The 57,671-nt window shown below is 51.6% G+C and carries 49 protein-coding genes, 1 tRNA gene and 5 pseudogenes (1 of these 55 running past the window's edge); 28 read left to right on the forward strand and 27 right to left on the reverse strand.

Going from position 1 to position 57,671, the window contains the following annotated elements:
* Positions 1 to 168 (forward strand): annotated as a pseudogene (locus ACLJR2_RS16525) (cytochrome C biogenesis protein); the annotation flags it as partial.
* Positions 169 to 211: 43 nt separating this feature from the next.
* Here ACLJR2_RS16525 and narP read toward each other — a convergent pair.
* Positions 212 to 859, reverse strand: coding sequence for a nitrate/nitrite response regulator protein NarP (gene narP / locus ACLJR2_RS16530; protein WP_001115500.1), 648 nt, complete (start codon positions 857 to 859; stop codon positions 212 to 214).
* 818 nt (positions 860 to 1,677) lie between these two features.
* Between narP and pagL the strand changes: the two genes are divergently transcribed.
* Positions 1,678 to 2,241 (forward strand): lipid A 3-O-deacylase PagL, encoded by a 564-nt coding sequence (gene pagL / locus ACLJR2_RS16535; protein ID WP_000281870.1) that lies wholly within the window; start codon positions 1,678 to 1,680, stop codon positions 2,239 to 2,241.
* Positions 2,242 to 2,433: 192 nt separating this feature from the next.
* Here the strand turns inward: pagL and ACLJR2_RS16540 are convergent, their stop codons facing one another.
* Positions 2,434 to 2,622, reverse strand: a complete 189-nt coding sequence (locus ACLJR2_RS16540) for a virulence protein MsgA (RefSeq protein ID WP_015633022.1) — start codon at positions 2,620 to 2,622, stop codon at positions 2,434 to 2,436.
* Between the two features lie 29 nt (positions 2,623 to 2,651).
* Positions 2,652 to 2,810 (reverse strand): hypothetical protein, encoded by a 159-nt coding sequence (locus ACLJR2_RS16545; protein ID WP_000340080.1) that lies wholly within the window; start codon positions 2,808 to 2,810, stop codon positions 2,652 to 2,654.
* On the opposite strand from ACLJR2_RS16545, the pseudogene ACLJR2_RS16550 reads away from it, so the two are divergent.
* A pseudogene (locus ACLJR2_RS16550) lies at positions 2,770 to 3,686 on the forward strand (phage tail protein); the annotation flags it as partial. The gene ACLJR2_RS16545 and the pseudogene ACLJR2_RS16550 sit on opposite strands and share 41 nt — an antisense overlap.
* 622 nt (positions 3,687 to 4,308) lie before the next feature.
* Positions 4,309 to 4,443: pseudogene (locus tag ACLJR2_RS16555) on the forward strand (tail fiber assembly protein); the annotation flags it as partial.
* Positions 4,444 to 4,511: 68 nt separating this feature from the next.
* Here ACLJR2_RS16555 and ACLJR2_RS16560 read toward each other — a convergent pair.
* Positions 4,512 to 4,727: pseudogene (locus tag ACLJR2_RS16560) on the reverse strand (tail fiber assembly protein); the annotation flags it as partial.
* Positions 4,728 to 4,984: 257 nt separating this feature from the next.
* Here ACLJR2_RS16560 and sspH2 point away from each other — a divergent pair.
* Complete coding sequence (sspH2, locus tag ACLJR2_RS16565) at positions 4,985 to 7,351, forward strand: SPI-2 type III secretion system effector E3 ubiquitin transferase SspH2 (protein WP_001115834.1); 2,367 nt, start codon at positions 4,985 to 4,987, stop codon at positions 7,349 to 7,351.
* A gap of 87 nt (positions 7,352 to 7,438) precedes the next feature.
* Positions 7,439 to 7,661: pseudogene (locus ACLJR2_RS16570) on the forward strand (DUF4113 domain-containing protein); the annotation flags it as partial.
* A gap of 309 nt (positions 7,662 to 7,970) precedes the next feature.
* Here ACLJR2_RS16570 and ACLJR2_RS16575 read toward each other — a convergent pair.
* The 3 genes from ACLJR2_RS16575 to ACLJR2_RS16585 all read right to left on the reverse strand — a co-directional run bounded on the left by ACLJR2_RS16575 (position 7,971) and on the right by ACLJR2_RS16585 (position 10,140).
* Positions 7,971 to 8,047 (reverse strand) — tRNA-Pro (locus tag ACLJR2_RS16575).
* Between the two features lie 73 nt (positions 8,048 to 8,120).
* Positions 8,121 to 9,881: an LPS biosynthesis-modulating metalloenzyme YejM gene (gene yejM / locus ACLJR2_RS16580; RefSeq protein WP_000256161.1), complete on the reverse strand. Its 1,761-nt coding sequence runs from the start codon at positions 9,879 to 9,881 to the stop codon at positions 8,121 to 8,123.
* Positions 9,882 to 9,912: 31 nt separating this feature from the next.
* Positions 9,913 to 10,140 carry a YejL family protein gene (locus ACLJR2_RS16585; RefSeq protein ID WP_001135904.1) on the reverse strand — a complete coding sequence of 76 codons (228 nt, stop codon included), beginning with the start codon at positions 10,138 to 10,140 and terminating at the stop codon, positions 9,913 to 9,915.
* 179 nt (positions 10,141 to 10,319) lie between these two features.
* On the opposite strand from ACLJR2_RS16585, the gene yejK reads away from it, so the two are divergent.
* Positions 10,320 to 11,327 (forward strand): nucleoid-associated protein YejK, encoded by a 1,008-nt coding sequence (gene yejK, locus ACLJR2_RS16590; protein WP_000050806.1) that lies wholly within the window; start codon positions 10,320 to 10,322, stop codon positions 11,325 to 11,327.
* A 27-nt stretch (positions 11,328 to 11,354) separates the two neighbouring features.
* Entirely contained in the window at positions 11,355 to 11,975 is a 621-nt protein-coding gene (locus ACLJR2_RS16595; RefSeq protein WP_000033433.1) for a hypothetical protein, read from the forward strand.
* Positions 11,976 to 12,083: 108 nt separating this feature from the next.
* Here ACLJR2_RS16595 and rplY read toward each other — a convergent pair whose 3' ends face one another.
* Both rplY and ACLJR2_RS16605 read right to left on the reverse strand, forming a co-directional pair.
* On the reverse strand, positions 12,084 to 12,368 hold the full coding sequence (gene rplY, locus ACLJR2_RS16600; RefSeq protein ID WP_000494192.1) for a 50S ribosomal protein L25: 285 nt from the start codon (positions 12,366 to 12,368) through the stop codon (positions 12,084 to 12,086).
* A 124-nt stretch (positions 12,369 to 12,492) separates the two neighbouring features.
* Positions 12,493 to 14,253, reverse strand: a complete 1,761-nt coding sequence (locus ACLJR2_RS16605) for a DEAD/DEAH box helicase (protein ID WP_000578121.1) — start codon at positions 14,251 to 14,253, stop codon at positions 12,493 to 12,495.
* Between the two features lie 151 nt (positions 14,254 to 14,404).
* Here ACLJR2_RS16605 and rsuA point away from each other — a divergent pair, with 151 nt between their 5' ends.
* From rsuA to ACLJR2_RS16620, 3 genes are all read left to right on the forward strand, one after another.
* The gene (gene rsuA / locus ACLJR2_RS16610) at positions 14,405 to 15,100 is read left to right on the forward strand and encodes a 16S rRNA pseudouridine(516) synthase RsuA (protein ID WP_001234836.1); all 696 of its coding nucleotides are present in this window, start codon (positions 14,405 to 14,407) and stop codon (positions 15,098 to 15,100) included.
* Between the two features lie 27 nt (positions 15,101 to 15,127).
* The gene (locus ACLJR2_RS16615; protein ID WP_000213349.1) at positions 15,128 to 16,318 is read left to right on the forward strand and encodes a Bcr/CflA family multidrug efflux MFS transporter; all 1,191 of its coding nucleotides are present in this window, start codon (positions 15,128 to 15,130) and stop codon (positions 16,316 to 16,318) included.
* Between the two features lie 390 nt (positions 16,319 to 16,708).
* The gene (locus ACLJR2_RS16620) at positions 16,709 to 17,053 is read left to right on the forward strand and encodes a YejG family protein (RefSeq protein ID WP_001094639.1); all 345 of its coding nucleotides are present in this window, start codon (positions 16,709 to 16,711) and stop codon (positions 17,051 to 17,053) included.
* Positions 17,054 to 17,056: 3 nt separating this feature from the next.
* On the opposite strand, the gene yejF is transcribed toward ACLJR2_RS16620, so the two are convergent.
* From yejF to yeiP, 9 genes are all read right to left on the reverse strand, one after another.
* Entirely contained in the window at positions 17,057 to 18,646 is a 1,590-nt protein-coding gene (gene yejF / locus ACLJR2_RS16625) for a microcin C ABC transporter ATP-binding protein YejF (protein ID WP_000203620.1), read from the reverse strand.
* 1 nt (position 18,647) lies between these two features.
* On the reverse strand, positions 18,648 to 19,673 hold the full coding sequence (locus ACLJR2_RS16630) for an ABC transporter permease (protein WP_001137761.1): 1,026 nt from the start codon (positions 19,671 to 19,673) through the stop codon (positions 18,648 to 18,650).
* The gene (locus tag ACLJR2_RS16635; protein WP_000501623.1) at positions 19,673 to 20,767 is read right to left on the reverse strand and encodes a microcin C ABC transporter permease YejB; all 1,095 of its coding nucleotides are present in this window, start codon (positions 20,765 to 20,767) and stop codon (positions 19,673 to 19,675) included. Before ACLJR2_RS16635 ends, ACLJR2_RS16630 begins: the two co-directional genes overlap by 1 nt.
* Positions 20,768 to 20,776: 9 nt before the next feature.
* The gene (locus ACLJR2_RS16640; protein WP_000561742.1) at positions 20,777 to 22,582 is read right to left on the reverse strand and encodes an extracellular solute-binding protein; all 1,806 of its coding nucleotides are present in this window, start codon (positions 22,580 to 22,582) and stop codon (positions 20,777 to 20,779) included.
* 106 nt (positions 22,583 to 22,688) lie between these two features.
* Complete coding sequence (locus tag ACLJR2_RS16645; protein ID WP_000957751.1) at positions 22,689 to 24,245, reverse strand: cyclic di-GMP phosphodiesterase; 1,557 nt, start codon at positions 24,243 to 24,245, stop codon at positions 22,689 to 22,691.
* A gap of 325 nt (positions 24,246 to 24,570) precedes the next feature.
* Positions 24,571 to 25,143: a bifunctional murein DD-endopeptidase/murein LD-carboxypeptidase gene (mepS, locus tag ACLJR2_RS16650; protein ID WP_000241015.1), complete on the reverse strand. Its 573-nt coding sequence runs from the start codon at positions 25,141 to 25,143 to the stop codon at positions 24,571 to 24,573.
* 413 nt (positions 25,144 to 25,556) lie between these two features.
* Positions 25,557 to 26,276: a phosphatase PAP2 family protein gene (locus tag ACLJR2_RS16655; RefSeq protein ID WP_000178095.1), complete on the reverse strand. Its 720-nt coding sequence runs from the start codon at positions 26,274 to 26,276 to the stop codon at positions 25,557 to 25,559.
* A 29-nt stretch (positions 26,277 to 26,305) separates the two neighbouring features.
* On the reverse strand, positions 26,306 to 27,292 hold the full coding sequence (locus ACLJR2_RS16660) for a CobW family GTP-binding protein (protein WP_000169350.1): 987 nt from the start codon (positions 27,290 to 27,292) through the stop codon (positions 26,306 to 26,308).
* A gap of 211 nt (positions 27,293 to 27,503) precedes the next feature.
* Positions 27,504 to 28,076, reverse strand: a complete 573-nt coding sequence (yeiP, locus tag ACLJR2_RS16665) for an elongation factor P-like protein YeiP (protein ID WP_001136822.1) — start codon at positions 28,074 to 28,076, stop codon at positions 27,504 to 27,506.
* A 323-nt stretch (positions 28,077 to 28,399) separates the two neighbouring features.
* Between yeiP and ACLJR2_RS16670 the strand changes: the two genes are divergently transcribed.
* The 3 genes from ACLJR2_RS16670 to ACLJR2_RS16680 all read left to right on the forward strand — a co-directional run bounded on the left by ACLJR2_RS16670 (position 28,400) and on the right by ACLJR2_RS16680 (position 29,831).
* Positions 28,400 to 28,654, forward strand: coding sequence for a YkgJ family cysteine cluster protein (locus tag ACLJR2_RS16670; RefSeq protein WP_001523448.1), 255 nt, complete (start codon positions 28,400 to 28,402; stop codon positions 28,652 to 28,654).
* 387 nt (positions 28,655 to 29,041) lie between these two features.
* The gene (locus tag ACLJR2_RS16675; RefSeq protein WP_001533779.1) at positions 29,042 to 29,164 is read left to right on the forward strand and encodes a hypothetical protein; all 123 of its coding nucleotides are present in this window, start codon (positions 29,042 to 29,044) and stop codon (positions 29,162 to 29,164) included.
* A 1-nt stretch (position 29,165) separates the two neighbouring features.
* Positions 29,166 to 29,831 (forward strand): GNVR domain-containing protein, encoded by a 666-nt coding sequence (locus ACLJR2_RS16680; protein WP_001213879.1) that lies wholly within the window; start codon positions 29,166 to 29,168, stop codon positions 29,829 to 29,831.
* 64 nt (positions 29,832 to 29,895) lie between these two features.
* On the opposite strand, the gene setB is transcribed toward ACLJR2_RS16680, so the two are convergent.
* Positions 29,896 to 31,077, reverse strand: coding sequence for a sugar efflux transporter SetB (setB, locus tag ACLJR2_RS16685; protein ID WP_001533741.1), 1,182 nt, complete (start codon positions 31,075 to 31,077; stop codon positions 29,896 to 29,898).
* A gap of 368 nt (positions 31,078 to 31,445) precedes the next feature.
* On the opposite strand from setB, the gene fruB reads away from it, so the two are divergent.
* The 3 genes from fruB to fruA are packed head-to-tail and all read left to right on the forward strand — an operon-like array spanning position 31,446 to position 35,219.
* Positions 31,446 to 32,576 carry a fused PTS fructose transporter subunit IIA/HPr protein gene (fruB, locus tag ACLJR2_RS16690; protein ID WP_000487287.1) on the forward strand — a complete coding sequence of 377 codons (1,131 nt, stop codon included), beginning with the start codon at positions 31,446 to 31,448 and terminating at the stop codon, positions 32,574 to 32,576.
* Positions 32,576 to 33,514, forward strand: coding sequence for a 1-phosphofructokinase (gene fruK / locus ACLJR2_RS16695; protein ID WP_000091249.1), 939 nt, complete (start codon positions 32,576 to 32,578; stop codon positions 33,512 to 33,514). Before fruB ends, fruK begins: the two co-directional genes overlap by 1 nt.
* Positions 33,515 to 33,530: 16 nt before the next feature.
* Positions 33,531 to 35,219, forward strand: coding sequence for a PTS fructose transporter subunit IIBC (gene fruA, locus ACLJR2_RS16700; RefSeq protein WP_000854408.1), 1,689 nt, complete (start codon positions 33,531 to 33,533; stop codon positions 35,217 to 35,219).
* 64 nt (positions 35,220 to 35,283) lie between these two features.
* Here the strand turns inward: fruA and nfo are convergent, their stop codons facing one another.
* Both nfo and ACLJR2_RS16710 read right to left on the reverse strand, forming a co-directional pair.
* A complete protein-coding gene (gene nfo, locus ACLJR2_RS16705) occupies positions 35,284 to 36,141 on the reverse strand; it encodes a deoxyribonuclease IV (protein ID WP_000873913.1) in 858 nt (285 codons plus the stop codon).
* Between the two features lie 78 nt (positions 36,142 to 36,219).
* On the reverse strand, positions 36,220 to 37,269 hold the full coding sequence (locus ACLJR2_RS16710; protein ID WP_000137966.1) for a YeiH family protein: 1,050 nt from the start codon (positions 37,267 to 37,269) through the stop codon (positions 36,220 to 36,222).
* Between the two features lie 120 nt (positions 37,270 to 37,389).
* Here ACLJR2_RS16710 and yieE point away from each other — a divergent pair, with 120 nt between their 5' ends.
* From yieE to cirA, 3 genes are all read left to right on the forward strand, one after another.
* Positions 37,390 to 38,253, forward strand: a complete 864-nt coding sequence (gene yieE / locus ACLJR2_RS16715; RefSeq protein ID WP_000548316.1) for a DNA-binding transcriptional regulator YeiE — start codon at positions 37,390 to 37,392, stop codon at positions 38,251 to 38,253.
* A gap of 189 nt (positions 38,254 to 38,442) precedes the next feature.
* Positions 38,443 to 39,912, forward strand: coding sequence for a lysine-specific permease (lysP, locus tag ACLJR2_RS16720; protein ID WP_000534999.1), 1,470 nt, complete (start codon positions 38,443 to 38,445; stop codon positions 39,910 to 39,912).
* Between the two features lie 346 nt (positions 39,913 to 40,258).
* Positions 40,259 to 42,250: a catecholate siderophore receptor CirA gene (cirA, locus tag ACLJR2_RS16725; protein WP_000488251.1), complete on the forward strand. Its 1,992-nt coding sequence runs from the start codon at positions 40,259 to 40,261 to the stop codon at positions 42,248 to 42,250.
* Between the two features lie 43 nt (positions 42,251 to 42,293).
* Here cirA and ACLJR2_RS16730 read toward each other — a convergent pair whose 3' ends face one another.
* Both ACLJR2_RS16730 and serB read right to left on the reverse strand, forming a co-directional pair.
* Entirely contained in the window at positions 42,294 to 43,616 is a 1,323-nt protein-coding gene (locus ACLJR2_RS16730) for an MFS transporter (protein ID WP_000023807.1), read from the reverse strand.
* Between the two features lie 32 nt (positions 43,617 to 43,648).
* Positions 43,649 to 44,536 carry a phosphoserine phosphatase SerB gene (serB, locus tag ACLJR2_RS16735; protein ID WP_000022905.1) on the reverse strand — a complete coding sequence of 296 codons (888 nt, stop codon included), beginning with the start codon at positions 44,534 to 44,536 and terminating at the stop codon, positions 43,649 to 43,651.
* Between the two features lie 216 nt (positions 44,537 to 44,752).
* On the opposite strand from serB, the gene ACLJR2_RS16740 reads away from it, so the two are divergent.
* Positions 44,753 to 46,120 (forward strand): L-serine ammonia-lyase, encoded by a 1,368-nt coding sequence (locus tag ACLJR2_RS16740; RefSeq protein WP_001518989.1) that lies wholly within the window; start codon positions 44,753 to 44,755, stop codon positions 46,118 to 46,120.
* Between the two features lie 4 nt (positions 46,121 to 46,124).
* The gene (locus tag ACLJR2_RS16745) at positions 46,125 to 46,514 is read left to right on the forward strand and encodes a helix-turn-helix domain-containing protein (protein WP_000876817.1); all 390 of its coding nucleotides are present in this window, start codon (positions 46,125 to 46,127) and stop codon (positions 46,512 to 46,514) included.
* On the opposite strand, the gene fghA is transcribed toward ACLJR2_RS16745, so the two are convergent.
* Entirely contained in the window at positions 46,503 to 47,360 is an 858-nt protein-coding gene (gene fghA, locus ACLJR2_RS16750; protein WP_000425488.1) for an S-formylglutathione hydrolase, read from the reverse strand. The genes ACLJR2_RS16745 and fghA overlap by 12 nt on opposite strands.
* 329 nt (positions 47,361 to 47,689) lie before the next feature.
* Between fghA and folE the strand changes: the two genes are divergently transcribed.
* The 6 genes from folE (at position 47,690) to mglC (ending at position 54,864) form a co-directional block, all read left to right on the forward strand.
* Positions 47,690 to 48,358: a GTP cyclohydrolase I FolE gene (folE, locus tag ACLJR2_RS16755; RefSeq protein WP_001139611.1), complete on the forward strand. Its 669-nt coding sequence runs from the start codon at positions 47,690 to 47,692 to the stop codon at positions 48,356 to 48,358.
* A 14-nt stretch (positions 48,359 to 48,372) separates the two neighbouring features.
* Positions 48,373 to 49,515, forward strand: coding sequence for a DUF418 domain-containing protein YeiB (gene yeiB / locus ACLJR2_RS16760; protein ID WP_001518079.1), 1,143 nt, complete (start codon positions 48,373 to 48,375; stop codon positions 49,513 to 49,515).
* Positions 49,516 to 49,664: 149 nt separating this feature from the next.
* A complete protein-coding gene (galS, locus tag ACLJR2_RS16765) occupies positions 49,665 to 50,687 on the forward strand; it encodes an HTH-type transcriptional regulator GalS (RefSeq protein WP_000628628.1) in 1,023 nt (340 codons plus the stop codon).
* 498 nt (positions 50,688 to 51,185) lie between these two features.
* A complete protein-coding gene (mglB, locus tag ACLJR2_RS16770) occupies positions 51,186 to 52,184 on the forward strand; it encodes a galactose/glucose ABC transporter substrate-binding protein MglB (RefSeq protein WP_001036938.1) in 999 nt (332 codons plus the stop codon).
* A 133-nt stretch (positions 52,185 to 52,317) separates the two neighbouring features.
* Positions 52,318 to 53,838: a galactose/methyl galactoside ABC transporter ATP-binding protein MglA gene (gene mglA, locus ACLJR2_RS16775; protein WP_000535914.1), complete on the forward strand. Its 1,521-nt coding sequence runs from the start codon at positions 52,318 to 52,320 to the stop codon at positions 53,836 to 53,838.
* Positions 53,839 to 53,853: 15 nt separating this feature from the next.
* Entirely contained in the window at positions 53,854 to 54,864 is a 1,011-nt protein-coding gene (mglC, locus tag ACLJR2_RS16780; RefSeq protein ID WP_001275101.1) for a galactose/methyl galactoside ABC transporter permease MglC, read from the forward strand.
* A 74-nt stretch (positions 54,865 to 54,938) separates the two neighbouring features.
* Here the strand turns inward: mglC and preA are convergent, their stop codons facing one another.
* The 3 genes from preA to ACLJR2_RS16795 form a co-directional block, all read right to left on the reverse strand.
* Positions 54,939 to 56,174, reverse strand: coding sequence for an NAD-dependent dihydropyrimidine dehydrogenase subunit PreA (gene preA, locus ACLJR2_RS16785; RefSeq protein ID WP_000956095.1), 1,236 nt, complete (start codon positions 56,172 to 56,174; stop codon positions 54,939 to 54,941).
* Positions 56,168 to 57,409: an NAD(P)-dependent oxidoreductase gene (locus tag ACLJR2_RS16790; RefSeq protein ID WP_001136408.1), complete on the reverse strand. Its 1,242-nt coding sequence runs from the start codon at positions 57,407 to 57,409 to the stop codon at positions 56,168 to 56,170. Before ACLJR2_RS16790 ends, preA begins: the two co-directional genes overlap by 7 nt.
* A gap of 204 nt (positions 57,410 to 57,613) precedes the next feature.
* Positions 57,614 to 57,671: the 3' end of a DUF2542 family protein gene (locus ACLJR2_RS16795; protein WP_000605187.1), read on the reverse strand. It continues 188 nt past the right edge of the window; only the last 58 of its 246 coding nucleotides appear in the window; the start codon falls outside the window, past its right edge — the gene reads right to left on this strand; it ends in the stop codon at positions 57,614 to 57,616.

Raw genomic sequence — 57,671 nt, forward strand, 5'->3', positions numbered from 1 at the left:
GACCACACGGATATCCGGGTGTTAAGCCTGTATGCGTTCAGCGCCTTTGAGCAGCAGCGCTTTGGCGAGGCGGTGGCGGCCTGGGAGATGATGCTGAAGTTACTGCCGGCGGGTGACGCCCGGCGGGCGGTGATAGAGCGCAGTATCCGGCTGGCGCAGGAGAAATAAGACCCTGACGGCCCGGTGGCGTGGCGCCATCGGGCCTGGCTTGTTACTGCATTCCGCGTGTTTGTAAAAATAGAATGGTCGCCGCGACGCGCGAGCGCACGTTTAGTTTGCGAAGTAGATTACGAATGTGCACCTTAACCGTCTGCTCAGAAATATTCAGTACTGACGCAATCTGTTTGTTAGAAAGCCCCTGCGCCAGCTCATGCAAGACATCTAACTCTCGTTCGGTCAGGATGCTAAAGGGATCTTCCTGCGCGCCAAACCGTTCGCGCTCACGCAGATATTCATTGACCCGATCGCTAAAGACTTTACCGCCGTTAGCGCCTTTGCGAATGGCCTCCAGCAGCACTTCCGGATCGCTATCTTTGAGCAGATAACCGTCGGCGCCGGCGTCGATCAGCGCGTAGATGTCGCTGGCGGAATCCGAGACGGTAAGAATAATAATTTGCGCCGTCACACCATCCCGGCGTAGCGCGTTCAGGGTATCTAACCCGCTCAGACCTTTCATATTTAGATCCAGCAGGATCAGATCGGGCTCAATGCGATTCGCCAGATCGATCGCACTCGCCCCGTCACCCGCTTCGGCAACGACATAAAAAGCCGGGTCCAGTTCCAGTAATTGACGAATACCTCGCCGCATAAGTGGATGGTCGTCCACAATAAGCACCTGAAAAGGTGTTACTTCAGGCATGCTATATCTCCTGAGTTTTATTAGAATGATTATTGTTTTCAGCGCGGAAATCGTCCAGATTTGCCACATTGTCAAGCGCGTAAATTTTACCTTAATTAGTGCATGGGTAAGTAGTAAAACCTGTGACAGGCGAGTCATTAGCTGAACGATAGAAAGGATAAAACAACCTGTTGTGAGAGAAAACAGAATACTCCCTGAAGTTGAATACTGGTCTGGACGCTTTTTTCGGACAATGTGACATAACAGAAGTGTGGCATATGTAGCTGCGCCCTTGCACCCGTAAGTCCAGACTATCTTTACTGGCAGGAAATTCCTTATTAAAAGTCATAGCGTCTAAAGCTTTTCATTATTAACAAATTATTTTAATTGAATTTATTTATGGTTTTATTAATGCCAATGAAATACATCTGAGCAGAACGAATAAACCGCGACATCTGTTAAATTAAATATTAAGTCAATAGCAGAGGTATTTTTATGCGATAAAGAGATTCTGACGATATTCTTATCATAAATGAAAATGTGGTCAGGAATGAGAGTCATTCACTTATAACTTATCCTGGATGTGCCTGAACAACACTCGCGGCGTTTTGAGCACCCGTTGGGGCGACTCAAGGGGAGAGTGTAGTGAGTATGTTTTGATTTCTGCACACAGTCCATGTCCAGCCTGTTTGCATCAAAAATGCTGGTTGGAGTAATTATGAAAATAATATTAATACTGGATGCTATATCAGCCGTTTCTGTGAGCGTAAGCGTGGCGTAGAAAATTTTAAATATGTTAGCCGGTTAAAAATAACTATTGACATTGAAATGGTGGTGGAGTGTATATGAAGAGAATATTTATATATATATTATTACCTTGTGCATTCGCATGTTCTGCTAATGATAATGTTTTTTTTGGCAAGGGCAACAAGCATCAGATCTCTTTTGCTGCGGGAGAAAGTATAAGAAGAGGAGGGGTTGAGCACTTATATACAGCATTTCTGACATACAGTGAACCCAGCGATTTTTTCTTTTTACAGGCAAGAAATAATCTGGAGTTAGGAGGATTTAAGGCTAAGGGTATCGATGATTGCAGTAAACATTCTGGCAGCGTTCCCTGCAATAAATATAACCAGGGCGTATTGGGTATCTCGAAGGATGTGGCGCTGGTTCATTTCGCTGGTATCTATACCGGTATTGGTCTGGGGGCTTATATAAAATCTAAGTCGCGAGATGATATGCGTGTCAATTCTGCATTTACCTTTGGAGAAAAAGCGTTTCTTGGCTGGAACTTTGGGGCTTTTTCTACAGAAGCTTATATCCGGCATTTCTCGAATGGATCACTCACGGATAAAAATTCAGGGCATAATTTTGTAGGTGCTTCAATTAGTTATAATTTCTGAAGTTGAATAACAATTAGCGAGTTGCTGGCTGAAGGAGTAATTCATCACCGTACGTTGTCTACAAAAACGTGTTGTGACTAGCCGATCATTATCGGCCCTATGGCGACAGGGAGGCTAATTGTTAGTGACAAAGAAGTGGTAGGCCGTTTACCTTACCAGAACGTTTTATTATTGCTGCGACAGATTGCTTACTCATTTACCTGCCACTGCAAACATTTCTTCCAGCATAGGGTATAGATGCGCTTTTTCTGTTTTAGTACAAAAATGGTTTACGTTATTTGCCTGCATTGACTTTACGTTGACCACTGCACAGGAAAGGTGTCCGATCAGTTTATGCAAAATAACGTCTCTGGCATCAGCTAACTTTTTAATTGTAGGCATAAAAAAAACCAGCCCTGACAGGCTGGTTTTCAAGGGGAATTTTGGTCGGCAGCTTCATCCGCAGCATCTGCGGAGAGCAGCGCAGGTACGGCGACCACAAAAGCCGGGGAGGCATCAGCCAGCGCGGCGTCGGCTGACACAGCCAGAACGGCGGCAGCCGCCTCGTCATCAGCATCGGAGGCATCCACCCACGCCGCCGCATCTGATACCAGCGCATCACTGGCAGCGCAAAGCAGAGCTGCAGCCGGAGAATCGGCAACCAGAGCCGAAGAGGCCGCGAAACGGGCCGAGGATATCGCAGACGTGATTTCCCTGGAAGATGCAAGCCTGACGAAAAAGGTATCGTTAAATTAAGCAGTGCCACGGACAGTGACAGCGAAGCGCTGGCGGCCACACCAAAGGCGGTAAAAACCGTTATGGGTGAGGTACGGACCAAAGCGCCGCTGGACAGCCCGGCATTCACTGGAACGCCGACCACACCGACGCCGCCAGGCGATGCTAAAGGGCTTCAGACAACAAACGCGGAGTTTGTCCGCAAACTGATTGCCGCGCTGGTTGGTTCCGTACTGGAGCCACTGGACACCCTGCAGGAACTGGCTGACGCGTTGGGAAATGATCCGAACTTTGTCACCACGGTACTGAATAAACTGGCGGGCAAGCAGCCGCTGGACGAAACCCTGACGGCGCTGTCAGGAAAAAGCGTTGACGGTCTTATCGAATACGTTGGTTTGCGAGAAACCATAAGTCGTGCCGCCGATGCATTACAAAAATCACAGAATGGCGGCGATATTCCGGACAAGGATTTGTTTGTGCGTCGTATCGGTGCCGCGCGAGCGTTTGATGGCGCAGTGATTGAGGTAATGGGAGTGCGTGGCGCGATGACTATTCGGGTGACAACGCCCACCACAACATCAGGAGGAGGGGTTGCCAGCGCTCAGTTTACGTATATCGATAACGGAGACGGCTACTCTCCAGGCTGGAGACGTGATTACAACACCGTAAATCAGCCATCAGCTGGCGAAATGGGGGCACTGTCAGTTAATGGAGGGCGACTGAATGGGTCTTTAGGCATTGGTACTGATAATGCGCTGGGCGGTAATTCGATTGTATTCGGCGATAACGATACAGGGTTTAAGTGGCACAGTGACGGCGTTCTGGGTATTTATGCCAATAATGCCCAGGTCGGTTATATTGACATTTCCGGGCTACACATGCTGGCAGATATTCGCGCTACTGGTGTCGTGCGTGCCGGCAACGGAAAAACACTGACGTCCCATTCAGTATCTGGTTGGTGATACGTGGGTGACAGCCCCAAGTGTATAAGAAGGAATAATTATGACAGCGGAAAAAAAATAAAAAGAACAAACAGTTTTTAAATATTAAAAATTTCATTCCGTATGCACCGGAACCAGATGACACATTATTCGCCGATGCGGCGTATCTTAAATCAGAGGATGGTCAGGACTGGTATGGGTGCCAGCAATTATTTTCAGCAGACACGCTGAAAATTACCTACGACGATAACGATGTTATTACGTGTATTACGCGTGATGTTTCCGGGCTGTGGCCTGCTGGCCAGAGCGTTGCAGAGTTGCCTGATACGGATGAAAACCGTCGCGCTGATATTCATGCTGCTGGCAGTTTAAAGACGGTAAAGTCGTTCAAAGGGTTTATTCGCCGGAAGAGCTGCGCAGGCAGGCAGAATCGAAAAAGGAAAAACTGCTCGAAGAAGCCGAAGCCGTTATTACGCCACTGGCGCGTGCAGTAAAGCTGGGTATCGCGACTGATGAGGAGCAGAAGCGACTGGAGGTATGGGAGGAATACAGCGTTCTGGTTAATCGGGTGGACACATCAAAACCTGACTGGCCGGAAAGACCAGCCAGTAGTCGTTACTGTGGTAATGCAGGCCACCTGATTGCTGTGAAGGTGGCCTCATCTGAAACACCTGTTAAGTCCAGCGATTTAAGAACATTGATATAATTCATCCACAGAATTAAAGCCGCTTTATTTTCATTACTGATAATCCCCAGCGTTAATTCTATGCGCCAGTCCTTAATGGCATTATCTGAATCGTTAAGTAATTTCTGCCGGGTGACTTCTGCCTGCCAAAATTGAACGCCCGGGCGTTGATACCGGATGATCTGGTCATCGTGGAAAGCGACCCTGAAAAATCGACACTTTAGCTGTAAAATGACAGTCCCGCCATCCGGTCATCATAACGGATTTTTCTTCTGCACCTTCTGAAGCCTGCCATGGCAGGACGACCATGAATCCGCCGATAACCTTATTGTGAAATTAAGACCAGGAAGAGATGATGTCTGCCGGACAGATACTATATGTAAATTTATAAAGGTTTTTTGTTATGCCCTTTCATATTGGAAGCGGATGTCTTCCCGCCACCATCAGTAACCGTCGCATTTATCGTATTGCCTGGTCTGATACCCCCCCTGAAATGAGTTCCTGGGAAAAAATGAAGGAATTTTTTTGCTCAACGCACCAGACTGAAGCGCTGGAGTGCATCTGGGCGATTTGTCACCCGCCGGCCGGAACGACGCGGGAGGATGTGATCAACAGATTTGAACTGCTCAGGACGCTCGCGTATGCCGGATGGGAGGAAAGCATTCATTCCGGCCAGCACGGGGAAAATTACTTCTGTATTCTGGATGAAGACAGTCAGGAGATATTGTCAGTCACCCTTGATGATGCCGGGAACTATACCGTAAATTGCCAGGGGTACAGTGAAACACATCGCCTCACCCTGGACACAGCACAGGGTGAGGAGGGCACAGGACACGCGGAAGGGGCATCCGGGACATTCAGGACATCCTTCCTCCCTGCCACAACGGCTCCACAGACGCCAGCAGAGTATGATGCTGTCTGGTCAGCGTGGAGAAGGGCTGCACCCGCAGAAGAGTCACGCGGCCGTGCAGCAGTGGTACAGAAAATGCGTGCCTGCCTGAATAATGGCAATGCAGTGCTTAACGTGGGAGAATCAGGTCTTACCACCTTGCCAGACTGTTTACCCGCGCATATTACCACACTGGTTATTCCTGATAATAATCTGACCAGCCTGCCGGCGCTGCCGCCAGAACTGCGGACGCTGGAGGTCTCTGGTAACCAGCTGACCAGCCTGCCGGCGCTGCCGCCAGGACTACTGGAACTGTCGATCTTTAGTAACCCGCTGACCCACCTGCCGGCGCTGCCGTCAGGACTATGTAAGCTGTGGATCTTTGGTAATCAACTGACCAGCCTGCCGGTGTTGCCGTCAGGGCTACAGGAGCTGTCGGTATCTGATAACCAACTGGCCAGCCTGCCGGCGCTGCCGTCAGAATTATGTAAGCTGTGGGCCTATAATAACCAGCTGACCAGCCTGCCGGTGTTGCCGTCAGGGCTACAAGAGCTGTCGGTATCTGATAACCAACTGACCAGCCTGCCGGCGCTGCCGTCAGAATTATGTAAGCTGTGGGCCTATAATAATCGGCTGACCAGCCTGCCGGCGTTGCCGTCAGGACTGAAGGAGCTGATTGTATCTGGTAACCGGCTGACCAGTCTGCCGGTGTTGCCGTCAGAACTGAAGGAGCTGATGGTATCTGGTAACCGGCTGACCAGCCTGCCGATGCTGCCGTCAGGACTACTGTCGCTGTCGGTCTATCGTAACCAGCTGACCCGCCTGCCGGAAAGTCTCATTCATCTGTCTTCAGAGACAACCGTAAATCTGGAAGGGAATCCACTGTCTGAACGCACTCTGCAGGCGCTGCGGGAGATCACCAGCGCGCCTGGCTATTCAGGCCCCAGAATACGATTCGATATGGCGGGAGCCTCCGCCCCCCGGGAAGCCCGGGCACTGCACCTGGCGGCCGCTGACTGGCTGGTACCTGCCCGGGAGGGGGAACCGGCTCCTGCAGACAGATGGCATATGTTCGGACAGGAAGATAACGCTGCTGCCTTCAGCCTCTTCCTGGACAGACTGAGTGAGACGGAAAACTTCATAAAGGACGCGGGGTTTAAGGCACAGATATCGTCCTGGCTGGCACAACTGGCTGAAGATGAGGCGTTGAGAGCAAACACCTTTGCCATGGCAACAGAGGCAACCTCAAGCTGCGAGGACCGGGTCACATTTTTTTTGCACCAGATGAAGAACGTACAGCTGGTACATAATGCAGAAAAAGGGCAATACGATAACAATCTCGCGGCGCTGGTTGCCACGGGGCGTGAGATGTTCCGTCTGGGAAAACTGGAACAGATTGCCCGGGAAAAGGTCAGAACGCTGGCTCTCGTTGATGAAATTGAGGTCTGGCTGGCGTATCAGAATAAGCTGAAGAAATCACTCGGGCTGACCAGCGTGACGGCAGAAATGCGTTTCTTTGACGTATCCGGCGTGACGGTTACAGACCTTCAGGACGCGGAGCTTCAGGTGAAAGCCGCTGAAAAAAGCGAGTTCAGGGAGTGGATACTGCAGTGGGGGCCGTTACACGGCGTGCTGGAGCGCAAAGCGCCGGAACGCGTTAACGCGCTTCGTGAAAAGCAAATATCGGATTATGAGGAAACGTACCGGATGCTGTCTGACACAGAGCTGAGACCGTCTGGGCTGGTCGGTAATACCGATGCAGAGCGCACTATCGGAGTAAGAGCGATGGAGAGCGCGAAAAAGACATTTTTGGATGGCCTGCGACCTCTTGTGGAGGAGATGTTGGGGAGCTATCTGAAAGTTCAGTGGCGTCGTAACTGATGCACCAGGCGAATGAGGTGCGGTGCGACAAAGATATTCCCGGACGAACAACATCAGACAGTACGGATGATGTACAGGTGAAATAGGGGAGACTTCTTCAGTCAGGGCGCGGCGCAACTTTTTCGATGATAACGCGCCGCGCGCCGGTAGCGAGAAGCCGATGGAAGTACTGGATCACCTGAATGCAAAGAAGGGCAGGGGAAAGCTGTACTTTGCCGGGGAGGGTATCCAGCAACAGTGGGCTATGAAGAGAAACATACTGTCATCCCGATATACCACCCGCTATGAAGACCTGCTTCAGGTTAAGTGACAGGTTTACCCTGATTTTCAAATTTCTGATGTGATGGTGTGCCGCAGCCACATTGTATGCAAGAACGGGCTGCGGCAAACTGGCGATCGTTCGATAGTGCGTGTATTGAATGGTTACCAGTCGTGGCGGATTCTACTGGTTAAGGATGACTAATCAATGTATTTAAGTCATCTGTTCAACTTTCGCGTTGGAGGGAGCTTGAAGTCAATTTGCAGTGACCTTCGATAGCTATTTCACCATCATTTCACCATTTGCAAATTGGATATATAAAAAAACCAGCCCTGAGAGGCTGGTTTTTAAGGGGAATTTTGGTCGGCACGAGAGGATTTGAACCTCCGACCCCCGACACCCCATGACGGTGCGCTACCAGGCTGCGCTACGTGCCGACTTGTGGGTGCTAATACTACCTCTTTCCAACGCGAATGCAAGGGGAAACGGTGCTAACTGATTTATAATTAATCAGTTAGCGATAAAACGTTTCTCTTCTGTTAGCACTTGCAGCAGCAGACTGAGCTGCGGCTTCTGATCTTTGATCTTCTCGCCGTGTAAGTCATAGGTCTGATAATGACCGTTATTATTGAGCACCAGAGTCATTTGCGGCGTCGTGATTGCCAGCGTACTGCCGTCTGCCGCCGTTACCCAGTTATGACGACGTGGAACGGTAAAGATGTCCTGGCCCTGTGAATATTCGTTCGCTGGCGTGCTGACATGTAACAGGCGTTGCATCAACGTGGTCATCACATCGGTATGATCGGTAAGCACATTAATACGCTGCGCAGGCGTCCCCGGCCAGTGGATCACCAGCGGTACTTGCAGATGACCTTGCGACCAGTCGAAGCGATTTTCTTCCGGCGTCAACGGTATGCCGCGTCCTGCGGTAATGATCACGACGGTATTGTCGAATTTACCGGCCTCTCGCAGCGCGTTCAGAACCCGATTGATTTGCGCATCCACGTCGCTGGCGGCGCTAGCGTAACGCTTAACAAAATTCTTCTGATTACTGTCATCAATGTTAGTACCGTTAAACGATACCCATGAGAACCAGCGGTTATCTTCCTGTGCGTAGCGTCCAAGCCAGTCTATCCACTGGCTGGCCGTTTGCGCATCAGACTGCGTCTGCGCTGTCGGCATCGAGAAATCGGACAGTAATGCCTGACGGTAAAGCGGGCTGGCGAAGCCATCCGAAGAAAACAGTCCCAGTTGGTAGCCTTGCTGATTCAACGCGGTAATGAGCGCCGCAGGCGTTCTGGTGGATAACACGCCATCCATATAGCCTGGCGATATGCCATAGAACAGGCCGAAAATACCGTTATCAGTGGTATTCCCTGAACTCATATGACGGGTGAAGTCGATGTTTTGTTCGGCAAATGTAGCCAGTTCCGGCATCTGCTTCTCAAAGCGAGAATAGTTCAGGCCGTCTACGGTAATGAGCAGCACATTCTGACCGGTGCCCATATCGCGATAGTGCAAATTGCTGAGCGGGTACTGTACGGAGACCGCTTCCGGATTGCCTTGCTCTACCAGACGGCGCTGATATTCCTGCGCATCCAGCAGACCGTGTTTTTCAAGAAAACGTCGCGCCGTCATCGGATAAGAGAGCGGCAGGTTTGCCCGCTGCATGGTAATCGGCCGGTAAAAATTAGCGTCTGCCCAGATGTAGATAAGATGCGATGCAATAAAGGAGACGAAAAAGAATGCCGCAAGCGGCCTTGCGAAATGGCGGCGGCGCGTGAGACTGCGCAGCTTTTGCCAACTCCATGTCGCAAATAGCATCTCAATCAATAAGATAACCGGCACGCTAATAAACATAAGCTGCCAGTCGCGCGCCGTTTCGTTCTGATCAGGGTTGATGACCAGCTCCCAGACAATGGGATTAAGATGCAGGTGAAAACGGGTAAAGACTTCGCTGTCGATAAGCAACAACGTCATGCCCGCGGTCGCCAGAATGGCTGATAAAAACCGCATCAGCCGCTGGGACATCACGATAAACGTGAGCGGAAAAAGAATAAGCAAATAGGTGGCGAACACCAGAAAGCTAAAGTGCCCGACAATGCTCAGGTAGGAGTACATGCGACCCGCAAGCGTTGTCGGCCAGTCGGCGACAAACAGGTAACGGCTGCCGAGCAACGTAGCCAACAGTATATTGAACAGAGCGAACCAGTGCCCCCAGCTAACCATCTGGGAGACTTTTTCACGGTAGCGCTGACGATGAGTTACCATACCTGTCGCTTGTTTCTCCGGAGTCGGCTTTTTAGTGCGCGTTGTCTTCGCTAATCGAAGACTGCAAGGCGCGGGCAAAAGAGTTCGCAATCGCCTGGCGTTGAGCCGGCGCAACGCTGGTGTTGATAAGGTTGGTGACCATATTTCCCAGCACCATCAGGGAAAGATCGGTCGGCGCCTTATGTTTTTCCAGTACACTGAGCAGTTCGCTCAGCAATTGTTCAACATGTTCATCACTATAGCGGGAGAGTTGTGGCATAAATCAAAATCTGTTTGTTCATGAAAGGGCAACATATTACCGTAGCAACAGTTTTTTTTCTGCATTTTTATCCCCTAAATCATTCGCGTTACGGATAACGCCTGAAATGACAGGGCGATTGCTTGCGTCTTCCGGCAGGCGGTGGTTGAATACCGCCCGGTCTTAAAGGAGAGTTTATCATGAGTCTGGATATCAACCAGATTGCCCTGCACCAGCTTATCAAGCGCGATGAGCAAAATCTTGAGCTGGTCTTGCGCGATTCATTGCTGGAGCCGACAACCACCGTTGTCGAGATGGTGGCTGAACTGCATCGGGTCTATAGCGCCAAGAATAAGGCGTATGGCCTGTTTAATGAAGAGAGTGAACTGGCGCAAGCGCTGCGGTTGCAACGTCAGGGGGAAGAAGATTTTCTTGCCTTTAGCCGGGCGGCGACCGGACGCCTGCGTGACGAACTGGCGAAATATCCCTTTGCGGACGGCGGCATTGTATTGTTCTGCCATTATCGCTACCTGGCGGTGGAGTATCTGCTGGTTACGGTACTGAACAACCTGAGCAGTATGCGGGTCAATGAAAATCTGGACATTAACCCGACGCATTATCTTGATATCAACCATGCGGATATCGTGGCGCGTATCGATCTTACCGAGTGGGAAACTAATCCGCAATCGACCCGCTATCTGACGTTCCTGAAAGGTCGGGTAGGGCGCAAGGTCGCTGACTTCTTTATGGATTTCCTCGGCGCCAGCGAAGGGTTGAACGCCAAAGCGCAGAATCGCGGCCTGTTGCAGGCAGTGGATGATTTCACCGCAGAAGCGCAGTTGGATAAAGCAGAACGTCAGAACGTGCGCCAGCAGGTGTACAGCTACTGCAACGAGCAATTACAAGCCGGGGAAGAGATTGAGCTGGAATCGCTGTCTAAAGAGCTTTCCGGCGTCAGTGAAGTCAGCTTCAGCGAATTTACCGCCGAAAAAGGCTATGAGCTGGAAGAGAGCTTTCCGGCGGATCGCAGTACGCTGCGCCAGCTAACCAAATATGCCGGCAGCGGCGGCGGGTTAACGATTAACTTTGATGCGATGCTACTGGGCGAGCGGATTTTCTGGGACCCGGCGACCGATACCCTGACTATCAAAGGGACGCCGCCGAATCTGCGCGACCAGTTGCAGCGACGCACGTCGGGCGGGAAATAAAGGCATACGACATAAAAGGACGCCGTAGTGAGTAAAGGAATACGACAGAAGCCGCCTGTTAATTTCAGTTTATTTCGGCAGGTTTTGTATGCGCACATTGTCGCATTTTTGATGATGTTGGTGCTCGGGATGGTGTTCACCGTTCTCTCGTTGGTACTGTTTTATACTTATGGCGCCAACTGGTTACTGAGCTTGTTCATATGCCCGCTGTTCTTGTTAAGTGGTTTATTCATTACTGGATTTGCTTTTAAATCAACCTGGTCCAGCATACGTTACTATTACGACAAGGGGCAGTTGAAACGGTATGGACTCAATCTTGATGCAACTTTGACGCATAAAGAGAAGGTGGAAATACGCATCGATAATGCAAAGCGTCAAGTGCGTGTAGATGAACTGGAGCTCCATGTCTTATTTGATTTTCAGTTTGATAGCAAGACATGGAGCTGCGGCGACTTACTGACCAATGAAAAGGTATTTGATGCGTTGAATGACGGGCAAACTATACCAATACGAATTTTGCCATGGAAACCAGAAAGTGCCAGCGTTCGTCAACGGGCATTATTCAATCGGCTTAAAAGTATGAATACCGCGGCGGAAACTACAGATCCTCGATTAGGGGAGGCGCTAATTGAATATGGCGAGGTGTAAGAAAGCAGAAAAGCAAAGTGGGTTCTCGTTGCTCTGCATGTCGTCAAATTCAATTAAACGCATAAAAAAACCCCGCCGGGGCGGGGTTTTTCTTCAACTTCCAGGCGATTACGCGCGAACGAAGTCGATGTGAGTCAGCTTCGGTTTGTAAGCGTGACGCTGTACAGCCTGAGCTTTAACTTTTACTTCTTTACCGTCAACAACGAGGGTCAGAACTTCGCTGTAGAATTCAGCTTTAGCTTGCATGTTCATCACCTGGTCGTGGTCCAGTTCGATAGCAATCGGGGCTTCAGAACCGCCGTAGATGATTGCCGGGAACTTGTTAGCGGCGCGCAGGCGGCGGCTCGCACCCTTACCCTGCTCTTTACGTACTTCTGCGTTGATAGTAAACATTTAAATCTCTCTTTAATAATTCCTGCTACAGGCGACCCAGCAACAGGTAAGTGATCTGCTTTGCGTATGCAAAGGCGGGCGGGATTCTATACTCAAATCGCCGTTACATCAATGAAAAGTACAATTAACCACGTAATTCGTGCGCCCGGCGGAAGCGGCCTTCATAGTCGAACACTTTTTCACGCACCTGCCAGTACTGGCCTTTCATCCGCGCGACCACAAAATCGGGATGCCGCAACAGCGCCTGCTGCGCGACAATATCCGCCGCCGTGATCCAGCGTAAAGGAACGCCGGGCGTGCGCGTATGCGGGCGAATAAATAGCTGTTCGAAAGCGGTACGCTGGGCGGGCGTGTGCAAGCGGAAGCGCTCACTGACATCCGCGCCGTCCTCGTCATAGTAAGTGATTTTCAGCCATTCGCCTTTCTCATCCTGCCCATGCTGCATCGTCATTCCGCTACAGCGCAGGACTAACGCATCCTTGAGCCTGAGCGCCGCTTTTAACATATCGTCTGGGTCGACCAGAATAGCGTCACATTCCCGGCAGCGTCGGGCGGCAATATCGTTTTCGGCATTACACTGCGGGCAGTTTTTGAAGCGAAAGCGAAAATCGCACTGCTCGCGATGGCCGTCGTCATCCTCAAACCAGCCCTGGCAGCGACGGCCAAAGTGTTCAATCAGCGTGCCGTCGGCAGTGGTTTTCCCCCAGAAGGTGTTGGCAAAGCCGCAGGCCGGGCAAAATACCTGGACAGGGACGTTATCGCTTTTTCCCTTCGGGCTACCGACCTCCGGGGCATACAGGTCGTGCGGGTTGCCAGCGTAATCAAGAATCAGGCAATCGGTCTTTCCCGGCGCAAGGCGCAGACCACGCCCGACAATTTGTTGGTAAAGACTAACTGACTCGGTGGGACGTAGAATCGCGATGAGATCAACGTGTGGGGCGTCAAAGCCGGTGGTCAGCACCGAGACGTTAACCAGATAGCGAAAACGCTGCGCCTTGAAATTATCAATCAGCGCGTCGCGCTCGGGCCCTGGCGTATCGCCGGTAATCAGCGCCGCGTCGTCCGCCGGAAGCAGACCGACAATCTCTTTCGCATGTTCGACCGTGGCGGCGAAAATCATCACGCCTTTGCGCGTTTGCGCAAATTCCATAATCTGGCTGATGATGTGCGGCGTAATCCGCTGCTGCTTTTTCAGCTCGCGGTTCAGGTCGGCTTCGCTGAACAGCCCATTGCTTTGGGCCTGCAGGCGGCTGAAATCGTATTGGACCACTGGCATATCAAGCCGCTCAGGCGGCGTCAGATAGCCGTGTTTAATCATATAGCGCAGCGGCAGTTCATAAATACAGTCGCGAAACAGAGCGTTGTCGTTGCCGCGCACCATACCGTGATAATGAAATTGATAAATCCAGCCTTTTCCGAGGCGGAAGGGCGTGGCGGTGAGCCCAAGCAGACGTAAGTGAGGATTAACTTTACTCAGGTGAGTGAGGATTTGCTGATACTGACTATCTTCATCGTCACCGATGCGGTGGCATTCATCGACAATCAACAGCGAAAACTCCTCCTGGAAGGCGTCAAGATTACGCGCCACCGACTGTACGCTGCCGAACACGACTTTGCCCTGACTCTCTTTACGTTTGAGTCCGGCGGCGAAAATATCCGCTTCCAGCCCCAGCGCGCAATATTTGGCGTGGTTCTGCGCGACCAGCTCTTTCACATGCGCCAGCACCAGTACCCGTCCGCGGGCGACGCGCGCCAGTTCGGCGATCACCAGGCTTTTACCTGCGCCGGTCGGCAGAACAATCACGGCGGGCGTACGGTGGCGGCGAAAGTGGCTGAGCGTGGCGTCTACGGCTTCTTGCTGGTAGGGGCGGAGTGTAAAAATCATGGTCTCACTACGTTAAACGGTTCCGGGAATAGTATGCCATGAATCATTTCCCTTGAGGGATATAGTTAGCCCGCTATACTGAGCGGATAGCAATTCCCTTTTTTCGGGTAGAATGCCCGATTTCCGTATTATTACAGGCTAAATCATACACATGCGACTTGATAAATTTATCGCTCAGCAGCTTGGCGTCAGCCGCGCTATTGCCGGGCGTGAAATTCGTGGTAACCGCGTTACCGTCGATGGCGACATCATTAAAAATGCGGCCTTCAAACTGCTCCCAGAACATGCGGTTGCGTATGACGGCAATCCCTTAGCGCAGCAACACGGGCCACGCTATTTTATGCTTAACAAGCCGCAGGGATACGTTTGTTCAACCGATGATCCCGATCATCCAACGGTGCTGTATTTCCTGGATGAGCCGGTGGCGTATAAGCTGCATGCCGCAGGACGTCTGGATATCGATACTACCGGTCTGGTGTTAATGACAGATGACGGTCAGTGGTCGCACCGCATTACGTCGCCGCGCCATCACTGTGAAAAAACCTATCTGGTGACCCTGGAGTCGCCGGTGGCCGACGATACGGCAGCGCAATTTGCGAAAGGCGTGCAGTTGCATAATGAAAAAGATCTCACTAAACCCGCTACGCTGGAGGTGATAACACCTGTGCAGGTCCGTCTGACCATCAGCGAAGGCCGTTATCATCAGGTGAAGCGGATGTTTGCCGCAGTAGGCAATCGCGTTGTGGAACTGCACCGCGAACGGATTGGCGCCATTACGCTGGATGAGAATCTGGCTCCCGGCGAGTACCGCCCGTTGACTGAAGAAGAAATCGCCAGCGTCGGCTAACTATCTCGTTAAATTCAGGAGTTCGATGTGACCACCCGGCAGCACTCTTCCTTTGCCATTGTCTTTATTCTTGGCCTGTTGGCCATGTTAATGCCGCTGTCAATTGATATGTATCTTCCAGCGCTGCCGGTGATTTCTGCGCAATTCGGCGTGCCTGCCGGTAGCGCGCAGATGACGCTCAGCACCTATATTTTGGGGTTTGCGCTGGGTCAGCTTATCTATGGACCGATGGCGGATAGCCTCGGGCGTAAGCCGGTCATCCTGGGCGGGACGCTGGTATTTGCCGCTGCGGCGGTCGCCTGTGCGTTGGCGCAGACTATCGATCAACTGATCGTGATGCGTTTCTTTCACGGTTTGGCGGCCGCGGCGGCAAGCGTCGTCATCAATGCGCTGATGCGGGATATTTATCCAAAGGAAGAGTTTTCGCGCATGATGTCATTTGTCATGCTGGTCACTACGATAGCGCCGTTAATGGCGCCCATTGTTGGCGGCTGGGTGTTGGTATGGTTAAGCTGGCACTATATCTTCTGGATACTGGCCATTGCGGCGATTCTGGCGTCAGTCATGATCTTTGCTCTGATTAAAGAGACGCTGCCCGTTGAGCGGCGTCAGCCTTTTCATATTCGTACCACAATAGGTAACTTTGCTGCGTTGTTTCGCCACAAACGCGTACTGAGCTATATGCTGGCGAGCGGGTTTAGTTTTGCCGGTATGTTCTCTTTTTTGAGCGCGGGGCCGTTTGTCTATATCGAAATTAATCATGTTCCGCCGCAGGATTTCGGCTACTACTTCGCGTTGAACATCGTATTTCTGTTTGTGATGACGATTATCAACAGCCGTTTTGTCAGACGGGTAGGGGCGCTAAACATGTTTCGGGCCGGGCTATGGATTCAGTTTGCGATGGCGGTGTGGATGGTTTTCAGCGCGCTGATGGGCATTGGATTCTGGGCGCTGGTGGTCGGCGTTGCGGCGTTTGTCGGCTGTGTGTCGATGGTTTCGTCCAATGCGATGGCGGTCATTTTGGATGAGTTTCCGCATATGGCCGGAACGGCGTCTTCGTTGGCGGGCACTTTCCGCTTTGGTATTGGCGCTATCGTCGGCGCGTTGCTGTCGCTGGCTACCTTTACCAGTGCGTGGCCGATGATCTGGTCGATTGCGCTTTGCGCCGCCTGTTCCATTCTGTTTTATCTCTACGCCAGCCGTCCCAAAAAACGGTGACGGGCGCGCTGTCCCTCAATGGCGCCGAAGAATGCGCAGGCGGCGTTGGGGGACGCTATCCGCTACACGATGGCAAAGCCAAACGGCTTTCATAGTTGATGTATATCAATTACCAATTCATCATTTTCCTCCTTTATGTTTATTTTATGTAAAATCCATTTATGTAAAAAGTCACATCATTGTAGTTAAAAAGGTTGAGTTAGATCGCAGAAACGGGTACATATAGCCCGCCGCTATCTCCGCGTCGGTAAAACTATTTTAACTCCCGCTTGCTGTAGAGCCACTGACGGAGAGAAGGGCGTTAGCAATCTGTTTAAGGACGGGTTGTCAATGATGTGTTAATATAAATGTAAGTAAATTGTGAAGTAATTGTGCTTCCGGGGAAAGAAAGTGAATACATTACAGCTCTCAATTGTTCACCGTCTGCCGCAAAACTATCGCTGGTCGGCGGGTTTTGCGGGGTCAAAGGTTGAACCGATTCCGCAAAACGGGCAGAGCACCGAGAATAGTCTGGTGGCGCTTAAACTGTTGAGTCCGGCAGGCGATAGCGCGTGGTCAGTGATGCATAAGCTCAGCCAGGCGCTAAGCGATATTGAAGTTCCTTGCTCCGTGCTGGAGTGCGAAGGGGAGCCGTGCCTGTTCGTTAATCGTCAGGATGAGTTTGCCGCCACCTGTCGGCTGAAAAATTTCGGCGTGGCGATAGCGGAACCTTTTTCTAACAATAATCCTTTTTAGGCGTCAGCTTAACGCGAGTAGCTGACGCGTATAGGCCTGTTGCGGTGCGGTAAACACGCGCTCGCATTGCCCCTGTTCAACCACCTCCCCCTGCCGCAGCACGATAACCTGATGGCACAGCGCGCGTACTACATGCAGATCGTGGCTAATGAAGATATAGGCCAGACGGTGCTTTTGCTGGAGCGATTTCAGGAGGGCAAGAATCTGCGCCTGAACGGTTTTATCCAGCGATGAGGTCGGTTCATCCAGAATAATAAGCGACGGTTTTAAAATCAGCGCCCTGGCGACGGCGATACGTTGACGCTGGCCGCCGGAAAACTCAGCGGGGTAACGATGCCGTGTTTCCGGGTCCAGGCCGACTTCCATCATGACCGCTTTCACCTGCTGTTCGCGCTGCGCGCCTGAAAGCGTAGGCTGGTGGACGCGCAGGCCTTCTTCGATAATTTGCAACACGTTTAAACGCGGGTTTAGCGATGAGTTCGGGTCCTGGAATACGACCTGGATACGGTGGCGAACAGGTAAAAGCTGGCGGCGGTTTAACGTATCCAGCGATTGACCGTCAAATACGATGCGGCCTTCGGAGCGGATAAGCCGTAACAGCGCCAGACCGGTGGTGCTTTTTCCCGATCCTGACTCGCCGACCAGACCCAGCGTTTCGCCTGGATGCAGGGTGAAACTGATATTGTTAACCACCACATTATGATCCACGACGCGCTTCAGAATGCCTTTGCGGATTGGGAAGGCGACGCGCAGCCTGTCCACTTCCAGCAACGGCGTCTGCCCGGCGGGGAGCGGAACCGGATCGCCTGTGGGTTCGCTGTTGAGTAGTTTTTGCGTGTATGGATGGGTCGGCGCGGAGAGCAGCGTGTCGGCGCGTTGGTTCTCTACGCACTTGCCGTGTTGCATTACCGCCACTGAATCCGCCATTTTTTTTACAATGCTGAGGTTATGGGTGATAAACAGCAATCCCATATTGAGCTCGCGCTGGAGTTCCCGCAGTAGAGATAAAATCTGCGCCTGTACGGAGACGTCGAGGGCGGTGGTCGGCTCATCGGCGATCAGTAATTCCGGCCGTGTTAACAGCGCCATGGCTATCATGACGCGCTGGCGTTCGCCGCCGGAAAGCTGATGCGGATAATCGCGCAGACGCTGGCTCGCCTGGCGGATACCGACCCGATCCAGACAACCGATCATCTCCGCCCTTGCCGCCTCCCGACGCATTCCCCGATGGAGCGACAGCACTTCATAGAGCTGTTTTTCCAGCGTATGCAGCGGGTTAAGTGAAACCATCGGTTCCTGAAAAATCATGGCGATTTTATTGCCGCGCACGCCGCGTAGCGTCTGCTCGCTGGCATGAAGCAATGATTCGCCGTGAAAGCGAATATCGCCGGAGAGGTAGACGGCGGGAGGGGTAGGCAAAAGACGCAGAATGGAAAGCGCCGTCACACTTTTTCCTGACCCGGACTCGCCGACCAGCGCCAGCGTTTCCCCGGCGTTCACCTGTAACGAAATGGCGTTAACGACAGGGCGCACGTGCTGTTGCTGACGGAAACCTACCGATAAATTTTCAATCGCAAGCAATGGAGATGTCATCTTATACCGCCTTAGCAGGATCAAAGGCGTCGCGTACCGCTTCGCCGATAAAAATCAGCAGCGATAGCAGAATGGCGACAGACAGAAAGGCGGCGATCCCCAGCCAGGGAGCCTGTAAGTTGTTTTTCCCCTGTAAAAGAAGTTCGCCGAGAGAAGGGGAGCCAAGCGGCAGACCAAATCCCAGAAAATCCAGCGACGTCAGGGTGGTGATGGAGCTACATAAAATGAACGGTAAAAATGTCAGGGTAGCGACCATCGCATTAGGCAACATATGGCGCAGGATAATGTCCCGATCGCTGACGCCAAGCGCCTGCGCGGCGCGGATATAGTCAAAATTGCGGGTCCGTAAAAACTCGGCGCGCACTACGCCCACCAGACTCATCCAGCCAAACAGTACGGTTATGGCCAGCAGCCACCAGAAGTTAGGCTGCACTACGCTGGAAAGTAAAATAATCAGAAACAGGGTCGGCATTCCCGACCAGACTTCGATGAGACGTTGTCCCCATAAATCGACTTTGCCGCCATAATAGCCCTGTAGCGCGCCCGCCAGTACGCCCATGACGCTGGAGCAAATCGTTAACATCAGGCCGAATAAAATAGAAATGCGGGTGCCGTACAGGATGCGGGCGAAAACGTCGCCGCCATTCGCATCGGTGCCCAGCCAGTTTTTCGCCGAAGGCGGGGAGGGGAAAGGCTGCGTGGTGGCAAAATTAATGGTATTGGCACCAAAGCGTACGGGGGCCCACAACACCCAGCCCCGATTCTCAAGCTGCCGTTGTAGCCAGGGGTCCTGATAATCTGCCGTTGTCGCCAGCGGGCCGCCGAAATCGCGCTCGCTGTAATTTTTTACCAGCGGAAAATACCACTGGCCTTCATAGCGCACCAGCAATGGCTTATCGTTAGCAATCAGTTCCGCGCATAAGCTCAGGCTGAACACGACCAGGAAAATCCATAGTGACCAGTAGCCCCGGCGATTATGGCGGAAACGCGCCCAGCGGGCCTGATTGACCGGGCTTAATCGCGGCATTATCGTCCCTCAAAATCAATGCGTGGATCGACCAGCGTATAGCTGATATCGCTCAGGATATTCAGTAATAAGCCAATCAGGGTAAAGATATAAAGCGTGCCGAACATCACCGGATAGTCGCGCGAAACGGTTGCTTCATAACCCAGCAGCCCCAGGCCGTTGAGCGAGAACATGACTTCAATTAGCAACGAGCCGGTGAAAAACATACTGATAAAAGTGGCGGGAAACCCGGCGATCACCAGCAGCATGGCGTTACGAAAAACATGTTTCCAGAGAATGTTTTTTTCACTCACGCCTTTAGCGCGAGCGGTAACGACATACTGTTTACGCACCTCGTCGAGAAACGAATTTTTCGTCAGCATCGTCAGGGCGGCAAAACCGCCGATGACGGTCGCCAACACCGGTAGCGTAATATGCCACAAATAATCGGTGATTTTCTGGTACCACGGTAACGTGTCAAAGTTGGCGGAGACCAGGCCACGTAGCGGAAAGATATCGTAGTAGCTGCCGCCGGCAAAAAAGACGATTAATAAAATAGCGAACAGAAAGGCGGGGATCGCATAACCAATAATGATAAACGCGCTGCTCCACACATCAAAGCGACTGCCGTTATGGACGGCTTTGCGGATCCCCAGCGGGATAGACACCAGATAAATAATCAGCGTGCTCCATAATCCCAGGGTAATGGAGACGGGAAGACTATCTTTGATCAGCGTTAGTACGGATGCGCTGCGAAATAGACTGTCGCCGAAGTCAAAAGAGAGATAGTCCCGTAGCATCTTGAAATAACGCTCATGCAGCGGTTTGTCGAAGCCGTAGCGATGGGTGATCTCCGCGATCACCTCCGGATCGAGTCCCCGGCCGCCGCGATAATGGCTGTCGCTGATATTGCCGACGCCGGTTTGCGCATGACTGGCGCGAACGCCTTCGCCGCTGGCGCCGGGCAACGCGCCGCCCTGGCCAAATTCAATCGCGGCAATCGCCTGATCGACAGGGCCGCCGGGAGCGATCTGCACGATAAAAAAGTTAATGGTAATAATGGCCCATAGCGTGGGGATCACCAGTAACAGACGGCGGATAAGATAGGCGCCCATTGATTCTTACTACCTCCTGGCTGCCGGTAGTTTGGCGGCTTTGTTGACATCATACCACCAGGTATCTAACCCGATGGTATATACCGGGCGAATCGCCGGATGGGAGAATTTATCCCACCAGGCGAGCCTGTCTTGCGCCATATACCACATCGGCAGCATGTAATAGTTCCAGGTCAGCACGCGATCCAGCGCCCGTCCCAGCGGCACCAGTTTCGCTTTATCACCCTGCGCTGCGATAATTTGCGCGATCAGTTTATCCACCACCGGGCTTTGTACGCCGGGAGCGTTATAACTGGAGTCAATGTATTCCGACGCCCATGAGATTTGTAGATCGGAGCTGGGCCAGGGCATCGCCCGCCATAGCCTCGGCATCATGTCATAGTCGCGGCTACGCATCCGGTTGGTGAGTTGAGAATTATCAACCTGGCGGATAGTCATCGTAATGCCCAGACGCTGAAGATTATGCTGGAAGGGCAGAACCCACTGGCTATTACTGCTGGCAGGAAGGAGAAGTTCAAACGTCAGAGGCTTACCGGTGACGCTATTGACCCGTTGCTGTCCGTTGATCACCCATCCGGCCTGCGTCAACAAGGCGTCAGCTTTAAGAAGATTTTCGCGATCGTAGCCGTCGCCGTTAGAGACCGGCGGCTGATAGATCTGGGTGAAGACTTCAGGAGGAAGATCTTTTTTCATCGGCGCGAGTAATACCAGCTCATCGGCGTCAGGGTAATTTCTGGCGGCGTACTCGGTATTCTGGAAGTAACTGTTGGTTCGGCTCCAGGCATTATAGAACAGCGCTTTATTCATCCACTCAAAATCGAAGGCCAGGGTGACAGCTTCACGTACCCGCCGGTCTTTAAATACCGGGCGCTGAATATTAAAGGCCAGCCAGCGTGTGTCCTGCGCCGACTCGTTTTTCTGCTCTTCTTTAATGATGTAATGATTATCGAAATTTTTACCGATGTAGCGCGTTGCCCAGTTTTTAGCGTCGTTTTCCAGCCGTAGATCAAATGCGCCCGCTTTAAACGCCTCGAAAGCGACATTATCATCAAGGTAGTAATCGTAGCGGATAGTGTCGAGGTTAAAGCGTCCACGATTGACCGGCAGATTAGCCGCCCAGTAGTTTTTGACGCGTGAATAGACAATGTACTGGCCCATTTTCCACTGAGTAATCCGGTATGGCCCGCTGGCTAAGGGCGGCGTTGAAAGCGGATCGCTGAGTTTGTGATTTTTCCAGAATTTTTCGGGCATGATCGGTAATGAAAACAGACTAAGCATGTCTTCTTTACCAGGCTTCGCCAGCTCAATTCGCACGGTTAAAGGCGCAATCGCCTTCACGGTAGTACCTTTATAGACCAGACGGAACTGCGGTACGCCTTCGGTCATGAACTTATGAAAGGTAAAAGCCACATCGCGGGCGGTAATGGGCGTGCCATCGTGAAAACGAGCGCGGGGATTAATCGAGATTTCCACCCAGGAATAGTCGGCGGCATAGCGGGCATGGTCGGCAATCAGCGGGTAATAGCTTCCGGGTTCATCATCCGAGGTGGTAAAAAGCGTATCGTAAAGGGCTTCGGTACGTACGCCGGGATTGCCGCGCAGCGAATAGCGATTGAAATTATCGAACGTACCAATGGCGGAAAGCGTCATCTGACCGCCTTTCGGCGCAGCAGGATTCACATAATCAAAGTGATCAAAGTTAAAAGCATACTTAGGTTCGCCGAGTACGGCGAAAGCGTAGCTTTCTTTGATTTCCTGGGCCTGGGCGCCAGCGCTAACCAGTGCGACAAGCAGAAGCATTACGCGCGCAATCATCTGAAGGCGGTTTCCTTATCGTATTGCCCGCTGCAAACCGGCAGGCGTTTCGCTGAATAATAAGTGACGTTGCGTCTGATGTGAATCCGTTAAAACCGTAAGGGGACTACCATTCAGGCACAGAAGGCGCCGACATCCACAGCACGAAATCTTTTAGGGGTAAAGGACGGCTAATCCAGTACCCCTGCAAGTAATTAACACCGTGATCGCGTAGCCAACGGGCCTGCTCCGGCGTTTCAACGCCCTCGGCCACCGTCAGCATATTCAGGCGTCTGGAGAGCGTCAGCACGGTATCCAGAACTGGAGACGTGACGGTTTCCGTGCCGATCGCCTGGATAAAACCGCGATCGATTTTCAGATAATCTAAAGTAAATCGCTCCAGATAAATCAGGGCGCTATGGCCTGTACCGAAATCATCTATAGCGATTTCAAACCCGGCGGAATGCAGCCATTCGAACAGTTTGGCCGCTTCATACTGCTGGAGCATATCGCGTTCAGTGATTTCCAGCACGATATGAAAATGGTGCGCGGGCAGGGCGTCCCTGAGCCGGTGCATATCCTCTTTAAAACTGTCGCTGTGCAGATGTTCCGGCGCGATGTTAATGCCAAATTTGGCACCGACGGGCATCACCTTCTGTAGCGTGGGAGCGTCGCGGGCGATCAGCTCGAACAGATGCTGCGTTAACGGTACGATAAGTTGTTGCGCTTCGGCATAGTGGATAAAGGCATCCGGCGGAATCTCGCCTGCCGTAGGGTGACGCCAGCGCAGTAAGACTTCAAGCCCGGTGACGCTCAGCGTACGAGTATCGACGACGGGCTGATAAACCACATAAAACTGCTCGTGTTTGATCGCCGTTAAAATCTCTTTGCCCGGTCGCGTCCGGAGGGCATAGATAAAGTAACAGATAAACCCCGCTACGATGCCGCTAATGCAGCCCAGCATCAACGCATACCACAAGTCATTGTAGGTCCAGCTATCGGCATAAAGCTGTATTTTAAGCGGCAGGCCGTTGATAGTTGCCTGTCGTGATGGCGTGCCCGGCAGCTCCGCGACGGTCAGCAGACGCGAAGAAAAGGTCGACAGCGCGGTATTGCCGACAATCAGCGCGATGCCGTTAAAATCGTCCTGGCGCGTGGTATAGAGTAAGTAGGGCGTCAGGTTAATATTCAGCGATGTGAATACGCCGCTGTCATTTAATAATGGGTTTCGATACCAAATCACCATTGTCGGTTTGTTGGGCATCATTGGCGTGCCGGGCAGAATCGCCATAGCAACGTCTTTGCGGATATCTATATCCGGTACCAGTTGCTGAAGCGGCATATTCATGGCGCCAGTGGCGGAAGAGCAGAACACTTTTTTATCTTTAATCAATAAGAAGGCGCGGACATTAAGGCTAAAAGCGGCTCTTGAGGTGAGTTCTGCGCCAACCTGCTGACAGGTGTTGATCGTCAACGGCTGAAGAATATCGGTGGTGGCTTTCAGGTCGGCGAAATAGCTGGCCAGGTAATGTTGTACATCAGAAAGGAGCGTATTGTATTTAACATCCCGTTTATGCCACGACAGGAAAAATTGCAGGCTACCAATAAGTAATGCTGCCGCTATCCCCGTAATGATACAGGTAAGCAGGATTTTCCGACCGGAAGAGGAGTCGCGTGTAAGCATAATTCCTGGTGTGACCTGAAAAGGCGGATGCCGGTTAAACTGGTTGATTTATAAGACTATAGCCTGGATTACCCCGGATAGTCATGCTTTTCTGTGATGCGCAGGAAAGCGTATTGTCGCAGTAGGCGTTGGGGGAAACGACCTGAATGCCTGATGGCGCTATGTTTATCAGGCCTACGTTCGTGTGTTGTAGGCTGGATAAGAGGCCACACGTCGCCATTCGGCAAAACGGGTTCAGAAGGGATAATAAGCAAAAGCACTGCCGAAGCAGTGCTTTTTATGTCGTCTCATCAGGTAAGCCAAGGGAGGTGCTGCCTGATGAAGATTAACTGCGGCTCAGAACTCGACGCGCTTCATTGTAGCGTTTTTTCCAGTACGGTTCGTTCATACTGGAGATAATGACGCCGCTACTGGTAGACGCATGGACAAACTGGTTATTGCCGATATAAATACCGACATGGCGACCAGTGGAACCGGCGCGGAACAGAACCAGATCGCCCGTACGCAGGTTATTGCGTGAAACTGCTTTGCCCATTTCCTGCTGTTCATAGGTTGAACGCGGAAGCTCTAAACCAAACTGTTCACGGAAGGTGCGCTGTACAAAGCTGGAACAGTCGACGCCTTTCTTAGTGCTGCCGCCCAGGCGGTAACGCACGCCTTTCCAGTCAGCATACTGATCCATAATCCGCGACTTAACGTCGAGGTTACGCACCATATTTTCAAATTCATCCTGAGAGGCTTGCAGTGAAGAGCTATCGCTATTGCCCACAGCATGCGTCTCAGAATGCATATTCTTTGCGGTATTGGTGGTTGTGCTACAAGCAGAAAGCAGAACCGCAACTGCAATCGCAGGAATCCCGCGCAAAATATATCTCAAAATCGGTTGAGATTTGACCATGTTGTTTGTTTTCCCTTGAAGTCCTTAACGATAAATATCGTTATAAAAATGCCAAACGTGATGAGACTAATTACCTGCACAGCTTGAGACAATTCTTTGTGCACAAATCTGTGGCGGAACGCACAAATTTATTCGCAATGAGAATAATTATCTGGCGAGGCAAAACGAGTTTGAGATTACCCGATTGTTGCTGTCATTGCGAGCGATTTCGCGTGATTTTTTATAAGAATTTATGATACGAAAAGTGAGCTATCAGCACGGGTCAAATTAAGCGCAAATCGTTTAAAAATCGTGCAACCTGTTCATTTTGCACAGGAATAATATGACCGAAAAATGATGGGCTGGGGGAATATCATCATAAATTACCTTCAACGATGTAAAACTATCGCTGAAGGTAATGTTAATTACGTGGGTTATTTGTTTAAAATTTGTTTATTTCCGCCCGGGAGATAATTCTCAAAAAGCGCTATCGCCCGGTCGCTGAGCGGGGTCATCAGCCACCAGGGGAGGCCAATCAAAATAACCGTGAGCGACCCGACCACAATATCGGTGAACCAGTGAGCGCCAATCATAACGCGCGGAAACGCGAAAACCACAAATATAATAAGGGCGATAATCCCCGCCGTTTTGCCGAAATAACGCAGCATAAAGGCGGAAAATATCAGCAGCATCATACCGTGATCGCCTGGGAAACTGTCTTTTGACGCGTCTTTTGTCGGGATGTGCAGCAACTCGCTGACGCGATAAATATGCTCAAAAGAGAGCGTTGGGCTGGCGCGCTTGACGGGGATCAGCGCCTGACCGAGTTGGTTAAGCACCACCGCTGTTAGCAGCATGACCAATCCGATTATCACAATGCGCCGCCGGCCCGATGCGTTTTCTTTTAGCCAGAAACTGAGCATCAGTCCGCCCATCGCCAGCAGCGAACAGCCGTCAAACGCCCGATTATTGGTAATAGCGACCCACCAGAGGAACGCGTGGCTTTCCACCAGTTTCTGGTTAAAGAAGTGGAATATGCCGGAATCAATGGTGAACCAGAAACCGTGATTGACGGGAAGATACCATGACAAAAACAGCGCCAGACCGGCGGCATTAAGCAGAATTATCAAGGAATAGCGGGTTTTCATCGTCATTTCGCCATAGTTTTTAAACGGTGGCAACCTTACGCGTGCGTCGCTAAACGAAGCTTCAACAAGGCCGTCTGTAACGTATTCCAGTCGGTTTCTGTGTTTGAGATAAGTTCAACCCGGCTATCCGGCGGCGCGACACTCTGTGTTTCGATGTGCAGGTCATCGCCCTGGCGATTGATGCGTACCAGCCCCTCTTGTATGCGCATAACGCCTTTCACCCGGCCCACCGGCGCCAGACGAGCCCATTCGAGTAGGCCAATGGTGTCAAACACGGTATCGGCATCGAAAATCCAGCCGCAGGCCTGATGACCCTGTCCGCTATTGAGGCTGCGTCGCCAGCGCTGCTGGGCGGGCAGATTTAGCGCGGCGAGTCCTTTTTTACTGGCATGAGTGTGAGAATGCGCGGCGCTGGCCGGCAGTTCCGCCAGATTTTGTCGCGGTAAATCCAGAAGCTTACCGTCTATCTGTCCATGTTCGGCATGAATCAGTTGACGATCGCCGCCGTACTGTCGCCACCACTGTTGCAGGGCGGCATCGCTCTGCGCCGTGGCGCGATCGGTCTTATTGGCGATGATAATATCGGCTGAGGCGAGCTGATCGCGGAAATTTTCATTGGCGACGCTCTGTTGGTCCAGTAGCAGGCGAGGGTCAAGGATGCAGAGCGTAGCGCGTAAATCAATCCACGGCTCATAAACCGGCGCAGTTAATAAATCTAGGATCTGTTTTGGGTGCCCCAGTCCGGTTGGTTCAATCAGCAACCGGTCAGGTTTGCCCTGGCGCAGCAGCGTGTTGAGCCCCACCTGCATAGGCAATCCATTGACGCAGCACATGCAGCCGCCGGGGATCTCTTTTAGCAGTGCGCCGCTGTCGGCAAGCAGCGCGCCGTCAATACCCACTTCGCCAAATTCATTGACCAGGACGGCCCACTTTTCAGCCGGATCTTTATGGGCTAATAAATGAAGGATAGAGGTGGTTTTTCCGCTACCGAGAAATCCAGTAATAAGATTGGTTTTGGTCACGTCAGCTCCAGAATATTGATACAACATAACAACTTTAATAATCCTGGCGAATAAACGTGAAAAAGAGAAGCGCTGAGTTGACGAAGTCGTGCTTCTGCCATCTTAAGAGCAGAAAATGTTAAATTTTTAACGTTTCTCTTTCTTGGTGCAGAACAGTCAATAAAGAAAAGGGTCAGACTGCGCCCTGGGGCGCAGCCGAAAAATGCGAAACTTAATCCGCGCGCCCCATATAACGGCGCTCTTCGATATGAATGCGGATTTTCTCACCTGCGCTCAGGTATTCGGGAACCTGAATCACCAGACCGGTGCTTAATGTCGCGGGTTTGTTACGTGCGCTGGCGGACGCTCCTTTAATACCCGGCGCGGTTTCGACGATTTCCAGATCCACGGTTTGCGGAAGCTCTAGCGCCAGCAGTTGGCCGTCCCAGGTCAGAACCTGCATATCCGGCATTCCGCCTTCAGGCATAAACAGCAACTCTTCTTCAATCTGATCTTTGGTGAAGGTATACGGCGTATAGTCTTCTTTATCCATGAACACATATTCGTTGCCATCGACATAAGAAAAGTCAACGCCGCGACGGCTCAGGGTGACGGTATCAACGATATCGTCGCCTTTGAAACGTTCTTCCACTTTCAGACCGGTGCGGACATCGGAAAAACGCATTTTATACAGTGTGGCGGCGCCACGGGCGGTAGGCGACTGAATGTCGATATCTTTCACAATCAGCAATTTGCCGTTGTAGTTCAGTACCATACCTTTTTTGATTTCGTTCGCTCTTGGCATCGAGGAGATCCTGTTGTAGAGATTATCTAAAATATCGCGTAAAACTACTCGCGCCGGGCCGTCCAGGCAAGTGGAATTGTCACTTTTGCTGGTGCAAAAAAGGTGATACTGTTCGCCCGCTTTCCGCTCCGCGTTCAACGAGAATACGCGATGGCATGTCGCCCGGAGGGGGGAAGTGTGCTGTGTTGTCCCTTCTGTTTCCAGCCTTGTCTTCGGAATGTCTGAGGGCAGGACTGATCATGATGACGTCCACATTTTAAATCTGGATTTTTCTTTGGACAAATTCTGTTATCTTTCATTTGGTTATAAATAGAGGGCTGAGCATGGACTGTCGTAGCGGTTGTGGCGCTTGCTGTATTGCGCCTTCAATTTCGTCGCCGATACCCGGAATGCCGAATGGCAAGCCGATGAATACCAGATGCGTGCAGCTTTCGGAAGATAACTTGTGCCTTATCTTTGGCTCGCCTTTACGCCCAAAAGTGTGCTCTGGTTTGCAACCGACAGGGGACATGTGTTTAACGACCCGGGAAGAGGCCATTATTTATTTGCTGGAACTCGAGCAGAAAACCTTACCATGAGCTAAGCCGTTTTTGATAAATGTGCAGGGGCTTACGTTATATCCCGAAATAGTCTGCAAAAGCTGCGCCTCAAATTACCTCCTTTTACCATTAAATAGCGTAATACATGATTCCCTTATTTCGTGGCTTCTGAAGCGGTAGATGTCGCCGCTCAACCCCGTTGGTGCCTGAACGTGTACCGAATGAACCGTCACATAAAACAAAAACGATCAATTTTATTTATATGATAGTTTTTATCTATTAAAAAGAGGAATTTTGATCGATTTTAATTATTTATAACGATCGATATCATGAATTTGATAGTTTATATCTATCATTGATGTATTTACCGATCGATATAACCAGTGTGAATGTATTGTTATTTTCCTTTAAAATACTCGAATTCTTATGTGTGGGTTTTATCTTATGAAGAAATATACGTTCGCAGCCAGGGCGTTTATTTTTACGCTGGTGTTGCTTTTTGTTATTTCAGTATGTGGGTTGACTATTAGCGTTTTAAAAGGGATGTGAAATGCGGGGAGAAAATAGTGAAATTGATTTAGTCGACGTTTCCTTATTCCTTATAAGAAAATGGCTAAGTATCATGATCGCTACCTTTATTTTTGTTGCCATTGGCTATGTTTTTGTGAGCGTGCAGCATGATACAAAGGTTGTGAGTATTACGATCAAACCTAATCTGGATACGCCTGCTACCTATGCGTTATGTGGCTATACTAATGATATTCAATGTAAAACAACGGTTATCCTTAACCAGTTTAGCCGTTTCTTGCCTGCGAACTATAAAAATAAAATAAGTTTTGACGCGAAAAAACAGCTTGTTCTTTTTAAGGCGCAGGGGAGGGAAGAAAGGGTCAATAATATTATTTCCACCCTGAAAAATAGTGTCGATAAAATGGCAGCATGGTATATCGATGACGGTGACATTAAACGTTATAGCGTGCATAAAAATATGTTACAAACGGAAACATATGCAAAGCTATCATTGTTGTCGGAGGCGGTTAAAAATAATGCTAACATTGAAGTGATAGATGTTGCTGTTACACCAAAATATAAGATGCGGCTGGTGCTGGTCCTTTGCGGGCTGATGGGCGTAATTTTCTCAATAACCGGTCTTTTATGTAGGAGGGCGCTTACAGAATATCGTATTGAGAAAAAGACAATGAATGACCGTGCATGAACATTGCGCAGAGATAAACTCTGCGCTGAAATGTGTCGAAGAGTAAAAGTATCAGGCTTGCAAGTTAAACATCTTTAATACGCGCCAGGCAGAACATGGTGGCGACAATCATGACTAACGCAAACCAGAAGACCGCATGGTAATTCCAGATTTCTGCGGCGATTCCCGCCAACGAACCGGCAATGATCCAGCCGACGCGAATGGTATTGGTATACAGCGTGGTGGCTGAACCCGCCTGGCCTGGCATCAGATCCTGAAAATAGAGCATGCCAATCCCGCCAAGAATGCCGGTGTAAATCGCGTTCAGCAACTGCAAGCCGAGCAACGTTGCCGGCGCGTGCGCCAGCAACATACCCGCATAAAAGCACAGTCCGGCGACAACGGCGATGCACATTAACAGGCGTTTTCCCAACCGTTTGGCGAAGTAACCTGCAATCAGCATTGTGGGAATCTCCAGCCCGGCGGCGGTGCCCATCATCATGCCTGCAAGTTTTTCCGGAAGATGCAGCTCATTGATGATAAACAGCGGCATATTAATGATATACAGGCTGTTAGTTCCCCACATTAACGTACAGATGACAAACAGCAACAGCGTATCGCGGCGATTACGACGCGGTGCTTCCAGCGTGCCGGTTGCCAGCGGCGCATCTTTGCGCATTGACGGTAAAAAGAACCACACCATGACGCCGCAGACGATAAAAGCTACCGCCGCGCTCAAATACATCACCGTAAAGCTAAAACCCATCGCCAGCGCATAGGCCAGCGGCGGCCCAATGACCCAGGCCAACGAGACCTGGGCGCGGAGGATTGAGCTGAACATCACCGCTTCACGACCTGTACGATCGGCATGTTCTCGGGCCAGCGCAAACATCTGCGGGTTGGCGGTAGAGCCGAAGCTACTGAGAAAGACGCCGATAAACAGCAAAATAAAGTAGTTGCGGTTCCAGGCAAACAACACGCAGGCCAACATGCCCAGCACGCAACAGAAAACGATCAGTTTTTTGCGATCGCCTTTTTTATCTGAGCGACCCGCCAGAAACTGGCTCACGATAATGCCGATAACCGCGCTGCCGGTAAAAAAGAAACCCACCATGCCGGGACGGGCGTGAACCTCATCCGTCAGAAAAATACTGAGCGTCGGCGTCTGTAACGCACCGGCAATACCGGTGAGAAAAGCGACGATCAAAAAGGCGGTAGACGTCAGGTCAAACGATTTGGGCGCAGCGGCGGCGGGACTGTTGTGCATGTTTCTATATCAGTGGTGTGAAGAGAGGCGGAGTTTACGCTGCCCATCAGAAAATAAACAGGCGTCTGAATCAAAATCGACACGAAAAATCAAAATAGCATTCCAGTTTGTTACCAGGGCGTGCTGACGCAAGCTGAAAGAAAAAAGCTGAAGCCTTTTATGCGTCAGCTATTGAGGGGCTGTTGGAGAAAAAATGTGCTTCACCTCAAAAAATTGCTACAAAACTGGTAACTTTTCTTGCGTGCTGAAGCAGAAAGATCCAGACTTCTTGAAACGTTTCAGCGCGATCTGGTTTTTTTGATAACTCAGATTGGCGCTTTTTTTCTCATAGTGGCTGAATCGTTTCAATTCAGCAGGAGAGGAGACACATGTTCCAGTTATCGGTTCAGGACATTCATCCGGGCGAGCAGGCCGGAAATAAAGAAGAGGCCATTCGGCAAATCGCCGCCGCGTTAGCGCAGGCGGGGAATGTGGCGGGCGGCTATGTTGACGGTATGCTGGCGCGCGAACAGCAAACCTCGACCTTTCTTGGCAATGGTATTGCGATTCCCCATGGCACAACAGACACGCGCGATCAGGTGCTGAAAACCGGCGTCCAGGTCTTTCAATTCCCGCAGGGCGTTACCTGGGGAGAAGGCCAGGTCGCCTACGTGGCGATTGGTATTGCCGCCAGTTCGGACGAACACCTCGGCCTGCTGCGTCAGCTGACGCATGTGCTAAGCGATGACTCCGTGGCTGAACAGCTGAAATCCGCGACAACGGCGGAAGAGCTGCGTGCATTGCTGATGGGCGAGAAGCAAAGTGAACAATTAAAACTTGATAATGAGACGATGACGCTGGATGTCATCGCCAGCTCGCTGGTCACATTGCAGGCGCTAAATGCGGCGCGTCTGAAAGAGGCGGGAGCGGTTGATGCGGCGTTCGTCGCAAAAACGATTAACGATAGTCCGATGAATCTGGGACAAGGCATCTGGCTGAACGACAGCGCGGAAGGCAATTTGCGCAGCGCTGTTGCGGTAAGCCGTGCGACCCAGGCGTTTGACGTAGAGGGTGAAAAAGCAGCCTTATTAGTCACTGTCGCGATGAACGATGAGCAGCCGATTGCCGTGCTAAAACGCCTCGGCGACCTGTTGCTGAACAATAAAGCCGATCGTCTGCTGAGCGCCGACGCCGCGACGCTGCTGGCGTTGCTGACCAGTGATGATGCGCTGACGGATGACGTACTGAGCGCGGAATTTGTAGTGCGTAATGAGCATGGTCTCCATGCCCGTCCGGGCACCATGCTGGTGAATACGATTAAACAATTTAACAGTGAAATTACCGTGACAAACCTTGATGGAACCGGCAAACCGGCAAACGGACGTAGTCTGATGAAAGTGGTGGCATTAGGCGTGAAGAAAGGCCATCGTCTGCGCTTTACCGCGCAGGGTGAAGATGCTGAACAGGCGCTGAAAGCGATTGGCGATGCGATCGCCGCCGGTCTCGGGGAGGGCGCATAATGAGCAGGCGTGTTGCCACCATTACCCTTAATCCGGCTTACGATCTGGTTGGGTTTTGCCCTGAAATCGAACGCGGCGAAGTGAACCTGGTGAAAACCACGGGTCTGCACGCGGCGGGCAAAGGCATTAACGTTGCCAAGGTGCTAAAAGACTTAGGCATCGACGTCACCGTCGGCGGTTTTCTCGGTAAAGATAACCAGGACGGTTTTCAGCAATTGTTCAGCGAACTGGGCATCGCTAACCGCTTTCAGGTGGTTCAGGGCCGGACCCGCATCAACGTGAAGCTGACGGAAAAAGATGGCGAAGTGACCGACTTCAACTTTTCCGGCTTTGACGTGACCCCCGCAGACTGGGAACGCTTTGTTAACGACTCCCTGAGCTGGCTGGGCCAGTTCGATATGGTCTGCGTCAGCGGTAGCTTACCGGCTGGCGTGAGTCCGGAAGCGTTCACCGACTGGATGACGCGTCTGCGCAGCCAGTGTCCATGCATTATCTTTGATAGTAGCCGTGAAGCGTTAGTCGCCGGTCTTAAAGCTGCGCCGTGGCTGGTGAAACCGAATCGCCGCGAACTGGAAATTTGGGCGGGTCGTAAGCTCCCGGAAATGAAAGATGTAATTGATGCGGCGCACGCGTTACGCGAACAGGGTATCGCTCATGTGGTGATTTCGCTGGGGGCGGAAGGCGCGCTGTGGGTTAACGCCTCAGGAGAATGGATCGCTAAACCACCGGCAGTTGACGTGGTAAGTACCGTCGGCGCAGGCGATTCCATGGTTGGCGGATTGATTTACGGCCTGCTGATGCGCGAGTCCAGCGAACATACGCTGCGTCTGGCGACGGCGGTTGCCGCGCTGGCGGTCAGCCAGAGCAATGTGGGTATTACCGATCGTCCTCAGTTGGCCGCAATGATGGCGCGTGTCGACTTACAACCGTTTAACTGACAGCAGGAGAGGCATAATGAAAACGCTGCTGATAATTGACGCTAATCTCGGCCAGGCTCGCGCTTACATGGCGAAAACCCTGCTTGGAGCGGCGGCGCATAAAGCAAATCTGGAAATTATCGATAATCCGAATGATGCTGAGCTGGCGATCGTGTTGGGCGAATCTCTGCCGAACGACAATGCTCTGAACGGCAAAAAGGTTTGGCTGGGGGATATTGGTCGCGCCGTTGCGCATCCGGAACTGTTTCTGAGTGAAGCCAAAAGCCATGCGACCCCTTACAGCGCCCCTGCTGCGGCTGCTCCTGCGGCGAGCGGCGGTCCGAAACGCGTGGTCGCGGTAACGGCCTGCCCGACCGGCGTCGCTCATACTTTTATGGCGGCTGAAGCCATTGAAACAGAAGCGAAAAAACGCGGCTGGTGGGTAAAAGTCGAAACGCGCGGCTCCGTGGGGGCCGGCAATGCCATCACCCCGGAAGAGGTGGCGGAAGCGGATTTAGTGATTGTGGCGGCGGATATCGAAGTGGATCTGGCGAAGTTTGCCGGTCTCCCGATGTACCGCACGTCGACCGGCCTGGCGCTGAAAAAGACGGCGCAGGAGCTGGATAAAGCCGTAGCGGAAGCGACGCCGTATCAACCGGCGGGTAAGGCATCGCAAGCGGCGACCGAAGGGAAGAAAGAGAGCGCTGGCGCATACCGGCATCTGTTGACGGGCGTTTCTTACATGCTGCCTATGGTGGTTGCCGGGGGACTGTGTATTGCGCTTTCCTTCGCCTTTGGTATTGAAGCCTTTAAGGTGCCGGACACGCTGGCGGCGGCGCTGATGCAGATTGGCGGCGGTTCGGCGTTTGCGCTGATGGTGCCGGTACTGGCGGGTTATATCGCTTTCTCCATCGCGGATCGCCCAGGCCTTACGCCAGGTCTGATTGGCGGTATGCTGGCGGTTAGCACCGGTTCCGGTTTTATCGGCGGGATCATTGCCGGCTTCCTTGCCGGGTATATGGCGAAGCTTATCAGTACCAAACTGAAACTTCCGCAAAGTATGGAAGCGCTGAAGCCAATCCTGATCATCCCGTTAATTTCCAGTCTGGTGGTGGGGCTGGCGATGATTTACCTGATCGGTAAACCGGTTGCCGGGATTCTGGAAGGGCTCACCCACTGGTTGCAAACCATGGGGACGGCAAACGCGGTGCTGCTGGGCGCGATTCTCGGCGGGATGATGTGTACCGACATGGGCGGCCCGGTGAACAAAGCGGCGTATGCGTTTGGCGTTGGTCTGCTGAGTACGCAAACTTACGCGCCGATGGCGGCGATCATGGCCGCAGGTATGGTACCGCCGTTAGCGCTGGGTCTGGCGACGATGGTGGCGCGCCGTAAGTTCGACAAAGCTCAGCAGGAAGGCGGTAAAGCGGCGTTGGTGCTGGGGCTGTGCTTTATCACTGAAGGCGCTATTCCGTTTGCGGCGCGCGACCCGATGCGTGTACTGCCGTGCTGTATCGTTGGCGGCGCGTTGACCGGGGCCATTTCTATGGCGGTAGGCGCAAAATTGATGGCGCCGCATGGCGGTCTGTTTGTTCTGCTTATCCCAGGTGCAATTACGCCGGTATTGGGATACCTGCTGGCAATTGTGGCCGGTACGCTGGTGGCAGGGCTGGCTTATGCCGTCCTGAAACGTCCGGAGACGGAAGTCGCGGCAAAAGCGGCATAAGAGAAACACGCTAAAAAAGGCAGAGCGCGCTCTGCCTTTTTTATTGCCTGAAGAACATTGAGCGTCAGGCCATCGCTTCGGCAATTTGCTGGGCTTTTAACCACGCAATCTCTTCCGCCCAGATATCAGGATTGATGGTCTCCAGTATCAGCGGAATACCGTCAAAACGCCCATCCTGCATAATCCAACGAAACGCATCGTGGCCGATATTGCCTTCACCCAGACTGTGATGGCGGTCAACGCGGCTACCGAAGGCGCTTTTGGCGTCGTTCAGGTGCATTCCGCGCAAATACTGAAATCCGACAATTTTCCCGAATCCGGCGAACGTTTTCTCGCACGCCTCTGGCGTACGCAGATCGTATCCGGCGGCAAAGGCATGGCAGGTATCGATACAGACGCCAACGCGCGACTTATCTTCCACGCCGTCGATGATGGCGGCTAACTGTTCAAACTCAAACCCCAGATTACTGCCCTGACCGGCTGTATTTTCGATAACCGCCGTAACGCCCTCGGTCTGCGCGAGGGCAATATTGATGGATTCCGCGATCCGCGCCAGGCAATCCTCCTGTGCAATCTGCATCAGATGGCTACCGGGATGAAAATTAAGCAAGGTTAAGCCGAGTTGTTCACAGCGCTGCATTTCATCGAGAAAGGCATCGCGTGATTTTTCCAGCGCTTCACTGACCGGATGGCCCAGATTAATCAGGTAACTATCGTGGGGAAGAATTTGCGCCGCCGAGAAATGATACTTTTCACAGGCGATTTTAAAGTCATCAATGACCTGGGGAGTAAGGGGGGCGGCACGCCACTGACGCTGGTTTTTTGTGAAAAGCGCAAAGGCCGTTGCGCCAATTTCAGCCGCGCGGGCAGGGGCGTTAGCCAGACCGCCAGCAGCGCTGACGTGCGCTCCGATGTATTTCATAAAAGACTCCTGTTAAACCCGCTAACGGTTCATTACGAACGCTATGATAACGGGTTAACAGGCGTGAAACGTAATAATTTATGCGATAAGGCTATGGATTAGGACGTTAATGGCGCCACCGCCAATAATCAGCCAGGCGAATAGTGCCAGCGCCATCAGCAGCGGTTTCGCCCCCGCTTTTTTCAATGCGCTAACGTGAGTGGTCAGACCCAACGCCGCCATTGCCATCGCCAGCAGCACTGTGTCCAGCGTCACCAGCATATCCACCACGGCTTTCGGCAGCAGGTGGAAAGAGTTGAAGATCGCCACTACGATGAAGAAAATAGCAAACCACGGAATGGTAATTTTGCTTTTTTCCGCGCCGGTCGCCGGTGAAAGCTGTTTAACGCGTGCCGCCAGAATGATCAGGAACGGCGCCAGCATCATGACACGCAGCATCTTAGCGATAACTGCCGCATTTTCCGCATCCGGGCTAACGGCATGACCCGCTGCGACCACTTGCGCGACTTCATGCATGGTTGAGCCGATATAGATGCCGTAAGTTTCCGGGCTGAACCAGTGTGCCAGCAGCGGATACATTGCCGGGTAAAGGAAAATGGCGATGGTGCCGAAAATAACGACAGTCGCGACGGCTACAGTAACCTTACTGGCTTCCGCTTTTACCACCGGTTCTGTCGCCAGTACCGCCGCCGCGCCGCAGATACTGCTACCGGCGCCAATCAGCCAGCTGGTATGCCTGTCCAGACCAAAGACTTTTTGGCCTAAGAAGCAGGCCAGCATGAACGTGCTGGAAAGCGTTAATACGTCAATCACAATGCCGCTAATGCCCACATCGGCGATTTGTGAAAAGGTAAGGCGGAAGCCGTAAAGGATAATCCCTAAACGCAGCAGATGTTGTTTTGCAAACAGCACGCCGCCGTCGCATTGTTTCCATATTTGTGGATAGACGGTATTCCCGATAACCATACCCAGCAGGATAGCCAGGGTCAGGGCGCTGAACCCCGCGCCTGCAACGGCAGGGATAGCGCCGCCCCACAGGGCGACTCCTGTAATGACGGCGCTCAGAGCGAGCCCCGGTATAAAATGCCACATTGTACGACGATGATTCTGCAAGGTGAGTTCTGTCATAACCTTCTCCTGTATATGGACAATAAGGTTACGGTGATCTGGTTTAAAAATAAAATTGATTATATATTTATAATTAATCTTTATAAGTGGTAAGTGAAACGCTATCGGTGGGATACGACTATGCATATTACGCTACGACAACTTGAAGTGTTTGCTGAAGTACTGAAAAGCGGTTCAACAACCCAGGCGTCGGTCATGCTGTCATTATCGCAGTCCGCCGTTAGCGCCGCGCTCACCGATCTGGAAGGTCAGCTCGGCGTACAGTTGTTTGATCGGGTGGGGAAACGGCTGGTGGTCAACGAACACGGGCGCTTGTTATACCCGCGCGCGCTGGCATTGCTGGAGCAAGCGGTAGAAATTGAGCAGCTATTTCGTGAAGATAACGGCGCGATACGGGTTTATGCCAGTAGCACCATCGGCAATTACATTTTACCCGCCATGATTGCCCGCTATCGCCAGCATTATCCGGCCTTACCGCTGGAGCTCAGCGTGGGAAACAGCCAGGACGTGATTAACGCGGTGCTGGATTTTCGGGTTGATATCGGCCTGATTGAAGGACCATGTCACAGTACAGAGATTATTTCTGAGCCGTGGCTGGAAGATGAGCTGGTGGTCTTTGCCGCGCCGTCCTCGCCGCTGACGCAGGGGCCGGTGACGCTGGAACAGCTTGCGGCATCCCCATGGATTTTACGCGAGCGCGGTTCCGGTACGCGGGAAATTGTCGATTATTTGCTGTTGTCGCATTTGCCGCGCTTTCATATGGCGATGGAGTTGGGGAATTCAGAAGCGATTAAACATGCGGTGCGTCATGGACTGGGGATAAGTTGTTTATCGCGCCGGGTGATTGCTGAACAACTCCAGGCGGGAACCCTGGGCGAAGTCGCGGTGCCGTTACCGCGCCTGGTGCGCACGTTGTGGCGTGTTCATCATCGGCAGAAACATCTTTCTAACGCGTTGCAGCGTTTTTTGAGTTACTGTGAATAAAGGTGAAGAGGAGGGCTGCCCGGGCGGCATCGCCATTTTTAGTATCCGCTTACGTATACGTTATTCTCTGCTTTACTTATAATCCGTGGCCGGTCATGAAGGTCTCTTATAACCGCGCATTTGTGTCGGAAGGATAGTATTTCGTCTGTTACAATCGCGCCTCATTTTTTGGATGGATAGCATTTTCACATGGGTTCCAAAACTAAAACCACAGAAGCGCCCGCGCTACGTCGCGAATTAAAGGCGCGTCACCTGACGATGATTGCCATTGGCGGCTCCATCGGGACAGGTCTTTTCGTTGCATCTGGTGCGACAATTTCTCAGGCGGGGCCAGGCGGCGCGCTGTTTTCTTATATTCTGATTGGTTTGATGGTCTACTTCCTGATGACCAGTCTTGGCGAGCTGGCGGCCTATATGCCGGTATCTGGCTCGTTTGCGACATATGGTCAGAACTATGTGGAAGAAGGCTTTGGTTTCGCGCTGGGCTGGAACTACTGGTACAACTGGGCGGTGACTATCGCTGTTGACCTGGTTGCCGCGCAATTGGTGATGGGCTGGTGGTTCCCGGACACGCCGGGCTGGATCTGGAGCGCGCTATTCCTCTGCGTCATTTTCTTGCTGAACTACATTTCCGTACGCGGTTTTGGCGAGGCGGAGTACTGGTTCTCGTTAATTAAAGTCGCGACCGTTATTATCTTCATCATCGTTGGCGTAGCGATGATTATCGGCATCTTTAAAGGTGTCGAGCCGGTCGGCTGGAGCAACTGGACGACGGGCGATGCGCCTTTCGCTGGCGGTTTTGCGGCAATGATTGGCGTCGCGATGATCGTGGGCTTCTCTTTCCAGGGAACTGAGCTGATTGGTATTGCCGCCGGGGAATCTGAAAACCCGGAGAAGAATATTCCGCGCGCGGTGCGTCAGGTGTTCTGGCGTATTCTGCTGTTTTATGTTTTCGCGATTTTGATTATTAGCCTGATCATTCCTTATACCGATCCAAACCTGCTGCGTAACGACGTCAAAGACATTAGCGTCAGTCCGTTTACCTTAGTGTTCCAGCATGCGGGCTTGTTGTCTGCGGCGGCGATAATGAATGCGGTTATCCTGACGGCGGTACTGTCTGCGGGTAACTCCGGGATGTATGCCTCGACCCGTATGCTCTACACCCTGGCCTGTGACGGTAAGGCCCCGCGTATTTTTGCGAAATTGTCCCGCGGCGGCGTACCGCGCAATGCGCTTTATGCCACCACCGTGATTGCCGGTCTTTGCTTTTTGACCTCAATGTTCGGCAACCAGACGGTCTATCTGTGGCTGTTGAACACCTCCGGTATGACGGGCTTCATCGCCTGGCTGGGGATTGCCATTAGCCATTATCGCTTCCGTCGCGGTTACGTGATACAAGGGTATGATGTGAATGATTTGCCGTACCGTTCCGGGTTCTTCCCGCTGGGGCCGATTTTCGCCTTTGTACTGTGCCTGATTATTACGTTGGGGCAGAACTATGAAGCGTTCCTGAAAGATACCATCGACTGGGGCGGTGTCGCGGCGACCTATATCGGTATTCCGCTGTTCCTGCTTATCTGGTTCGGCTACAAGCTGATAAAAGGTACGCATTTTGTGCGCTATAGCGAAATGCACTTCCCGGAACGCGTTAAAAAGTAACGTAGTATTCTCGTCATAGGCCGGATAAGGCTTTATGCCGCCATCCGGCACGGACTGCCTGAACCTGACCCTTCTAACCCTCTCATTCGAGAGGGTTTTTTGTTTTTTCTTTATGATTGGTTCAAATGACATAATTATTAACAATTAAATTGATAATTATTATCGTTTGCTTTATCGTTACGCTCGAAATCAGAAAGGATGAAGATTCGGGCGCGACCGTCACTCATGAGCCCGACTCGCCTGCATAAAAAGAGTTCGCCGTGATAACCGTTATCGCAGGCGAAACGTAATGCGTTGTGAGCGATAACCGATTTTTTTTGTCGTATTTACCTCATGGAGAAATGGAATGTTTAGGTTTAACCCTTTCGTTCGGGTAGGGCTTTGTATGTCCGCAGTTACGTTGGCCTGGCCGGTTGCCGCGGCAACGGATGATGGTGAAACCATGGTCGTTACCGCGTCCGCCATCGAACAAAATCTGAAAGATGCGCCAGCAAGTATCAGCGTCATTACCCAGCAAGATTTACAGCGCAGGCCCGTGCAAAACCTGAAAGATGTCCTGAAAGAGGTGCCGGGCGTACAGCTCACTAACGAAGGGGATAACCGTAAAGGCGTGAGTATTCGTGGTCTGGACAGCAGTTATACGCTGATCCTGATCGACGGTAAGCGCGTTAACTCCCGTAACGCGGTCTTCCGCCATAATGATTTTGATCTGAACTGGATACCGGTTGACGCTATCGAACGCATTGAAGTGGTGCGTGGCCCCATGTCCTCGCTGTATGGTTCCGATGCGCTGGGCGGCGTGGTCAACATTATCACCAAAAAAATTGGTCAGAAATGGCACGGCAGCGTCACGGTTGACTCCACTATTCAGGAACATCGCGACCGTGGCGATACTTATAACGGTCAGTTCTTTACCAGCGGTCCGCTGATCGACGGCGTGCTGGGAATGAAAGCCTACGGTAGCCTGGCGAAACGCGAAAAAGACGAGCAGCAGAGTTCCGCCACCACCGCTACGGGTGAAACGCCGCGCATTGAAGGATTTACCAGCCGGGATGGAAACGTCGAGTTTGCCTGGACACCAAACGAAAATCATGACGTTACCGCAGGCTACGGTTTTGATCGCCAGGACCGGGACTCCGACTCGCTGGATAAAAACCGTCTGGAACGGCAAAACTATGCGTTGAGCCATAACGGACGTTGGGATCTCGGCAATAGTGAGCTCAAATTCTACGGCGAAAAAGTGGAAAACAAAAACCCCGGCAACAGTAGCCCTATCACGTCAGAAAGCAATTCGATTGACGGGAAATACGTTCTGCCGTTAGCGTCTGTCAACCAGTTCCTCACCTTCGGCGGCGAATGGCGTCACGATAAACTGAGCGATGCGGTGAACCTGACCGGCGGTTCCAGTACTAAAACCTCCGCCAGCCAGTATGCTCTGTTCCTTGAAGATGAGTGGCGCATCTTCGAACCGCTGGCGCTGACCACCGGTATTCGTATGGATGACCATGAAACCTATGGCGATCACTGGAGCCCGCGTGCTTATCTGGTCTATAACGCAACGGATACCCTGACGGTGAAAGGTGGGTGGGCCACGGCCTTTAAAGCGCCGTCGCTATTGCAATTAAGTCCGGACTGGGCGACCAACTCCTGCCGTGGCGGATGCCGCATTATCGGTAGCCCAGATCTGAAACCTGAAACCAGTGAAAGCTGGGAGCTCGGCCTTTATTACCGGGGCGAAGAAGGCATACTGGAGGGCGTGGAAGCGAGCGTTACCACGTTCCGTAACGATGTGGACAATCGCATCAGCATTAGCCGTACCCCTGACGTTAACGCCGCGCCCGGCTATTCCAACTTTGTCGGTTTCGAAACCAACAGTCGGGGACAGCGCGTTCCGGTCTTCCGTTATTACAACGTGAATAAAGCGCGTATTCAGGGCGTGGAAACCGAGTTGAAAGTTCCGTTTAACGAGGCGTGGAAACTGTCGTTGAATTACACCTATAACGACGGACGCGACGTCAGTAATGGCGGGAACAAGCCGCTTTCCGATCTGCCGTTCCACACCGCGAACGGTACGCTGGACTGGAAACCGGCGCAGCTCGAAGACTGGTCATTCTACGTATCAGGGAATTATACCGGGCGTAAGCGGGCCGACAGCGCAACGGCGAAAACGCCGGGCGGGTACGTGGTCTGGGATACCGGCGCGGCATGGCAGGCGACGAAAAACGTTAAACTACGTGCGGGCGTTCTGAACGTGGGCGATAAAGATCTCAAACGCGACGACTACGGTTATACCGAAGACGGACGTCGTTACTTTATGGCGGTGGATTACCGTTTCTGACAGAGACTGGCGACAGCCGCGTTTTGCCGCTGTCGCCAGAATGTTATAACCGATGCAGTCTGGAGAGCAGCGCCAGCGACAGAGTCGTTAGCAGAATGGCGATCACCGCATAGATATAAACGCCCGACCACGCCCAGCTATTTTTCACCATAATTACCGGCACACCGGCCATTGCCGCGCCGACATAGCTGAACAATCCCCGAAAGCCGGTAATCGATCCCGCCGCATCCTTATGGGTCACATCCAGACAGCCGACGGCAAAAAGCATATGCGGTCCGTATAAGGCGAAGCCCATGATGGTGAACAGAATCGCGGTGAGGGTGTAAGAAGTATCCTGAACCAGCGGCACCAGCACGATGCATATGCACAGCGCTAACGCGAAGATTAATCCGGTCATCCAGCGGTTACTTTTGAACATAAAGTCAGACAAGTAGCCTGCCAGCAACCCACCCGCCAGTCCGCCCGCCTCAAACCAGGAAATAATCGAGTTCGCTTTTATCAGGCTCCAGCCGTGAACCTGCGAATAGTAAATCTGCGGCCAGTCGTTAAGGATGGTGCGCGCAATATAAACCGACATATCACCGATAATAATGATCCATACCAGTGGATTGGTCAGGATATATTTCACAAAAATCTGCCAGAAGCTCAGGTTGACCGGGCTGGCCTTGACCTGGGCCAGTTCCGTCGGGTCGTTACGCCACTGCCCCACGTTGGGCAAACCTAACGTACCGGGACGATCTTTAATGGTAAATAGCGCCACTATCCCCATCAGCAGCGAAATGGCACCGGGAACATAAAACCCCATTTTCCAGCTACCGCTAAAGGCGATAGCAAAGCTGGTCAGCAGCGGCGCGAGGCTGCCGCCGATATTGTGCGCCGCTTCAACGATAGCCCACCAGCGTCCCCGTTCGTTTTTCGAAAACCACGAGGCCATAATTTTCGCCATCGGCGGAAAGCTGGTGCCCTGTAATATCGCGTTGAGACTGTACAGCACGTAGAATGCCGCCACGCTATCGGAAAAGCCGAACAGAATATTTACAATCCCCACGCCAATCAGCACCGGGCCGGTCATGGCTTTCGGGTTAATTTTATCGACCAGCATCCCGCCGACAAACTTCATCGCGCCATAAAGAATGTAAAAAATAGAAGACATAATGGCGAAGTCTTCTGCGGTCAGCGACGTTTCCGTCAGCATGGCCGGCATCGCGGCGGAGAAGTTTTTACGGGTAAGATAAAAGACGGCATAAGAGATAAAGACCGAGGCGATAATCTCAAAACGAAATTTTTTATAGGTCTGGTCTATCTCTTTTTTCTCTTTTACAATCGGCTTATCGGGCTGGCTGAAAATAAATGTTTTTATACTCATTTTAAAATTCCCTTCCGGCGAGGTGAGTCGCGTTATAATTCATCTTCAATAAGAAAAAGAAGCAATTCGAAACCGTGATAATTAATCTGATGGTGGATTTTTTCCCGTACAACCGGCTTCGCTTTCCAGGCAATACCGGTGCCAGCATGTTCTAACATCGGCAGATCGTTGGCGCCATCACCGCAGGCAATAATATTCTCCGTGGCAATATTTAACCGGGCAGCCAGGTCAACCAGCGTCTGTTTTTTGTTTGCGGCGTTCATAATCGGCAAGGTAATGTTATCCGTCAGAACGTTATCGCGTATTTCAACCGTATTCGAAAAGGCATAATCCAGTTGATACCGTTCTTTTAGACGCTGGGTGAATATATCCAGTCCCCCGGAGATAATCGCGGTTTTAAATCCTTTGGCCTTGATGACTGGCAGAATAGTTAACAGGCCTGGCGAAAGGGTCATGCGATCGCATACGGCGTTCAGCACTGCTTTCGGTGTGCCTTTCAACATTCCGATACGTCGGGTAAAACTGGCGTTAAAATCAAGCTTGCCCTCCATCGCCTGTTGGGTAATGGCGGTGATTTGCGTCGACATGCCAAGCTCGCGGGCAATTTCATCCACGCCTTCTTCCGCAATAAATGTCGAGTCCATATCAAACGCGATAATACCGTTAGCAGGCAGTGGCTGCGGCTTAATAAAAAAATCAAACTGCCATTGCAATGAGAGTTCGCGTAAATAGCGATAAAATTCAGGCGTCAGACATTCCGCTGGCAGCGTAAGCTTTAAATAAGCGGTATTGATAAGCGCGGCATAACGTTTATCAAATAATAGCGGAAATGGCATGATGACGGCATTAAATAACGTTTCCTGTAATTTTTTCTGAAACGTATCGATATCCTGTGTAGTAATAAAATAAATAATGCTCATATGATAACTCCCTTAATTTACGGGTATTATAATGGCTCTTTTGCGGCGTGGAATCTCGTGCTATCACAGATATCATAGCCAGAAAAGGGCTAAAAAAGCGTTGTTTTTGATACCAGGTAAAGTTCAGACACAAAAGGTATCACTTTTGATATGCCAACTGTGCGAGGATGTTATTTATTACTGAACGCGAATGACACTGAAAGGATTGATATAACGATGGAGAGTTGCCTTGATATATTCAAAATAGTAATAGGTCCATCCAGCTCACGTACCGTAGGGCCGATGCGCGCCGCCTGTCACTTTATTTCATTGCTCAGAGAACAAGAGACGTTGCCGCTAATTCGGGAAATTGAAATCGAGCTGTATGGCGCGTTATCGTTAAGCCGCAAGTGCCACAATGTGGATACCGCCCTTTATCTTGGGCTGCTGGGTTGCCAGCCGGAGAATGTCGATCTCCGTTCGCATATGGCGGTGATTAAGCGTGCGGAAAATGAAAACAAAATCGAACTCCCGCTCTCCGACGCGGGCGGAATCACGATAAAAGTCAAGATTATCGCCAATCACCAGGCGCATCCTGGCCATCCTTATGCCATGACGTTTCGCGCCAGAGATGATTATTTCACGGTGTATGAAGAGACCTGGTTTTCGACCGGCGCCGGGCAGGTCCGTAAACATGGCGAGCCGCTGACGCCATCGCTTCCTTTGCGTACAGTGTCGCCCTTTGAATTTAGTCATGCCGCGCAGTTGCTGGCGCTGTGTCGGCGTAACGGCCTGTCCGTGGCGGCGCTGATGATGAAAAATGAGCTGTGCCGCCACTCGCCACAGACGTTGCAGAATTATCTGGCGCAAATATGGGACGTGATGCAGCAGGCGGTTTATCGCGGCCTGCATACTGAGGGGGTATTACCCGGTCCCTATCAGGTACCGCGGCGCGCCTGTGCGTTACATAAGACGTTACAGGCGAACCGTTCCGCCAGCGATTTTTTAACCGCGCTGAACTGGGTCAATGCCTTCGCGATTGCGGTAAGCGAAGAAAATGCCAGCGGCGGACAGATTGTTACCGCGCCAACCAATGGCGCGTGCGGCATCATTCCGGCAGCGCTCTGCTGGTATGATAAATTTGTCACGCCGCTGGAGCCCGGTGCTCTGACCCGTTTCTTCCTGACCGCCGCCGCTATCGCGATATTGTTTAAACAAAACGCCTCTATTCTGGGATCTGAAGTTGGCTGTCAGGGGGAAGTCGGCGTGGCGTGCTCAATGGCGGCGGCGGGCCTGGCTGAACTGATGGGCGCATCCGTGGAGCAAACGCTGAGCGCCGCTGAAATTGCCATGGAACATCATCTGGGATTGACCTGCGATCCGCTGGGCGGGCAGGTACAAATTCCCTGCATAGAGAGAAACGCCATCTCTGCCGTGAAAGCGATAAACGCGGCGACGATGGCGATGAGTCGCGTAAGCGAACCCTGTATTTCGCTCGATGAGATCATTGCTGCGATGTACGAGACCGGTAAAGACATGAGCGCTAAATACCGTGAAACGTATCATGGTTCGCTGGGGAAAATTCAGCCGCGCAAGAGAGGGTAACAGCGTGAAATACAATACGATGAATAACGACGAGATTATCCTGTCGTTGTGCGCTCGCTTAAAGGAGACGCGTCTGTCTCTTTCGATGACCCAGCAGCAGCTTGCCGATCGCGCGCACGTTGGCATCGCCACCATCAAGCGTATCGAGAAGGGGGGAGGGCTTAATCTTGATACGCTAATTTCTCTCCTGCGGGCGCTGGATAAGTTGCATAATCTTGATGCGGTGCTGTTTGAATCCGAGCTGCGTAATTTTCACGAAAGTTATGAAGGCGGAGAGGGCAGCGGCCGCCTTCAGGTACGCCAGCAGGCCGCGGATTTAAATAATAAATCTTCCGCGCCGCAGTCGGAGGAGGTGAACTACAGCGCGGCGCTGGAAAATTCATTATGTTGGTGACGTCTCACGCTCGTCCCGTAAATACCGGGCATGAAAGCGCAGATGGTCCTCGATGAAGGACGCAATAAAATAATAGCTATGATCGTAGCCAGGCTGGATTCGTAGCGTCATCGGCCAGGCGGTTTGCCGCGCGGCTTCCGCCAGTACGGCGGGCTGAAGCTGATCGGCGAGGAATTGATCGCTGTCGCCCTGATCGATGAGCACAGGAATGGCGTCCTGCGGCTGGCTGGCCAGCATTAATTCGCAGCTATCCCACTCAGTCCAGGCTGATTCATCTTCGCCGAGATAAGCGGTAAGCGCTTTGATTCCCCACGGCACGCGGCTGGGGTTGACGATAGGCGCAAAAGCAGAGACGCTGGTGTATTTGCCTGGATTTTTCAGCGCCATGATTAATGCGCCGTGGCCGCCCATCGAGTGCCCGCTGATGGCGCAACGGTCGCTGACGTTAAACTGTGTCTGGATAAGCGCCGGAAGCTCATCGCGCAGGTAATCGTACATGCGATAATGGCTGGCCCAGGGCGGCTGTGTGGCATTGAGATAAAACCCGGCGCCGTGGCCTAAATCGTATCCGCTATCGTCGGCGACCTGTTCACCGCGTGGACTGGTATCCGGCATCACCAATACAATGCCCAGTTCTGCTGCGATACGCTGCGCGCCTGCTTTGGTGGTAAAATTCTCATCATTGCAGGTCAACCCGGACAACCAGTACAGTACCGGAGGCGGTTCATTATCCTGAGTCGGCGGAAGAAAAATGCTGAATGTCATGGCGCAGTTTAGCGTGGCGGCATGATGACGCCAGCGCTGCTGCCAGCCGCCAAAACATCGGTGCTCTTCGAGCATTTCCATGCGGGGGCTCCTTTTATGGTGAACCTGATAAGGTATGCAGATTCTTCATAATACAGATTATTCACCGCGTTGTGAGTAACTTTCACTTCCGTAATACATAAACATGCTTCATCATTTAAATAACGTTGCGTTAACAAATATGCCCTTTGTCCTGCCATCATTCTCGCACCGGAAAAGATGTCATGAAAGGCAGCGACAATTTCAACAATTATGGGCGTGAATACTGGATTATGTGCGCTACCTCACGCACAATAATCACACTGTCACAATATTGACAAACTTTGCCCCATGCAGGGCAGAGGCGCCACACCTGCAGGAGAACACGATTAATGCCATCACTCAGTAAAGAAGCGGCCCTGGTTCATGACGCGCTGGTTGCCCGGGGGCTGGAAACGCCGCTGCGCCCGCCTATGGATGAACTGGATAATGAAACGCGAAAAAGCCTTATCGCAGGGCATATGACTGAGATTATGCAGTTGCTGAATCTCGATTTGAGCGATGACAGTCTGATGGAAACGCCGCATCGTATCGCTAAGATGTACGTTGACGAGATTTTCGCCGGCCTCGACTATGCCAATTTCCCGAAAATTACCCTCATTGAAAATAAAATGAAGGTGGATGAAATGGTCACCGTCCGCGATATCACGCTGACCAGCACCTGTGAACATCACTTCGTGACCATTGATGGCAAAGCGACCGTTGCGTATATCCCCAAAGATTCCGTGATCGGCCTGTCGAAAATTAACCGCATCGTGCAATTCTTCGCCCAGCGTCCGCAGGTTCAGGAACGTTTGACCCAACAAATTCTGACGGCGCTGCAAACCTTGCTCGGCACCAATAATGTAGCGGTATCGATTGATGCGGTGCATTACTGCGTGAAAGCGCGCGGTATTCGTGACGCAACCAGCGCCACGACGACGACGTCGCTGGGCGGATTGTTTAAGTCCAGCCAGAATACGCGCCAGGAGTTTCTGCGTGCCGTTCGCCATCATCCATGATTAAGGCGGAGACGATGGAACGTAATGTCACGCTGGATTTTGTACGTGGCGTCGCTATCCTCGGTATCCTGCTTCTTAACATTAGCGCCTTTGGATTGCCGAAGGCGGCTTATCTCAATCCCGCCTGGTACGGCGCGATCGTTCCCGAAGACGCCTGGTCCTGGGCGATTCTCGATATTGTGGCGCAGGCTAAGTTTCTTACGCTGTTCGCGTTGTTGTTTGGCGCGGGGCTACAAATGCTGCTTCCGCGTGGTAAACAGTGGATTCAGTCGCGCTTGACGCTATTGGTACTGTTAGGTTTTATCCATGCGTTATTCTTTTGGGACGGCGACATTCTGCTGGCCTACGGTCTGGTCGGATTAATTTGCTGGCGACTGGTACGCGACGCGCCTTCGGTAAAAAGCCTGTTCAATACCGGCATACTCCTTTATCTGGTCGGGATTGGCGTGCTACTGCTGCTGGGCGTGGTATCGAGTAGCGAAACCAGCCGCGCCTGGACGCCGGATGCGTCGGCAATATTGTATGAAAAATACTGGAAGCTGAACGGCGGCATGGAGGCTATCAGCAACCGGGCAGAGATGCTGTCAAATAGTTTACTGGCGCTCGGCGCGCAGTATGGCTGGCAACTGGCAGGTATGATGCTGCTGGGCGCCGCGCTAATGCGTAGCGGCTGGCTGAAAGGTCAGTACAGTCTGCGGCACTATCGCCGTACCGGGGTTCTGCTGGTGGCGTTAGGGCTAATGATCAACCTGCCTGCGGTCATTTTACAATGGCGGCTGGACTGGGCGTACCGCTGGTGCGCCTTCTTATTGCAGGCGCCGCGCGAACTGAGCGCGCCGTTGCAAACGCTGGGCTATGCCGCGCTGATGTTTGGCTTCTGGCCGCAGCTTAGCCGATGCAGACTGACGCTTGCCATTGCCTGCGTAGGGCGAATGGCGCTGACCAATTATCTGCTGCAGACGATCATCTGTACCACACTGTTTTATCAGTTTGGCTTATTTATGAAATTCAATCGACTGGAACTCTTGTTCTTTGTCGTTCCGGTATGGGCAATAAACCTTCTCTTTTCCGTCATCTGGCTACGTTTCTGGCGACAGGGACCGGTCGAGTGGTTATGGCGTCAACTCACGTTGCGCGCGTCAGGATCGCTCAGATAACGATCTGGATCACATTCATTAACAAAATGGCTGTAACCGTTTCCATCCCTGTGATGTTTCTCACGCAGCCCTGGGCAGGGTGCTGACAAAATAGCCGCCTGCTAACGGGGCATTTGTGAGCATTTTTGAACTCAAACAGGGCAGTGAATATGATCACCATTCGTGATGTAGCGCGCCAGGCTGGCGTGTCTGTAGCGACCGTTTCCCGCGTACTGAATAACAGCGCGTTGGTCAGTCCCGACACCCGTGACGCCGTTATGCAGGCCGTCACCCTGCTGGGATATCGACCAAATGCGAATGCGCAAGCGCTGGCCACCCAGGTGAGCGATACCATCGGCGTCGTGGTCATGGATGTTTCCGATGCCTTTTTCGGCGCTCTGGTGAAAGCCGTAGATCTGGTCGCGCAGCAGCACCAGAAATATGTTCTCATTGGCAACAGTTATCATGAGGCGGAAAAAGAGCGTCATGCGATTGAAGTCTTGATCCGTCAGCGTTGTAACGCATTGATTGTTCACTCAAAAGCCTTAACCGATCGCGAGCTGAGCGACTTTATGGATCAGATCCCCGGTATGGTGCTGATTAACCGTATCGTGCCGGGTTATGCGCATCGTTGTGTCTGTCTCGACAATGTGAGCGGTGCCAGAATGGCGACCCGAATGTTGCTGAATAATGGACATCAACGCATCGGCTACCTGGCCTCCAGCCACCATATTGAAGATGACGCGATGCGCAGAGAAGGGTGGTTACACGCGCTGCAAGAGCAGGGGATTGCTGCGTCGGAGAGCTGGATAGGCACCGGCACGCCGGACATGCAGGGCGGCGAGTCGGCAATGGTTGAGTTGCTGGGACGCAATCTGCAACTGACGGCGGTATTTGCCTATAACGATAACATGGCGGCGGGCGCGCTGACGGCGTTAAAAGATAACGGCATCGCCATTCCCTTGCATCTGTCTGTCATCGGTTTCGACGATATCCCTATTGCTCGTTATACCGATCCTCAGTTGACTACCGTGCGCTATCCTATTGCTTCTATGGCGAAAATCGCGACCGAGCTGGCGTTACAGGGGGCTGCAGGCACGCTGGATATCACGGCGACGCACTGCTTTATGCCGACCCTGGTGCGGCGCCATTCGGTGGCGTGGCGACAGAATGCGGTACTGATCACTAACTGATTACGCCCCGCATGTAACCGTTTTCAATCTGTGAGTAAATTCACAGTTTATTAACATTGTGATAGCTATGATGACAACGTTTGTCGCACTGTAACTAATGTGTAACAGTTAGTTGTCAGTTTTGCTGGGGTATTTCGCTTATAAAAACCGTTATCACAATATCCCGCGACTACCGGACAAAAATAAAGAGTTGAATAAGAGCTTATCCCATTAGGGCTATTTTACTTGCCATTTTGGACCTGGGCAGTGCTCGCCAAAACGCGTTAGCGTTTTGAACGCCGCTTGCGGCGGCCCGAAGGGCGAGCGTAGCGAGTCAAACCTCACGTACTACGTGTACGCTGCGGTTTTTGCGCGCTGTCCGTGTCCAAACTGGCTGCGCCAATAACGCCTGGTGGGATAGGCTCTAAATACGCTTCGGCGTTCAGTAACACGCGTTAACGTGCTGAACAGCCGGGCATTTTTTTACGCTATACCCTACATAATAAAACCGGAGCTACCATGAATAAGAAGGTACTGACCCTTTCTGCCGTGATGGCAAGTCTGTTATTCGGCGCGCACGCACACGCGGCTGATACTCGTATTGGCGTGACGATTTATAAATATGACGATAACTTTATGTCCGTGGTGCGTAAGGCTATTGAAAAAGATGGCAAATCCGCGCCGGATGTTCAGCTACTGATGAATGACTCGCAAAACGATCAATCCAAACAGAATGATCAAATTGACGTTTTATTGGCGAAAGGGGTTAAAGCTCTGGCGATTAACCTGGTCGACCCGGCAGCCGCCGGTACGGTGATTGAGAAAGCGCGCGGGCAAAATGTGCCGGTGGTGTTCTTTAACAAAGAGCCTTCCCGCAAAGCGCTGGACAGCTATGACAAGGCGTATTATGTCGGGACTGACTCTAAAGAATCCGGTGTGATTCAGGGCGACTTGATTGCCAAACACTGGCAGGCGAATCAGGGTTGGGATCTGAATAAAGACGGTAAAATTCAGTATGTTCTGCTGAAAGGCGAGCCGGGGCACCCGGATGCTGAAGCCCGTACGACGTATGTGGTGAAAGAGTTAAATGCTAAAGGTATTCAGACCGAGCAACTGGCGTTAGACACCGCCATGTGGGATACCGCGCAGGCAAAAGATAAGATGGATGCCTGGCTGTCTGGCCCGAACGCTAACAAGATTGAAGTGGTTATCGCGAATAACGATGCGATGGCGATGGGCGCGGTAGAGGCGCTGAAAGCGCATAATAAATCGTCGATTCCGGTCTTTGGCGTCGATGCGTTACCGGAAGCTTTGGCGCTGGTGAAATCGGGCGCGATGGCCGGTACGGTACTGAATGACGCCAACAATCAGGCGAAAGCGACATTCGATCTGGCGAAAAACCTCGCCGAAGGCAAGGGCGCGGCTGACGGCACCAGCTGGAAGATTGAGAACAAAATCGTGCGCGTGCCTTATGTCGGCGTGGACAAAGACAATCTGAGCGAATTTACCCAAAAATAACTTTTCCGTCTGTGGGCGCAATTTTGTTGCGCCCTGAAACCGTGGAAGGGTGATGTGCCGCAGACCGGATAACGTATTTCTTTTGCCATCCGGCGCGGATAGTCATAATTAAAAAGGCCGACAGGGTATCATTATGGGCAGCACGATCTCTCCGTCGTCGGGTGAATATTTGTTGGAAATGCGTGGCATTAACAAATCATTTCCCGGCGTGAAAGCGCTTGATAATGTCAACTTAAACGTTCGTCCGCACTCTATTCATGCATTAATGGGCGAAAACGGCGCAGGCAAATCAACATTATTAAAATGTCTTTTCGGTATTTACCAAAAAGATTCCGGCAGCATTGTATTTCAGGGAAAAGAAGTGGACTTCCATTCGGCGAAAGAAGCGCTGGAGAATGGGATTTCGATGGTACACCAGGAGTTAAACCTGGTATTACAACGTTCGGTCATGGATAACATGTGGCTGGGACGTTATCCCACCAAAGGTATGTTTGTCGACCAGGATAAAATGTACCAGGATACCAAAGCGATATTTGATGAACTGGATATCGATATTGACCCACGCGCGCGCGTAGGAACGTTATCCGTTTCGCAAATGCAGATGATCGAAATTGCGAAGGCGTTTTCCTATAACGCTAAGATCGTTATTATGGATGAACCGACCTCATCGTTAACTGAGAAAGAGGTTAATCATCTGTTCACCATTATTCGCAAGCTGAAAGAACGCGGCTGCGGAATTGTTTATATCTCGCATAAAATGGAAGAAATTTTTCAATTGTGCGATGAAATTACTATCTTGCGCGACGGTCAGTGGATTGCCACCCAGCCGCTGGAAGGGCTGGATATGGATAAGATCATTGCGATGATGGTCGGGCGTTCCCTGAACCAGCGCTTTCCGGATAAAGAAAATAAGCCGGGCGACGTGATTCTGGAGGTACGTAACCTGACCTCGCTGCGCCAGCCTTCCATTCGCGATGTCTCCTTTGATTTGCACAAGGGCGAAATTCTGGGCATTGCCGGCCTGGTTGGGGCAAAGCGTACCGATATCGTCGAAACGCTGTTTGGTATTCGTGAGAAGTCGTCCGGGACAATCACTTTACATGGCAAGAAAATTAATAATCACACTGCGAACGAAGCGATTAACCACGGTTTTGCGCTGGTGACGGAAGAGCGTCGTTCCACCGGAATTTACGCCTATCTGGATATCGGATTTAACTCATTAATTTCGAATATCCGTAATTATAAAAATAAAGTGGGGTTACTGGATAATTCCCGGATGAAAAGCGACACCCAATGGGTCATTGATTCCATGCGGGTAAAAACGCCGGGGCATCGCACGCAAATTGGTTCGCTTTCCGGCGGCAATCAGCAAAAGGTGATCATTGGTCGCTGGCTATTAACGCAGCCGGAAATATTAATGCTGGACGAACCGACCCGCGGCATTGATGTCGGCGCAAAGTTTGAAATTTATCAGCTTATTGCGGAACTGGCGAAAAAAGGCAAGGGGATCATCATTATCTCTTCTGAAATGCCGGAGCTGTTAGGGATTACCGATCGTATCCTGGTGATGAGTAACGGTCTCGTTTCCGGCATTGTCGATACTAAAACAACAACGCAAAACGAAATTTTGCGTCTTGCTTCTTTGCACCTTTAAGATCAGGGGCTCCTTATGAGTGCGTTAAACAAGAAAAGCTTTTTGACCTGGCTGAAAGAGGGCGGAATTTACGTCGTTCTTTTAGTGCTGCTGGCGATTATTATTTTCCAGGACCCGACTTTTTTAAGTTTGCTGAATTTAAGTAATATTCTGACGCAATCTTCGGTACGTATTATTATCGCGCTGGGCGTGGCGGGGCTCATCGTCACCCAGGGGACAGACCTGTCGGCGGGGCGTCAGGTAGGGCTGGCGGCGGTTGTGGCGGCAACATTACTGCAATCAATGGAAAACGCCAACAAAGTGTTTCCGGAAATGGCGACCATGCCGATTGCGCTGGTCATCCTGATTGTCTGCGCGATTGGCGCGGTGATTGGCCTGGTGAACGGCATCATCATTGCTTACCTGAATGTGACGCCGTTTATTACCACGCTTGGCACGATGATTATCGTTTATGGAATCAACTCTCTTTACTATGACTTTGTCGGCGCTTCGCCCATTTCCGGCTTTGACAGCGGCTTTTCCACCTTTGCGCAGGGCTTTGTGGCGATGGGCAGTTTCCGGCTCTCATACATCACCTTTTACGCTCTGATTGCGGTAGCGTTTGTCTGGGTGCTGTGGAATAAGACCCGCTTTGGTAAAAACATTTTTGCTATTGGCGGCAACCCGGAAGCGGCGAAAGTTTCTGGCGTAAACGTGGCGCTGAACCTGCTGATGATTTATGCGCTCTCCGGCGTGTTTTATGCCTTCGGCGGCTTACTGGAAGCAGGGCGTATTGGTTCTGCCACCAACAACCTCGGCTTTATGTATGAACTGGATGCGATTGCCGCGTGCGTGGTCGGGGGCGTATCGTTTAGCGGCGGAGTGGGGACGGTCTTCGGCGTGGTGACCGGCGTCATTATCTTTACCGTCATCAACTATGGCCTGACCTATATCGGGGTAAACCCGTACTGGCAGTACATTATCAAAGGCGGCATTATCATTTTCGCCGTGGCGCTGGACTCGCTGAAATACGCGCGTAAGAAGTAGTTATCCAGACGTATTGCTTTGCTTATCAGATAACCCGGCGCAGCGAAACTGCGCGCCGGGCTTCATACCGCGAGCTACAGCGTTAACGCGTGTTCTTTTTCGCCTTTTTTAAATTTGACCTCGCCTAAATCAATACAGGCGACCGGGCAGACATGACCGCACAGCAGACAACCGACGCATTTTTCCGTATTGCAATGCGGCGTGCGGCTGTGTTCATCCCACTCCATCGCCTGATGACCGCCGTCATAGCAGGAGATATAGCAACGTCCGCAGCCGACGCATTTCTCCTGATTAATCCGCGGATAGACGATATAGCTGCGATCCAGGTCTTCCGCCGGGATAATATTGCCATTCGCCAGTCCGATCATCTCCTGTAATGAGGCAAATCCCTGATCGGCCAGATAGTGGCTGAGGCCGCTCGCCATATCTTCTACAATGCGGTAACCGTATTGCATAATGCCTGTCGTCACCTGTAGGGTCGCCGCGCCCAGCAGCAGAAATTCGGCAGCGTCTTCCCAGGTTTCAATGCCGCCGATACCGCTAATCGGGAAATCGCGCAGTTCAGGGTGCATTCGCAACTGCTGGATAAAACGCAGCGCAATGGGTTTCACCGCTTTTCCTGAATAACCGGAGATGCTGGATTTACCGTTAACCACCGGCATCCCGATTTTGCGGTTCAGGTCGATGTTAGTAATGGATTTCACGGTGTTGATGGTGGCGATACCGTCGGCTCCGCCGCGTTTGGCGGCCAGCGCGACTTCACACATATCGCCAATATTCGGCGTCATTTTCGCCAGCATTGGCAAAGATGAACCGCGTTTTACGGCGCGGCAGTATTTTTCAACCAGCTCCGGGCTTTGCCCTACATCGCTTCCCATGGCGTGCGAGGTCATCTGCGGGCAAGAGAAGTTACACTCAATCATATCCGCGCCGGCTTCTTCAACCAGACGCGCCAGTTCCTGCCACTGCTGCTCATTTTCCCCCATGATGGAAGCAATCAGCACCTTATCCGGATAATCCTGTTTTAGCCGTCGAATGGCGGCCAGATTCTCTTCCAGCGGATGCTCAGCAATTTGCTCCATGTTTTTGAAACCAATAAAACCGGTATCTTCTTTCGTCAGGTGATCAAAACGTGGAGAGACTTCGTTGGCAATAAAAAAACCAATGGTTTTAAAAACGATCCCGCCCCAGCCGGTATCATAGGCTTTGGCGCACATCTCATAACAGTTGCCTACCGGAGAAGAAGAAAGGCAAAACGGATTGGGAAACTTAACGCCGCAAAAGGTAACAGACAAATCTTTTGTTAACATGAGCAGGCCTCCTCTAAATAATGATGAATAGCCTGAGCGGCTTCTTTTCCGGTTTTTACCGCATAAACGACGGTCTTATCGCCTTTAACAATATCGCCAGCGGCAAAGATCGCCGGGTCGTCGGTTTGATAATTGTGCGTGTCGATAATATTATGCTGCGCTTTTATCTCCGCAAAGGCATCCAGTCGCGCGTGCTGCCCCACGGCCAAAATAATATTTTCTGCTTCCAGCGTCAGTTCTCCTGAATGGCGTACATGGTGGAAGGTCACTTTATTTCCGCTGACGGCGACAGGCGTAAAGCCATCAATAATCGATACGCCTAATGCCTGCGTGCTGGTAAATTCTTTTTCGCTGGCGGGGAATTCGGCTAATTCTTCCCGCGCCACGCAGGTGACGGAAGGGCAGCCGAGAATTTTTAACGTACTGGCGACATCCATCGCTACGTCGCCGCCGCCAATAATTAATGCGCTACGCGGAACGCTAATATCGCCTTCGGCCTGACGGGCGCGCTGTAAAAAATCAACGGCAATCTCTACGTGACTGGCTTGCTCAAATAACGGTAAATCAGAGCCACAGGACATCCCGACGGTCATCAGCACGGCGCGATATTCGGCTTTGAGTTGCGCAAGCGATAGCGACCCGCCCACCTCACAATTACATTTAATATTGACGCCCATTTCTACAATGCGGGCAATTTCCTGATCGAGTACGCTTTGCGGCAGACGAAATGCCGGGATGCCGTGACGCAGCCATCCGCCGGGCTGCGGCTGTTTTTCGTAAATGGTGACGTCATAGCCTAAATGTGTGAGCGTCACGCTTGCCTGCAAACCTGCCGGACCCGCGCCAATAATCGCGACTTTCCCGCGTGTTTTACTCCCGGGCTGATAAATCTGCATGGCAGTCTGCTGTTCAAAATCGGTAATAAAACGTTGCAGGCGTGCAATATCAATAGGTTTATCTATTCCGGAACGTGTACATCCGCGCTGGCATAATTTTTCCGTCGGACAGACTCTGGCGCAGACGGCTCCAAGCGCATTATTTTCCCGGATAGTTTCCGCTGCGCCTTTAAAATTGCGAAAGTAAATAGAACGAATAAATTTCCCCGGATCGGTTTGCGCCGGGCAAGCCTGACTACAGGGCGCATCGTGACATAATAAACAACGTGAAGCCTCTTTTATTGCCAGTAATGGCGTAAAACCAGGCGTGAGTTCATCCAGATAATTTTGTTGCGGCATATAATCTTCCTTAATGCTTGAATAAATTAAGGCGAAACGCAAATAACGCGTTTTAATGATCCAAAATCTACCGCCAGCCTAAGCATTGAAAGAAGGGTATTCTGTGAAAGAATTCACAAAAAAATGAAACCAGAATGCAAAACAGCATTTGTTCCTTATATCATAATAATAACTATTCTCAATTTTAAAGGGATAGTAAATAGATTAACGATAAAAAAGAAGATAAATAATCATTCCAGTAAATAAAAAACCGCAACCGGTA

Origin of the sequence: Salmonella sp. SAL03688 (assembly GCF_046551895.1) — a bacterium.
GTDB classification, from domain to species: domain Bacteria; phylum Pseudomonadota; class Gammaproteobacteria; order Enterobacterales; family Enterobacteriaceae; genus Salmonella; species Salmonella enterica.

Coding starts and splice junctions, on each gene's coding strand:
- narP (WP_001115500.1), bottom strand. CDS start 859: ATGCCTGAAGTAACACCTTTTCAGGTGCTTATTGTGGACGACCATCCA.
- ACLJR2_RS16540 (WP_015633022.1), bottom strand. CDS start 2,622: ATGCCTACAATTAAAAAGTTAGCTGATGCCAGAGACGTTATTTTGCAT.
- sspH2 (WP_001115834.1), top strand. CDS start 4,985: ATGCCCTTTCATATTGGAAGCGGATGTCTTCCCGCCACCATCAGTAAC.
- yejM (WP_000256161.1), bottom strand. CDS start 9,881: ATGGTAACTCATCGTCAGCGCTACCGTGAAAAAGTCTCCCAGATGGTT.
- ACLJR2_RS16585 (WP_001135904.1), bottom strand. CDS start 10,140: ATGCCACAACTCTCCCGCTATAGTGATGAACATGTTGAACAATTGCTG.
- yejK (WP_000050806.1), top strand. CDS start 10,320: ATGAGTCTGGATATCAACCAGATTGCCCTGCACCAGCTTATCAAGCGC.
- rplY (WP_000494192.1), bottom strand. CDS start 12,368: ATGTTTACTATCAACGCAGAAGTACGTAAAGAGCAGGGTAAGGGTGCG.
- ACLJR2_RS16605 (WP_000578121.1), bottom strand. CDS start 14,253: ATGATTTTTACACTCCGCCCCTACCAGCAAGAAGCCGTAGACGCCACG.
- rsuA (WP_001234836.1), top strand. CDS start 14,405: ATGCGACTTGATAAATTTATCGCTCAGCAGCTTGGCGTCAGCCGCGCT.
- yejF (WP_000203620.1), bottom strand. CDS start 18,646: ATGACATCTCCATTGCTTGCGATTGAAAATTTATCGGTAGGTTTCCGT.
- ACLJR2_RS16630 (WP_001137761.1), bottom strand. CDS start 19,673: ATGCCGCGATTAAGCCCGGTCAATCAGGCCCGCTGGGCGCGTTTCCGC.
- ACLJR2_RS16635 (WP_000501623.1), bottom strand. CDS start 20,767: ATGGGCGCCTATCTTATCCGCCGTCTGTTACTGGTGATCCCCACGCTA.
- ACLJR2_RS16640 (WP_000561742.1), bottom strand. CDS start 22,582: ATGATTGCGCGCGTAATGCTTCTGCTTGTCGCACTGGTTAGCGCTGGC.
- ACLJR2_RS16645 (WP_000957751.1), bottom strand. CDS start 24,245: ATGCTTACACGCGACTCCTCTTCCGGTCGGAAAATCCTGCTTACCTGT.
- mepS (WP_000241015.1), bottom strand. CDS start 25,143: ATGGTCAAATCTCAACCGATTTTGAGATATATTTTGCGCGGGATTCCT.
- ACLJR2_RS16655 (WP_000178095.1), bottom strand. CDS start 26,276: ATGACGATGAAAACCCGCTATTCCTTGATAATTCTGCTTAATGCCGCC.
- yeiP (WP_001136822.1), bottom strand. CDS start 28,076: ATGCCAAGAGCGAACGAAATCAAAAAAGGTATGGTACTGAACTACAAC.
- ACLJR2_RS16670 (WP_001523448.1), top strand. CDS start 28,400: ATGGACTGTCGTAGCGGTTGTGGCGCTTGCTGTATTGCGCCTTCAATT.
- ACLJR2_RS16675 (WP_001533779.1), top strand. CDS start 29,042: ATGTGTGGGTTTTATCTTATGAAGAAATATACGTTCGCAGCCAGGGCG.
- ACLJR2_RS16680 (WP_001213879.1), top strand. CDS start 29,166: ATGCGGGGAGAAAATAGTGAAATTGATTTAGTCGACGTTTCCTTATTC.
- setB (WP_001533741.1), bottom strand. CDS start 31,077: ATGCACAACAGTCCCGCCGCCGCTGCGCCCAAATCGTTTGACCTGACG.
- fruB (WP_000487287.1), top strand. CDS start 31,446: ATGTTCCAGTTATCGGTTCAGGACATTCATCCGGGCGAGCAGGCCGGA.
- fruK (WP_000091249.1), top strand. CDS start 32,576: ATGAGCAGGCGTGTTGCCACCATTACCCTTAATCCGGCTTACGATCTG.
- fruA (WP_000854408.1), top strand. CDS start 33,531: ATGAAAACGCTGCTGATAATTGACGCTAATCTCGGCCAGGCTCGCGCT.
- nfo (WP_000873913.1), bottom strand. CDS start 36,141: ATGAAATACATCGGAGCGCACGTCAGCGCTGCTGGCGGTCTGGCTAAC.
- ACLJR2_RS16710 (WP_000137966.1), bottom strand. CDS start 37,269: ATGACAGAACTCACCTTGCAGAATCATCGTCGTACAATGTGGCATTTT.
- yieE (WP_000548316.1), top strand. CDS start 37,390: ATGCATATTACGCTACGACAACTTGAAGTGTTTGCTGAAGTACTGAAA.
- lysP (WP_000534999.1), top strand. CDS start 38,443: ATGGGTTCCAAAACTAAAACCACAGAAGCGCCCGCGCTACGTCGCGAA.
- cirA (WP_000488251.1), top strand. CDS start 40,259: ATGTTTAGGTTTAACCCTTTCGTTCGGGTAGGGCTTTGTATGTCCGCA.
- ACLJR2_RS16730 (WP_000023807.1), bottom strand. CDS start 43,616: ATGAGTATAAAAACATTTATTTTCAGCCAGCCCGATAAGCCGATTGTA.
- serB (WP_000022905.1), bottom strand. CDS start 44,536: ATGAGCATTATTTATTTTATTACTACACAGGATATCGATACGTTTCAG.
- ACLJR2_RS16740 (WP_001518989.1), top strand. CDS start 44,753: ATGGAGAGTTGCCTTGATATATTCAAAATAGTAATAGGTCCATCCAGC.
- fghA (WP_000425488.1), bottom strand. CDS start 47,360: ATGGAAATGCTCGAAGAGCACCGATGTTTTGGCGGCTGGCAGCAGCGC.
- folE (WP_001139611.1), top strand. CDS start 47,690: ATGCCATCACTCAGTAAAGAAGCGGCCCTGGTTCATGACGCGCTGGTT.
- yeiB (WP_001518079.1), top strand. CDS start 48,373: ATGGAACGTAATGTCACGCTGGATTTTGTACGTGGCGTCGCTATCCTC.
- galS (WP_000628628.1), top strand. CDS start 49,665: ATGATCACCATTCGTGATGTAGCGCGCCAGGCTGGCGTGTCTGTAGCG.
- mglB (WP_001036938.1), top strand. CDS start 51,186: ATGAATAAGAAGGTACTGACCCTTTCTGCCGTGATGGCAAGTCTGTTA.
- mglA (WP_000535914.1), top strand. CDS start 52,318: ATGGGCAGCACGATCTCTCCGTCGTCGGGTGAATATTTGTTGGAAATG.
- mglC (WP_001275101.1), top strand. CDS start 53,854: ATGAGTGCGTTAAACAAGAAAAGCTTTTTGACCTGGCTGAAAGAGGGC.
- preA (WP_000956095.1), bottom strand. CDS start 56,174: ATGTTAACAAAAGATTTGTCTGTTACCTTTTGCGGCGTTAAGTTTCCC.
- ACLJR2_RS16790 (WP_001136408.1), bottom strand. CDS start 57,409: ATGCCGCAACAAAATTATCTGGATGAACTCACGCCTGGTTTTACGCCA.